The sequence below is a fragment of the Pseudomonas sp. 05N36 genome (assembly GCF_056397385.1).
In genome coordinates this window covers 56006-111056 of sequence record NZ_JBFTNH010000020.1, presented here as the reverse complement: position 1 = coordinate 111056, position 55051 = coordinate 56006, and the positions used below count along the sequence as shown (strand labels likewise).

Genomic DNA, 55051 nt, shown 5'->3' with positions numbered 1-55051 from the left:
ACGCTGACGGCGCTGTTCCTGTTCGTGGTCTTCAGCATCCTGTTCTATGCGATCAAGGTCGGTATCTCCGCCTGGGGCAGCAAAGAACGCACGGATAAAGAATCGCCATTCCAGGCTGTTCCGCAAGCGTAATCGAGGGTTGCAAGCATGTTCAATGACCTGAGTCGCCTCGGTAAATACCTCGGTCAGGCCGCGCGCCTGATGGTCGGCATGCCTGACTACGACACCTACGTCGAGCATATGCACACCAAACACCCGGACAAACCGGTGATGAGCTACGAGGCGTTCTTCCGGGAACGCCAGGAGGCTCGTTACGGTGGCAAGGGTGGGCCGAAGTGCTGTTGACCCGCTGACGGCGGGTGATCAGATGTGATGTGGGAGCGGGCTTTTTGTGGGAGCGAGCCTGCTCGCGATAGCGGTCTGACAGTCAGCTGCAATGTTGGATGTCAAGCCGTCATCGCGAGCAGGCTCGCTCCCACACCGACCTGCTCCCCTTTTTATTTGTGTAGTTGAAGGAGATCGAGTTTGTCCTCTCCCATCCCGGTAACAGTCCTCAGCGGCTTTCTCGGCGCCGGCAAAACCACGCTGCTGCGTCACCTGCTCAAAGCCGAGCACGGCCTGAAAATCGCCGTGATCGAAAACGAATTCAGCGACGCCGGCATCGACACCCAACTACTGGGCGATGAGCCGGTGCAGGTCATGACACTGTCCAACGGCTGTGTCTGCTGCACCATTCACACCGACCTGACCAAGGCCCTGTACCTGTTGCTGGAACGCCTGGACAGCGGCGAAATCGCCTTCGACCGCCTGGTGATCGAATGCACCGGCCTGGCCGATCCGGCACCGGTGGCGCAGACCTTCTTCATCGATGAAGAGCTGCGCGAGCGCTACATTCTCGACGGCATCATCACTCTGGTCGATGCGGCTCACGCCGAGCAGCACTTGACCCAGACCATCGCCCAGGCGCAGATCGGTTTTGCTGACCGCTTGCTGGTGAGCAAACGCGATTTGGTCGACGAGGCGACGTTCAGCGCATTGAGCGAGCGTCTGACCCGGATCAATCGTCGTGCGCCGATCCGCGTGGTTGAGCACGGCAAGATCGATCTGGCCGAGTTGCTCGACGTGCGTGGTTTCAACCTCAATGCCGACCTCGGCGGTGGCGTAAGCCTGCGCCCGGTGAGCAAAGCACCGTCTATCGACCGCATCTCGAGCCTGGTGCTGCGTACCGAAAAAGCGCTGGATATCGACAAGCTCAGCGAGTTCATGAACGAACTGCTGGAAGACCACGGCAAGCAACTGCTGCGCTACAAAGGGGTGCTGAACATCGTCGGCGAACCTCGGCGCATGGTATTTCAGGGCGTGCTGAAGTTGTACGGTTTTGACTGGGATACTGAGTGGGCCGAGGATGACGCGCGGGAAAGTGTGATCGTGTTTATTGCCGATGATCTGCCGGAGGAGAAGATTCGCGAGGGGTTTGCGCGGGTGGCTGCGGAGTAGGGGCGAGCATTTTCAGTGTGTTTGAGGTCGCTATCGCGAGCAGGCGAACGTCGCCCGGCTCTTCCCACATTGGATTTGCGTCAGGCCACATTAGGTGGGCGACACAGGTCAAGTGTGGGAGCGAGCCTGCTCGCGATGGCAATCTAACCGGCGACGCGATCACGGGCCGGTACCGGGCTCAGCAATTTCCTCTCAAGATGATCCAGGTGCTCAGTCATCAACCCCTCGGCAGCCCTGGCGTCCCCGCGCTCCACCGCCTCGACAATCGCCGCATGCTCCTGCCACGCACAATGACTGGGCGACTGTTCTTCGTAGCAGGCGATAGCCAGCGATGTCAGCGGCACCAGGCTGCCAAGAAATTGTGCCAGCGGCGCGTTACCGGCGACGTGCGCCAGTTGCAGGTGGAACTCACCCGACAGGCGAATCGCCGGCCCGCGCTGGTTTTGCTCGATGCAGCGGCGTTCGCGGTCGATCAATTCGCGTAACTGCGGCAGGTGCCGGGACGTCGGTTGCTGGCAGGCCAGTCGCACCAGGGTGGTTTCGGTCAGCCTGCGGGCGTGGAGTATCTGGCGGGTTTGCTCGGCATCGGGCGCCGCGACTTGCGGGCGATGATTGGGCCGCAGGATGACCACCTGCTGATGGGACAAGCGCGCCAGTACCTGGCGGATGATGCTGCGGCTGACACCGAATGCCTGGCCAAGGCTTTCTTCGGTGAAACGGCTGGCCGGGGCGATGCGTTGTTCGAGAATGGCGTCGAAAATCTGCGGATAGATGTCATCGACGCAACGCTTCTTTTCGCTCTGGCGGCGCAAGGGCAGGGCGGCGGAAATCGAGAAAACGGGATTCTTCAAGGCGTAGGAACTCATGGCCAGTCTCCAGTCCGGTTGCCGATAGGGGATTCTACAAACAGTTATTGGCCCAGATTGTCGTCCGGGATGTTCAGCTCAATGCCCATGCGTTGCCCTTCCTGAAGGATGTGCCGGCGCATTTCGGCGCTGGCCAGGGCGCTGTTTTTACTGCGGATCGCGCGGACCACGGCTTCGTTTTCTTCCAGCCGCCCGGCCAAGTGTTCTGGCGAATTGCGCAGCATCTCGGCGCTCTGTTTGAGTGCGTTGCTGGTTTGCTGCACGACGTTCTGGAAAATCGGGTTCGAGGTCAGGGTGAACAACTCTTCGTGGAACGCGATGTAGGCGTTCATTCCGGCTTCGCTGTCACTTGCTTCGAGGGCTTCGCGCATGTCCATCAGCGTCAGGCGCAGTTGACCGATTTCCTTGCTGCTGATGGACTGGGCAACCAACCCGACAATGAACGGTTCGAGGGTGTAACGCAGTTGCAGCACATCCTCGAGACTGGCGCCGGCTACGCCACTGTCGTTGGCTGGCGTGTCGTTCAGGTTGGCCTCCAGCACCACCACGCCTTTGCCGGGCATGGAACGCACCAGGCCAAGGGTTTCGAGCACGATCACCGCCTCACGCAGGCTCGGCCGGCTGATGCCCAGTTGTTCAGCCAGTTCGCGTTGCCCCGGCAACATGTCGCCCGAGCGCCACTGGCCGCGCGCCAATGCGGCACGAAGCTTTTCAACCACTGAATTTACAACTGTCGACGAGGTGATCACTGTTTGCTCCATGAGAGACGGTAAAACGCTGATTGTTGTGCCTGCCAGTGACAGGCACAGGTTCGGTCAAAATTCTTGCTGATGCGCCGGCGGCGCTGATTTACGCGACTGGAAGGTGTAGCCCTGCTCGCCGGACAGTACCTTGTTGGCACGCGGGATATCGATGTCTTTTTCCCAGCGGGCGATGGCCACGGTAGCGACGCAGTTACCGATCAGGTTGGTCAGTGCCCGGCCGATGCCCATGAACCAGTCCACCGCCAATACCAGCACCAGGCCCACCACCGGAATCGCCGGGATCGCGGTCAGGGTCGCCGCCAGAATCACCAGGGCCGAGCCGGGAATACCGTGGGCACCTTTGGAGGTGATCAGCGAAACCAGCAGGATCGTCAGCAAATCGCTCATGGCCAGCGGCGTGCCGGTGGCGTTGGCGATAAACACGATGGCCAGGGTCAGGTAGATCGAAAAACCATCGAGGTTGAACGAGTAACCGGTGGGAATCACCAGGCCAACCGTCGAGCTGCCGATGCCCAGATGTTCCAGTTTGCGCATGATTTGCGGAAGCACGGCGTCGGAGGAGGCGGTGCCCAGGACGATCAGCAACTCTTCGCGCAAGTACTTGAGAAAGGGCAGCAACCGCAGGCCGGAAAGGCGCATCACCAGACCCAGGATCAACGACACGAACACTGCGCATGTCAGGTAGAACAGGCCGATCAGGCTGCCCAGGTGTTGCAGGGAGTCCAGGCCATATTTGCTGGTGGTGAACGCAATCGCACCAAACACACCAATCGGTGCCAGACGCACGATCATGCCCATGATGCGGAAGATCACATGGCTGAGCTCGTTGATCAGTCGCGAGATTCCCGAGGCCGCTTCACCCACCAGGTTCAGCGCGCTGCCGAACAAGACCGAGAACAGCAGCACTTGCAGGATGTTGTTGTCGGCAAAGGCGCCAATCACCGAGGTCGGGATCAGGTCCATCAGGAACTGCGTGGTGGTGTGCATGTGCTGGCCGCGCTGGGCGATATCGCCCATGTCGGCGGTGGAAAGCTGATCCAGATGAATGTTTGCACCGCTGCCGATACCGGTGCTGAACGCGAACACCAGGCCGATCACCAGGGCGATGGTGGTCAGCACTTCGAAGTAGATCACTGACTTGAGGCCGATGCGTCCGACCTTTTTCAGGTCGCCTGCGCCGGAAATACCGCTGACCACCACGCAGAACACGATCAGGCCAATGAGCATTTTGATCAGTTTGATGAAGCCGTCGCCGAGGGGTTTTAACTGGGCGGAGTATTCGGGAAGGGCCAGTCCGCAGATGATGCCGAGCACCAGTCCAAGGACAACTTGAAGGAAGATTGAGCGCGAGCACCATCTGAGCATGGGAGGAATCCTGGTGAGTGTCCTGGGTGTCGTGCGTTGTGCGCATCAGATTCAGGACTTAATTATTGTGGTCTTACCGGTATGTCCAGTGCAGGCGCAGTGTAGGCGCTGTTTTCAGAGGGCCGCAAGCGGAAAATGACGAATTGGCTTTACCGGTCTTACCAGTTGTGCGGCAAGGGCCGAGCTTGAGCGGTTTTGCAGGCGAAAAAAAACCGGCCATCACTGGCCGGTTTCTTTTTGCTGCGGTTAAGCGGGCTGATTAAGCGCCGTATACCGGCAGCTTCTTGCAGATGGCCTTGACCTTCTCGCGAACGGCGTCGATCACCGCTTCGTTGGAAAGGTCAGCCAGGATGTCGCAGATCCAGCCGGCCAGCTCTTTGCACTCAGCCTCTTTGAAGCCGCGAGTGGTCACAGCCGGAGTACCGAAGCGCAGGCCGGAGGTGACGAACGGGGAGCGTGGATCGTTCGGTACCGAGTTCTTGTTCACGGTGATGAATGCTTTGCCCAGAGCGGCGTCGGCGTCTTTACCGGAGATTTCCTGCTTGATCAGCGACAGCAGGAACAGGTGGTTTTCAGTACCGCCGGAGACCACGTCAAAACCGCGCTCGATGAACACGCTGGCCATGGCCTGGGCGTTCTTGACCACTTGTTGCTGGTAGGCCTTGAACTCAGGCTGCAATGCTTCCTTGAAGCAGATCGCTTTAGCCGCGATCACGTGCTCCAGCGGGCCGCCCTGGGCGCCCGGGAATACCGCGGAGTTCAGTTTCTTCTCGATGTCGGCGTTGGCGCGAGCCAGGATCAGGCCGCCACGTGGACCGCGCAGGGTCTTGTGAGTGGTGGTGGTGACCACGTCAGCGAATGGCACCGGGTTCGGGTAGACGCCAGCAGCGACCAGACCGGCTACGTGAGCCATGTCGACGAACAGGTAGGCGCCGACCTTGTCAGCGATAGCACGGAAGCGCGGGAAGTCCAGGATCTGCGAGTAGGCAGAGAAACCGGCCACGATCATTTTTGGCTTGTGCTCTACCGCCAGGCGCTCGACTTCGTCGTAGTCGATCAGGCCGTTGCTGTCGATACCGTACTGCACGGCGTTGTACAGCTTGCCAGAGGACGAAACGCTGGCGCCGTGGGTCAGGTGACCGCCGTGGGCCAGGCTCATGCCCAGGATGGTGTCGCCTGCTTGCAGCAGGGCCAGGTAAACGGCGCTGTTGGCTTGCGAACCGGCGTGTGGCTGAACGTTGGCGTAATCGGCGCCGAACAGTTGCTTCGCACGGTCGATGGCCAGTTGCTCAACTACGTCGACGTACTCGCAACCACCGTAGTAGCGCTTGCCTGGGTAGCCTTCGGCGTACTTGTTGGTCAGAACCGAGCCTTGAGCTTCCATCACCGCTGGGCTGGTGTAGTTTTCCGAAGCGATCAGCTCGATGTGTTCTTCCTGGCGCTGAGCTTCTTGCTCCATGGCGGCAAAAAGGTCGGCGTCGTACTTGGCAATAGTCAAATCACGGCTGAACATGGCGGTCCTCAAGGATCGGGGGGGCAGAAAAGGAAGGCATTCTAACCCAATGGGTTTTGTCTGGCATATGAAAGGACATCATGTCGCAGACAAGTGGTGTTCATGACGGGATATGCGGCGATTGTGCAGGCCTCATCGCGAGCAGGCTCGCTCCCACATTTGAAATGCGTTCCCTGTGGGAGCGAGCCTGCTCGCGATAGCGTCGTCTGCCGCGCCACAAAGTCTCAGTCGAACATGAACAGCGCATCATTGCTGAATTGCGCTTCGAAACGCGCCGCTGGCATCGGGCGGCCGAACAGATAGCCCTGCACCTCGTCGCAGTCGTGTTCACGCAGGAAGTCGAGCTGTTCTTGGGTTTCGACGCCCTCGGCGATCACCGCCAGGTTCAGGCTGTGGGCCATGGCGATGATCGCTCGGGCAATCTGCGCGTCCTGTTCGCCGGACGGCAGGCCGTCGACGAAGGTCCGGTCGATTTTCAGCACGTCGATCGGGAACTGCTTCAAGTAGTTCAGTGATGAATAGCCGGTGCCGAAATCGTCGACGGCGATGCTCAGGCCCAGGTTTTTCAGCCCGGCGAGAATCTGCATGGCTTCGCTGACTTCACGCATCAGGATACTTTCGGTCAGTTCCAGCTCCAGGCAGGCCGGTGGCAGGCCCGTGTCCTTGAGGATGGTGGCGATGCGCGTCCCGAGCTGGCCGTCGGAGAACTGCCGTGCAGAGATGTTCACCGAGACTTTCGGGACGCGGACCTTGCTCTGGTGCCAGCTCTTGAGCTGACGGCAGGCCTCGCTGATCACCCAGTCACCGACATCCACCACCAGCCCGAGCTCTTCGAGCACTGGAATGAAGTCGCCCGGCGGTACCAGTCCACGACGTGGATGCCGCCAGCGCAGCAGGGCTTCGGCGCCGGTCAGGCGTTTACCGTCGCCGCTGAATTGTGGCTGGTAGTAGAGGACGAATTCGTTTTGCTCAAGGGCGTGGCGCAGGTCGCTTTCCAGTTCCAGGCGCTCCAGGGCGCTGGCGTTCATGTCCGCCTGATAGAACTGGAAGTTGTTCTTGCCGCGCTCCTTGGCGTGGTACATCGCCGTGTCGGCGTTCTTCATCAGTTGGCTCAGTTCGTTGCCGTCCTGCGGACTCAAGGCAATGCCGATACTGGCGGTGACAAAGAACTCGCGGCCTTCGAGGACAAACGGCTTCACCAGGCTGGCAAGGATCTGCTCGGCCACATGAATCGCCCGGTTCAGCGCGATCTCTCGGTTGGCACGCGGTTGCAGGAGCAAGGTGAACTCGTCGCCGCCCATGCGCGCCACTGTGTCGTCATCGTCGACGCAACCGAGCAGGCGGGTCGCCATTTCCTTGAGCATGCGATCGCCGGCGGCGTGGCCAAGGGAGTCGTTGATCGGTTTGAAACGGTCGAGGTCGAGGAACATCAGCACGACCCACGACTTCTGCCGCTCCGCCGATTGCAGCGCAGTGTGCAACCGGTCCTGGAACAAGGTGCGGTTGGGCAGGTGGGTCAGGGCGTCGTAGTAGGCGAGGCGGTGAATCCGCTGTTCGCTGGCCTTGCGCTCGCTGATGTCACTGAAGAAGCACACGTAGCTGGCGAGGTCACCTTCGTCATCGAGCACCGCCGTAATGCCGACCCACGCCGGGTAGTGTTCACCGTTGCGGCGCTTGAGCCAGACTTCGCCTTCCCAGGTGCTGTGCTGATGCAGTTGCTTGAGCACATAGCGCAGGTGGGCTTCCTGCTGGTCATCGACGGTCAGCATGTTCGGCAACTGGTCGAGGACCTGCGCCACTTCGTAACCGCTGACGCGGCTGAAGGCTTCGTTGGCCTGCACGATGTAGCCGGCCGGGTCGGTAATCAGAATCGCGGACGTCGAGTGYTCGAAAACCGTGGCCGCCATGCGCAGGTCTTTCTCGGCGCGGCGCTGCTGGCTGATATCGCGACCGACCCCGAGCACACCTTCGAACGCGCCATGTTCATCCCAGACCAGTACCAGGCGCAGTTCGATCGGGATTTTGCGTCCGTCGGCGCGCAAGCAGTCGAACAGGAACAGCTGGGTTTGCACCTGAGTGCGCAATTGCGCCAGTTGCTCGGGTTTATCCAGGGCCTTGCTGACCCGGTCCATCAAGCTGTAGATGCCAGTCAATTGTTGCGGATTGGCGATGGTTGATTGCCAGCCGTTCTGGAAGATCCAGTCAACGTCATAGCCGAGCACGGCGTTCACCGACGGGCTGACGTAATTGAGCGAGAGTTTGCTGTCGGTGGAGAAAATCACATCGCTGATGCTTTCAGCGAGCATCCGGTAACGTTGCTCGCTGTCGCGCAAGGATTCGCTGGCTTCGATCTGATCGGTAATGTCTTTGGCCACGCCAATGATGCGGGTGACCTGGTCGTGTTGGTCCCGCGCCAGCGCCTGTTCGCGGATTTCGAAACGCCGCCATGTGCCGTCGCGGTGGCGAAAGCGCAACTGGCACTGCATCAGTTGGGTGTAACCGGCCTGGCGCTGTTCCTGACGCAAGCGGTGGTAGTGATCGGCATCTTCGGGGTGCAGCAGGATCTCCCAGAAGTACTCGCCCATCTGGTGCAGTTCGGTTTTGTTGTAACCCAGTGTCTGGCCCAGGTGATGGTTACTGAAAATCATCCGCTGGCTGATCACGTCCTGCACGTAGAGGTGATCCGGGACCGTGCGCACGACATCCGACCAGAAACCTTCACGCTCCAGCAGCGACAACTCGACAATTTTACGGCTGGTGATATCGCTGATGCTGAGGATCACCGCTTTGGCGTCGTGCTGAGCTTGTGGCAAATGCAACACCAGCCACAGATGCTGGTCACGACCCTGGCTGTCCTTGAGCTTGATCTCCAGTTCCAGCTGTTTCTGCTGGTTGAGCACGGCGTCGAGCAACTGGTTGCCGATGGCATTGCCATCCAGTGGCCCGCCTTCGATCAGCAGCTTCCAGGCTTGCTCGCCGGACTGGACGTTGAGCAGGTGCAAGGCGACCTGGTTGACCTCGGTGATGCGCAACTCTTGCAGCAACTGCCGGCGTTGTTCGGCGTTTTCCAGCCACCGCTGCAGTTGCTCGCTGGTGTGCAGTTGCGCCTTGTCGAGGCAGGCCTTGAGCCCGGAGAGATCCAGTACGCAGAGCGCAACACCGGTACCGTCGAAAATGTCCCGATAGCGCCGACGCCCGTCGTGTACCTGACGCTGGCGTCGGCGCATATTCAACAATGCGATGAGCGGTAGCAGCGAAAAGGCCAAACCCAGCAGGCATTTGCCGATAAGCGCCGGCAGCAATTGTTCGATCACGCGTTGCCGGTCAAACAGCCCGCGTAATTGCCAGTCGCTGTCACTGAGTGGGACGACCAGTACGCTGTTCGCCAGGTCATTGGCGTTTACCGTGTCCGGCTTGTTCGGGGGCAACCCGTCGTCGCGGCTGACGACCTGTTGGTTGATGCGGTTTTCCACCACCCACAGCGGACGGATTCCTGTGTCGCTCTGTTTGCTCAGCGAGGAGAAAAACGTCGGCCGCAGGCGCAAGACCCAGTAGCCACGGGTGTTGCCGCTGGCCTGGTGCAGTAACAGGTTCACCTTCGAGCTGTCGTTGGCGTTGCTGAAGTAATGCGCCTGCGCGTGACTGCGTCGGACCAGATCTTTCAGATAGTCGGCATCCTGGCTGTCGCTGGCGCTGTCAGTGAGGATTTTCCCCGAGGGGGTGAGCAACGCCAGGCTGAGTACGTCAGGCAAGGACTGCTGCAGTTTGCGCAGCAACGCCTGTTGCTGATCAACGGTCTGCGGTTGTTCGACGATCGGTAGCAGATTCAGTGCGATCTGGGCGTTGAGCGCCATGTTCAGACTGACTTGCGCGGCCAGATCGGCGGTGTATTCGATGGTGTACTGGCGCTGGTTATTCTGGGTTTCGTTCAGTTGGTCGAACAACTGCCAGAGCAGCAATCCGATCAACAGCAGGACAAGCGTCGCCAATGCACCTTTCAAGGTGCCGCGCAGGGGCGATCCGGTCGCAGGACTCAGTGCGCGCACGGACGAGGGCGGAGTGACATTGGACAAACTATGATCCTGCGGTTTGGCTGGATTGGCGCGACGTGCACTATAAGCCGGACGCCCGGAGGGCGGCTAGCATGCCTTGAGTTGTGGCAAAGTGCCAGCCCCTCTCGGCTGGACTGCCTTCCGTCATTAAGGTAGCTTTGCCGGTTACGCGGGAGCGTTCCAGCTCTTAGACTCAGGCTTTTTTTCGCGCGCACGTATTGATAGCGATCAATCGCTGGCGGCGCGTATGGCCTGGCCCGGGCTTCGCCCGTGCTTATATTCATCAGTCACTGACCCTAGGTTCTCCATGGCTCAATACGTCTTCACCATGCATCGGCTGGGCAAAGTTGTTCCGCCGAAGCGGGAAATCCTGAAAAACATTTCGCTGTCGTTCTTCCCGGGCGCCAAGATCGGCGTGCTCGGCCTCAACGGCTCGGGTAAATCCACACTGTTGAAAATCATGGCTGGCGTCGACACCGAGTTCGACGGCGAAGCCCGTCCGATGCCGGAACTGAACATCGGCTACCTGCCGCAAGAGCCGCTGCTGGATCCGACCAAGACCGTGCGTGACGTGGTCGAGGAAGCCGTCAGCGTGATCAAGGATGCGCAGGCGCGTCTGGATCAGGTCTACGCCGAATACGCCGACCCGGATGCCGACTTCGACAAACTGGCCGCCGAACAGGCCAAGCTCGAAGCCATCCTGCAGGCGGGCGACGGTCACAACCTGGATCGCCAACTGGAAGTCGCCGCCGATGCGCTGCGTCTGCCGGCCTGGGATGCCAAAATCGAACACCTGTCCGGTGGTGAAAAGCGTCGTGTGGCCCTGTGCCGCCTGCTGCTGTCCGCCCCGGACATGCTGCTGCTCGACGAGCCAACCAACCACCTGGACGCCGACTCCGTGGCCTGGCTGGAGCATTTCCTCCACGACTTCCCGGGTACCGTGGTTGCGATCACGCACGATCGTTACTTCCTGGACAACGTCGCCGGCTGGATTCTGGAACTCGACCGCGGCGCCGGTATTCCTTACGAGGGCAACTATTCGGGCTGGCTTGAAGCCAAGTCCGACCGTCTGGCCGCCGAATCCAAGCAGCAGTCGGCCCATGAAAAGGCCATGAAGGAAGAGCTGGAGTGGGTGCGCAAAGGCGCCAAGGCCCGTCAGTCGAAATCCAAGGCGCGTCTGCAACGCTTCGAAGAAATGCAATCGCAGGAATTCCAGAAGCGCAGCGAAACCAACGAGATCTACATCCCGGCCGGTCCTCGCCTGGGCGACAAGGTCATCGAATTCAAGAACGTTACCAAGGGCTATGGCGATCGCGTGTTGATCGACAACCTGTCGTTCTCCATGCCTAAAGGCGCCATCGTTGGCGTGATCGGTGGTAACGGTGCGGGTAAATCCACGCTGTTCCGCATGCTGATGGGCAAGGAACAACCGGATTCGGGCAGCATCGAAGTCGGTGAAACCGTGCAGCTGGCCTGCGTCGACCAGAGCCGTGAAGACCTGGACGGCAGCAAGACTGTGTTCCAGCAGATCTCCGACGGTTCCGACCAGATCCGCATCGGCAACTACGAGATCCCGTCGCGCACCTACGTGGGTCGCTTCAACTTCAAGGGCGGCGATCAGCAGAAGTTCGTCAAGGACCTGTCCGGTGGTGAGCGTGGTCGCTTGCACCTGGCCCTGACCCTGAAAGAGGGCGGCAACGTCCTGCTGCTCGACGAACCTTCCAACGACCTCGACGTTGAAACCCTGCGTTCCCTGGAAGAAGCCCTGCTGGACTTCCCGGGCGCCGCCATTGTGATCTCTCACGATCGGTGGTTCCTTGACCGCGTCGCGACTCACATCCTGGCGTACGAAGACGACTCGCAAGCGGTGTTCTTCGAAGGCAACTACACCGAGTACGAAGCCGACCGCAAAAAGCGTCTTGGCGATGCCGCTTCCCAGCCTCACCGGGTGCGTCACAAGAAACTGGCCTGATCGGCTGGTTGCATGAAAAACGGAGCCTTTGGGCTCCGTTTTTTTTTGCGTGAGCTTTCTCTGGCTCAGGGCGCGGTTCAGTTCGGTTCGATGCGGATGATTTCGATCAGTTGATCACCGGCAGGCCGTTGCCAGAGCACTTCGTCGTTCAGCTGTGCACCGAGCAGCGCCCGTCCCAGCGGCGAGCTCCAGTTGATCAGGCCTTTGGCGGCATTGGCCTGATCTTCGCCAACCAGTTGCACGCGTCGTTCGGTGCCCCGTTCATCGGCGTAGGTCACCCAGCTGCCAATCTGAACCTTCTTGGTGGAAGTGGCCGGTGTCACCACTTGAGCGCTTTGCAGGCGTTGCTTGAAGTAACGCAGATCACGCTCGAGATCGGCCAGCCACTGTGGGTCAGCCTCCTCGCGGGCCGACTGTTCGCCGTGCAGGGTTTGCAATTCGGCGACTTTGGCCTGCAGCAGGGCGAGGCCTTCGGGCGTGACGTAGTTGGGCTGCGTGCTGACCTGGCGTTCTACCGGCTGGTCGGCTTGTGGGGTGGCGTTATCTTCATTGACGAAAGCGCGGCTCATGGCGGTTCTCCCTGAATGGGGTTTTGGCCATCGTCGCAGGCTTCTGGTTTCGAAGGTTGTCCGAAAACGACCTGCTGCGAGCGATAGGCCCGTGCTGCACCCGTGGAAGGGTGGTGATCAATCCATCGTCGTGGTGGCAAGGTGGGCATGTTCAGCCAGTTCTTGCTCGATGAACGCGGCGATCATGGCTCGATACATTTGCTCGATGACCTGCGGGTTGGCACCGACCTCTTCAGACAGCGCCCGGACTTTGGCGATGACCTGTTCAACACGCTGGGGTGCTTTCACCGCGTCGCTGTCTTTCTTGAAGCGAGCGGCCTGCGACACATAAGCGCCGCGCTCGGCCAGCAGGCTGACGATTAGCCGATCCAGCCGGTCAATGTTGTCGCGTACTTCTTCGAGGGAACAGCATTTGGCATCCATGTAGTTCGAGCTCCTTGTATAAACATAGCTTTCAATGCGGGGAATTCACACTCCTGCAGGGGAGCGGGATTCAATAGTGATACCACTTCAGTTCCAGCATGACTTCGTTTTCAGGCGAGGCAATGTGGCTGAACTCACGTTGGGCGCTCAGGCGCAGGCCCAGGTTACGCGACAGCTCCCACTGCTGGTTCAGACTCAGGCTGCGGCGCACTTCACCGTTGGTGAAGTAATCACCTTTGGTTTCCAGGCTCAGATTGCCCAGCGGGTTCTTCCACAGTACACCGCTGTTGAAACCGGCGGCGGGCGCGATGAAACCGGCAAAGTCGCTGTTGTGCTCGATGCGCACGGTGCCAAGGGCGAAGCCCAGCACGTCATCGCCCAGTTGCCAGGTGCCGCCGGCGCCGCCATTGACATGGCTGACCAGGGTTTCATCGTCATGCTTTCCCGGGACCCGTTCCAGGCCGCCGGTGACTTGCCAGGACCAGGGTTGCAGCAGCTCATTACGCGGGGTCAGTGAGCGGATGGTCGCCAGGTCCAGTTGCTGCAATTGCCAGTGATTGCCTTCGTACTGGCGCAGTTTCATCTGGAGAATTTCAATCTGCGCACCGAGGGGAAAGCTTTCGGCGTTGTCGTTGAGGTCGTGATAGGCCATCCGCAGGCCATATTCACCAAAGGCTTTGTCGCCACGGGTGCCAATGCCGGCCTGCCAGGTGCGCGATTGGTGGCCGTTTTCCGGCAAGCCCGGGCGTTCGATGGACAGCTCCGGCGCCGGGTTCCGATTGATCGCCCGCAGCAGCTCGAAGCTGCGTTGCGCGCGCTGTGGATCGCGTTCCTGGCCGTTGGCGCGGTAGCGCTCGAGACGGTAGGCCGCGTCGATGATCAATGCCTGGCGATCACGTGGCAGCGCCTTGAAGGTCGGCTCCTGCAAGCGTTTCTGGTCGGCGCTGACCTTCAGCACCCATTGCTGCTCATCGTCGGTGAGCGGTTTGGCACGGTTCAACAGTTCACGTTCGCGGGACGGACGGTAATCGATTTTCTCCACCAGGCCTGCGTCTTTCACGGCTTTGACGGTGTCGGTGGGAATCGCGGTCAGCGGGAATTGTTCGGTGAGCCTGAGGCCCGGTCTTGCGACTTGCAGCAACTCCAGCAAGCGGTAGGAGCAGTTTTCATCGAAGAAGAAATAATCGAACTGAATCTGCTTGAGCTCCCAGACATGCTCGACCATGCGCTCGGTTTCTGCCTGTGTCAGGTTCAACCGGTATTCCCACAGATCGCGGTTTTCCAGGCTGCGGTATTCCGAGAGTTTTTCCTGGTAGGGCACCAGCGCGAACAACCCCGGATAGCCTCCCATCAGGCCTTTCCAGGCATACAGAATGCTGTTGTCCGACCCTTCGATATAGGCGCCGAAATTGATCGCGTAACTGAGCAGGGCGGTGTGGTCGGTTTGTACGTCAGCCTGATCGATGCGCAACAGGGTATGGCCGAACATCGATGACGGACTGTTCAGATAGGCTGCCGGAAAGATCATCACCGCGCTGTGGGGCGATACGTCCTTGAACCATTGTTTGAACTCGCTGCAATCCACCGTCGGCAAATCGTTCAGGTTCAGTTGGGCTTTCAACCAGCGGGTACGCGCCGGGTAAACGCATTGCGCGTGCTGCTGGCCTTTGCTGGCCGGGGCATAGAGCGCTTGTACGGTGGCCGCCAGCTCTGCGTCGGGATGTTCGGCACCATTGGCTGCCAGGAAGAATTTCTTGTCGCTGACATAGCTGCGCCAGCCGCCGAGTTTTGCGCTTTCGTAGTGGCCCAGGGAAATCCAGAACGGGTCGTTGGCCAGTTGCTGCAAACGTTGGTTGTCGATTCGGGGCGCGGCGGACAGCGGGGCGCAGACAAACAGCGCCAGACAGGCAAGGCGTTTGAGCATGGCGAGCTACTTAATTAAAAAAACCCCAAAGCAGGTCGGGTCCAAAAAACAAAACCCGCCCTGGTAAAGGGGCGGGTGAGGTCGAGCTTAAGCCGGGGTGGCATATTTGGCCAGACGAGCATCGCCTTTGAGTACGGCCAGGGTATTGGTGTGCACGTCTTCAGCGGTCACGTCAGCCTTGTTGAAAATCTGCTGGAAGTGCTCGTGGGTGACGGTGGCGAAATACGCACGGTCTTGCGGTGCGACGCCCAGTACCACGGCATAGGTGGTCAGCGCTTCGCCTTGACCCTTGGCCATGTCTTCGGACAGTTCGTTCATCATGCCGTTCATGGCAATCCAGGACTTGCCGCCATAGGTCAGCGCGGCGTTGGTTGCGCAACCGTTGGTGCCGGATGTCATGCCGAAAGTGGCGTTGCCAGAAGTGCCGTTGGTGGTGGATGCCAGGAAGTGTGCCGGGGTGCCACGCTGACCTTCGAACAGCATGTTGCCCCAACCGCAATCCGGACCGCCTGGCGCCTGGGCCATGGCGTTGAGGGATGCAACGGTGAAGAGAGTACCAAGAAGAATCCGTTTCATAGCTGTGTTCTCTTTTGTTTGCGTACCAATGGACAGGGGATCTGGCGCCGCTCCGACGCCACTGGGCTGGTGATTGGTCCAGCCGCGCAGTTTGGAGTCTAGGCACGATCCGGGGGTTCCGTGATTTTTTGCCAAACATTCCCAGTAACCATTGATTTAGCCCTGGCCCGTCCAGGGTTTGGCGCTTGACTATGCTTTTACCCAAGGCGCGCCTTGCCAGTCGGGCACGGGCAGCGCCAGAATGCCTTCAATTGCCCCGCCTGATGTAAGGAAGCCCGATGCCTGATCCTGTTGCTGCCAGCTTGCGTCTAGCGCCTGAAGCGCTGACCCGTCCGTTTTCCGCTGAACAGTTCAGCTTCTCTACCACCAATGAGCTGGAGCCTTTTCGCGGCGTGCTCGGCCAGGAACGTGCGGTTGAAGCCTTGCAGTTTGGTGTGGCCATGCCACGCCCCGGTTACAACGTGTTTGTCATGGGTGAGCCCGGTACCGGCCGGTTCTCTTTCGTCAAACGCTACCTGAAAGCCGAAGGCAAACGCCTGCAGACCCCGGCAGACTGGGTCTACGTCAACAATTTCGATGAGCCGCGCGAACCTCGCGCACTGGAGTTGCCATCGGGGACGGCCGGTGCGTTCATCACCGACATCAACGGCCTGATCGACAACCTGCTGGCGACGTTTCCAGCAGTCTTCGAGCACCCGTCCTACCAGCAAAAGAAGAGTGCCATCGACCGCGCCTTCAATCAGCGCTACGACCGTGCACTGGACGTGATCGAGCGCCTGGCGCTGGAGAAAGAAGTCGCGCTGTACCGTGACAGCACCAACATTGCCTTCACCCCGATGAGCGAAGGCAAGGCGCTGGACGAAGCGGAATTCGCCCAGTTGCCGGAAGCCGTTCGCGAGCGCTTCCACGACGATATTTCCGGACTGGAAGAGCGGCTGAACGAAGAGTTGGCCAGCTTGCCGCAGTGGAAGCGCGAGTCGAGCAATCAACTGCGCCAGCTTAACGAAGAAACTATCACCCTGGCCTTGCAGCCATTGCTTTCGCCGTTGTCGGAAAAGTACGCAGAAAACGCTGCGGTGTGCGGTTACCTGCAAGCGATGCAGGTGTACCTGCTCAAGACGGTGGTCGAGCAACTGGTCGATGACAGCAAGACCGACGCGGTCGCCCGTAAGTTGCTCGAAGAGCAATATGGCCCGAGCCTGGTGGTCGGTCATCCGCACAGTGGCGGTGCCCCGGTGGTGTTCGAACCGCACCCGACTTACGACAACCTGTTCGGCCGTATCGAGTACAGCACCGATCAGGGGGCGCTCTACACCACTTATCGGCAGTTGCGTCCGGGCGCGCTGCACCGGGCCAACGGCGGCTTCCTGATTCTGGAAGCCGAAAAAATGCTCAGCGAACCCTTTGTCTGGGATGCGCTGAAGCGGGCCTTGCAGTCACGCAAACTGAAAATGGAATCGCCGCTGGGCGAGCTGGGCCGACTGGCCACGGTGACCCTGACACCGCAACATATTCCGTTGCAGGTCAAAGTCGTCATCATCGGCGCACGCCAGCTGTATTACACGCTGCAAGACCTCGATCCGGATTTCCAGGAGATGTTCCGGGTACTGGTGGACTTCGATGAAGACATCCCGATGGTCGATGAGAGCCTCGAGCAGTTCGCCCAGTTGCTCAAGACCCGCACCTCGGAAGAAGGCATGGCCCCGCTGACCGCCGATGCGGTAGCACGTCTGGCAACCTACAGTGCGCGGCTGGCTGAGCATCAGGGCCGTTTGTCGGCGCGCATTGGCGATCTGTTCCAGTTGGTCAGCGAGGCGGACTTCATTCGCGATCTGGCCGGTGACGAGATGACCGACGCCGGGCACATCGAGCGTGCGCTGAAGGCCAAGGCCACCCGCACCGGGCGTGTGTCGGCGCGGATTCTCGACGACATGCTGGCAGGGATCATCCTGATCGACACTGCGGGTGCGGCCGTCGGCAAGTGCAACGGGCTGACGGTGCTGGAGGTTGGCGACTCGGCGTTCGGTATACCGGCACGAATCTCTGCCACGGTTTACCCCGGTGGCAGCGGCATCGTCGACATCGAGCGTGAGGTCAACCTCGGGCAGCCGATCCACTCCAAGGGCGTGATGATCCTTACCGGGTATCTGGGCAGCCGTTACGCCCAGGAATTCCCGTTGGCAATCTCGGCCAGTATCGCGCTGGAGCAATCCTACGGTTACGTCGATGGCGACAGTGCCTCGCTGGGCGAGGCCTGCACGTTGATTTCGGCATTGTCGAAAACCCCGCTCAAGCAGTGCTTCGCGATTACCGGTTCGATCAACCAGTTCGGTGAAGTGCAGGCGGTGGGCGGGGTCAACGAGAAGATCGAAGGCTTCTTCCGTCTTTGCGAGGCGCGTGGCTTGACCGGCGAGCAGGGCGCGATCATTCCTCAGGCCAACGTTGCCACGTTGATGCTCGATGAGCGGGTACTGGCGGCCGTGCGTGCCGGGCAGTTCCATGTCTACGCGGTGCGCCAGGCCGATGAGGCACTGAGCCTGCTGGTGGGCGAGCCTGCCGGCGAGCCGGACGAAGAGGGTCAGTTCCCTGAGGGTAGCGTCAACGCGCGCGTGGTGGAGCGTTTGCGGGTGATCGCGGAATTGATCAGCGAAGATGATTTGAAAGAGGCCGAGAAGGAGCATGCGCAGGCTCAGGAAGCATTGGCTGCGGCCAAGCCTGCCTGACCCCCGAAGCTGTACACAGCCATTGTGGCGAGGGAGCTTGCTCCCGCTGGGCTGCGAAGCGGCCCTGAAATCGGTAACGCGGCTCTTCAGTCAGAGCGCGTGCACCGGTTTACGACTGCTTCGCCGTCGAGCGGGAGCAAGCTCCCTCGCCACGGGGTTTGTGCATGGCACTGGGTCGTCATCGTGGTAACGCTTTTTACCGCCCGGGTGGCGTCAAAAAAACAACAACGACCATTCGGCGCCTTCTTGGCTCCGTCAACTTGCTGACTCGACTTTTCTTCTATGCTCAGGACAAGGACATCGACAGTCATCACTGGATCGAGACAGCCTTCCCGTGGAGGCTGAATACCCGATTTACCGAGGGTCGCCGCCATGCCGCGCAACCTCTGCCTCACCCGCCAATGCCTGGGCCTGGTTACCCGTATCGAATGCAGTATTCGCCCGCTTGCGGGAGACACCGGTATGTGGACCTTGTTGTTTGCCGCCGGAATGGCCGGTGAACAACCTTCCGCTATCAAGGCCCAGGGCCCGTTTCATGGTCCTTTCGTGGCCGAATCGATACTCGATACCATCGTTGAAAGCCTGACTCTGCACGGCTATCAGCTGGCTGATGACCCGCAAATCTGGTGTTTGCACCTGCAAGCCCAGCTGCGGGAAATCAATGGTGGACGGTGCCGAAATTCGGGTGGTTTTCAGTTCACCCCCGAGCATTAGTGACTATTCGACAGGGTTGGGGTTTTCGGCCTTGTCGAGTTTGACCTCGAAGCCATATTCGACGGTATTGAGGTTGGTGCGCTGGTAGGTTTCCAGGCTGGTCGGCTGGCCGTAGAAATAGTGCACCTCAATCAGCGCCGGGCCTTCTGCGCTGGCGTCGTGGCTGACCGCAAGAATCTCCTTCAGGTAATTCCCGCTCGCGTCCTTGGCGAAGAAGCGCCAGTCCTGGGCGGGGAATACTTTCTGGTCAACCACCAAGGCGTTGCCCTTGAGCTCCAGGCCTTTGGGCAGCTTCTGGGTATCGAGGCTGCTTTTTTCAATATTGGCCAGAAACAACGGCATCGAGCCGACGGCATACGCCGGCGTCTCGGGGAACAAGGTCAGGTCGTAGGTGATGGTGGCGCGCAGCGGGTCGATTTCGAAGGCCTCGGCTGGCAATTCGATGGGCTCGCCACGTTTGCCCTTATCGTCCTGGGCGAAGAAAGTCACTGGGGTGTCGCCAGGACTGAATGAGGAGCCGAGCAGTTCGTCGTTGAAGGTTTTCGGGTGATCGAATTCGATGCGTGCCGCACTGGCGTCCTCGACGGACTGGTTGACGTGGATGTTCTTTTTCAGCTGTTCCTCATTCAGTGTGGCGCCTTTGAGCCAGGTCGCGGCCTGATCGTCGTACACGACCACAGGCAGGCTCAGGCTCTGGATGGTTTTATCCGTGGTATTGCGGTCGAAGCGGCGTACCGGCAGTTCCAGGTCCTTGCGGGTCACGGTGACGGCCGAGAAGTCGAGGACATTGACTTCGAGGTTTTCAATCGGGCCGTTGAAGTAGACCTTGGTGTAATGATGAGTCTGCTGGTGCTCGAACGCCTGTTGTTCGTCTTCGAGCTGTTTTTCGAACGCATCGCTCCAGGCGGTCTGCTTCTGCATCTCGGCCAGTTGTTTTTGATAGAACCCGATTTGTGCGGCGTCTTCGTTGATCGAGCCCGAGCGTGAGAGCAGCTGCCCGGTCGTGTCCCTGGCCTGGACAATCAGCGGATTGAGCGAGGTATCGCTGACGTCTGGCGCCAGTGCTGCGCTGTTGTTGACTTCGACCTCGGCGTAGTTCTTTTCGAGGGCCTTCAGGGTGACGCTGATATTGTCGTCAGTGCGGGTCTGGCCCACGTCCTTTTTCGTCAGGTCGAAGGTGAATACCTTGCGCGGTGCAATGACTTCGGCTTTACCTTTCAGCGTCGTCGGTTGCGGTTGGTTTTTGTTGTCGAACTCCGTGCCTTCGACAAAAGGGTAGGCCACGGTCAGGTCATCCGGATTGGTCAGGCTGGCGCTTGAAGGGCTCAACTGAATACCGGGATCGGTTTCCGACCATTCAGGCTGGAAAGGGATGACCTTCTTGTTGCTCAGCGTGACCGACTGCCATTCCAGCCCATGCGGGAAGGGGAACTCGGAAGGCATGTTGAAGCTGAAAGGGAACACCGGCTGCAAGTCGGTCAGGTAGTCGGAGCTGGAGTCCTTGCGCAACACGAACAGGCCGTTGATGTAAGTGTCGACCAGCGCCTGCGGGGTGGGATAGTGCTTGAGCAGGGCCATGGCGTCTTCGCCGTATTCGGTGGCGATCGGCTTGATGGCAAGCTTTTGCTGTGCGCGCTCGAGCAGCAGCAACGAGCCGCCGAGGTTGGCCACGGCATCCTTGAGCTGGGGATCCTGAATCGCGTCCAGCGACTTCTCGAACTGTGCGGTCTTCTCCTCGAGGCTTTGCGGGCGCTTCTCATCGCTGGGTGAGCAGCCGCCGATCAGTACCGCAAGGCAAAGGCCGACAGTCGTTAAAGGCAATCGCAAATCCATTTTCCGGTTTTCCTCTACAACGCAAATAAACGATGCGAATGCTTTGGACACTAGCAGAAAAACGCTTTGGCAGACTCGCAGGTTGTGGATTTGTCTGCGGTTTATGGGGTTTTGAGCGGCTGATATACTCGCCGCCGTTTAAAACCCTTGTGTGAGATTCAATGGAACGTTTTGTCGAAAATGCAATGTACGCCTCGCGCTGGCTGCTGGCGCCGATCTACTTCGGTCTGTCCCTGGGCCTGCTGGCCCTGGCGCTGAAATTCTTTCAGGAAGTCTTCCACGTTATCCCCAACGTGTTCTCGATGGCCGAGTCCGATCTGATTCTGGTGCTGTTGTCGCTGATCGACATGGCGCTGGTGGGTGGCCTTCTGGTGATGGTGATGATTTCCGGCTACGAAAACTTCGTGTCCGAACTCGACATCGATGACGGCAAGGAGAAGCTCAACTGGTTGGGCACGATGGACTCTTCTTCCCTGAAGATGAAAGTCGCGGCCTCGATCGTGGCGATTTCTTCGATCCACCTGTTGCGCATCTTCATGGACGCCAGGAACGTCGATCCCGAGCACCTGAAGTGGTACGTGATCATTCACATGACCTTCGTGATCTCGGCGTTTGCCATGGGCTACCTGGACAAACTGACCAAGCACTGATCCGCCGCAGCCCTTGTGGGAGCGTGGCTTGCCCGCGATGGGCGCGACTCGGTCCTTGCGTCGTTCTCGATATGGCTATCGCAAGCAGGCTTTGCTCCAAGTAGCAGATGAGTGTGAAACGGACGGGCGGCGGGGTTTCTGGCTTGTGCTTTTGTGCGCCGAGGCATATCCCTGTAGGTGTCTTGGTTCGCCATTGCGCGGGGTGTGCCCATGAACCTGGAAGAGCTGAACGCCTATGCCCTCGCCGGGAAGGTCGATGAGCTGAATCTGATTTCGATGGAAGGCGGGATCTATCTGTTGGAAGCACGGATACATGGCGCCGCTCGTCCAATCGACGACACCCATGGGCAAACACTGCATCTGCGTTCGGTGGAACATGCTCGTGAAGTCCTTCATGCCTTTCCCAAGCTGACATTCAACCTGATTCACACCTCGGTGCACGACGAAATGTGCGGTCTGGGCACCAGCGGGGAAGAGAGCCTGAAGGTGCCCATATCCCAATAGCGCCGACAGCCCTGATCACCGCAATGGCATCTGTGCTAGTCTGCTCGCCCTTTTGGTTCCGGGCGCTCCGGGATGCGCTGTGCACGCACGGCAATGTCCCGAGCCGTCCGCACAGCGGAGCAGTGTCATGTCCGAAGTAAATCTGTCCACCGACGAAACCCGCGTCAGCTACGGCATCGGCCGTCAGCTGGGCGACCAACTGCGCGACAACCCGCCACCGGGCGTTAGCCTGGACGCGATCCTGGCCGGTCTGACCGACGCATTCGCCGGTAAGGAAAGCCGTGTTGGCCAGGAAGCAATGTCTGCCAGCTTCAAGGTCATCCGCGAAATCATGCAAGCCGAAGCAGCTGCCAAGGCTGAAGCGGCCGCTGGCGAAGGCCTGGCATTCCTGGCTGAAAACGCCAAGCGTGACGGCATCACCACTCTGGCTTCCGGCCTGCAGTTCGAAGTACTGACTCAAGGTGAAGGCGCCAAGCCAACCCGTGAAGATCAAGTGCGCACTCACTACCACGGCACGCTGATCGACGGCACTGTGTTCGACAGCTCCTACGATCGTGGTCAGCCTGCAGAATTCCCGGTTGGCGGCGTGATCGCCGGCTGGACCGAAGCGCTGCAACTGATGAACGCCGGTAGCAAATGGCGCCTGTACGTGCCGAGCGAACTGGCTTACGGCGCACAAGGCGTTGGCAGCATTCCGCCGCACAGCGTTCTGGTGTTCGACGTCGAGCTGCTCGACGTTCTGTAAGCCCTGGCCCGATATTGGGTCGAACTAATGTGGGAGCGAGCCGGCTCCGGGCGGCGTTCCGACGATGCGGTCAACTCGGTTTTCCTGTGAAGCCGAGGTGATGCCATCGCGAGCAGGCTCGCTCCCACAGTCTTTCGCGGTGTCTCATAGTTCGATCTTGTGGTGCAGATCATTCATCGGGCGCAATGCCCGGGCGTAGCAGAACAGAAACAGGTTGCGCACCAGTTCCTTGAGCACCACCGGCTCGCTGGAACTCAGGCCATTGAGGTCGAGGTCGCCCTGGTCTTGCAGCTCATTCAAGGCTTCTTCTTCCAGCACCGCACACACTTCCCCGGTTTCCCGATGCAGGATCCTGAGGTACGGGTGTGGGCGATCCAGCCATGCATCGATCAAGTAAGTCATGATGCTCATCTCCTTTTTAATGGTTTGATGAGAATAATTCCTATTTAATTAATAGCAAGTGCCTATTGGCGGTTTCTGCTGTTTTCTGTGGGGGAATTGCTGAGGATCAAAACGGCTGGCGTTTTGCTATTGGGCGGGATTGTTGGGGGATCAGGCGAGGGTGAGGCTCCATCCCACGCAGGGCGCAGGATGGAATACAGCAGGTTCAGACTTTTCTGACGAACTCGGATTTGAGCTTCATCGGGCCGATACCGTCGATCTTGCAGTCGATGTCGTGGTCGCCATCGCACAGGCGGATGTTCTTGACCTTGGTGCCCACCTTGACCACCAGCGATGTGCCCTTGACCTTGAGGTCCTTGATCACGGTGATGGTGTCGCCATCTTGCAGGACATTGCCGACCGAATCCTTTTTCACGGTGTCATCGGACGCCGCTTCGGCTTCACCATTGGCAGACCATTCGTGGGCGCACTCCGGGCAGATCAGCTGGGCGCCGTCTTCATAGGTGTATTCGGAATTGCATTTCGGGCAGGGTGGCAACGTGCTCACTAAAGCTCCTTGGATTCAGGATGGCTAAAAAGCGCACATTATATAGGGTTTTGCCCGGAAGGTGGCTGTCCCTGTGGGAGCGAGCCTGCTCGCGATAGCGGTGTGCCGGTCAACATTGATGTTGAGTTCGACTCCGTCATCGCGAGCAGGCTCGCTCCCACAGGGGAAATTACCAAGCGATCAGTGCGTGCGGGCTACCGCAAATTCGCTCAGTTCGACTAATGCATCCCGGTATTCACTGGCAGGCAGCATTTCGAGGCATTTGATCGCGCGGGCCACGTAATCGCGGGCCAGCTGTGCGGTGTACTCCAGAGAGCCCGAAGCTTCCACGGCAGCGCGGATGCTTTCCAGGTCTTCGATGCCACCTTTCTGAATCGCCTGGCGCACCAGTGCCGCTTGCTCCGGCGTGCCTTCGCGCATGGTGTAGATCAGCGGCAGGGTCGGCTTGCCTTCGGCCAGATCGTCACCGACGTTCTTGCCCAGGGTTTGCGCGTCGCCTTTGTAATCCAGCAGGTCGTCGACCAGCTGGAAGGCCACACCGAGGTGATCGCCAAAGGTGCGCAAGGCTTCGCTCTGTTCTGGCGTCGCGCCAGCCAGGGCCGCGGCACTGTGGGTCGAAGCCTCGAAAAGCATCGCGGTTTTGCCGCGGATGACTTCCATGTAGGTTTCTTCGGTGGTGCTGGCGTCGCGCACCTTGGACAGCTGCAGGACTTCGCCTTCGGCGATGATCCGCGTGGCTTGGGAGAGAATCTTCATCACTGGCATCGAGCCCAGTTCGACCATCATCTCGAACGAGCGCGAGTACAGGAAATCACCCACCAGCACGCTCGGGGCGTTGCCCCACATGGCGTTGGCGGTCGAGCGGCCACGGCGCATGCCGGACATGTCGACCACGTCGTCGTGCAGCAGGGTGGCGGTGTGCAGGAATTCGATGGTGGCAGCCAGCAGGCGCATGTCGTCGCCTTCGCGCCCCAGGGCCTTGCCACACAGCAACACTAATAAAGGGCGCAGGCGTTTACCGCCAGCCGAGGTAATGTAATCGCCGATTTTCGATACCAACGGCACTCGGGAAGTCAGCTGCTTCTTGATGATGCCGTCGACGGCGTTAAAATCGTCCGCCACCGTGCGGTAGAAAGCTTGGGGTTGCATCAGCGACAGTCGCTCCAGAAGGGTTGCGCGGCATGCTAGGACCCACGCCAGCGGGTGTCAAGGCGCGATGGACGGCCACTTGCAACGCGCTCGTGCCTTGCGTACAATCGCGCACCCTGAACTTCCTGGGCAGCACCTGCCTTACGCAATTGCATTTGGGTCGTTCCATCCCATGCAGCCATGCCAGCCAATACCTCTTCTTATAAAGAGCTGGGTGAGCAGGATTATCGGAGAAATACCATGTCGTACGCAGTAATCGTTACTGGTGGCAAGCAATACAAGGTCGCCCCAGGTGAATACCTGAAGATCGAGAAACTGGAAATCGCTACCGGCGAATCCGTAACTTTTGATCGCGTTCTGTTGGTCGCCAATGGCGATGACGTGAATATCGGCGCTCCAGTTGTTGCTGGCGCTACCGTTGTGGCTGAAGTGATCTCCCAAGGTCGTCACGATAAAGTCCGCATCATCAAGTTCCGTCGTCGTAAGCACCACATGAAGCGTATGGGCCACCGCCAGTGGTACACCGAGATCAAAATCACCGGTATTCAGGCTTAATTTCAGCCTAATTCCTCACTAGGAGAATTGAACTCATGGCACACAAAAAAGCTGGTGGTAGTACCCGTAACGGTCGCGACTCAGAAGCCAAACGCCTTGGCGTGAAGATGTATGGCGGCCAGAAAATCATTCCGGGCAACATCATCGTGCGTCAGCGCGGCACCCAATTCCACGCCGGTTACGGTGTTGGCATGGGTAAAGATCACACCCTCTTCGCGAAAATCGAAGGCGTGATCAAGTTTGAAGTAAAAGGCGCGTTCAACCGCCGTTACGTGAGCGTTGTCGCGGCTTAATTGCGCGATCGCTGGAAAAGCCCTGTCTTGCGACGGGGCTTTTTCGTTTGTGGGGTGAGTCTCTTGCAAAACTGTTTGTATGGGCTGCCGGCGCTGGATTATGCGGTCGTTGATTGAGGTCGCTGCGCTCATTTTTGCAAGAGTCTTATGTCTTAGTGTTTTTCGGCTCGTCCGTATGGCGAGAGGCGTTTTGTTATGAAGTTTGTTGATGAAGTATCGATTCGAGTAAAGGCTGGCGACGGCGGCAATGGCTGCATGAGTTTCCGTCGGGAAAAATTCATTGAAAACGGCGGTCCTAACGGTGGTGACGGTGGTGACGGCGGCTCGGTCTACATGATCGCCGACGAAAACCTCAACACCCTGGTCGACTACCGTTACACCCGGCACTTCGATGCCGAGCGTGGCGCCAACGGCGGCAGCACTGACTGCACCGGTAAAAAAGGTGAAGAGCTGGTCCTGCGGGTTCCGGTCGGCACCACGGTCATTGACTCTGCTACGCAAGAAGTCATTGGGGACCTGACCAAGGCGGGTCAGCGTCTGCTGGTGGCTCATGGCGGCTGGCACGGTCTGGGTAACACCCGTTTCAAATCCAGTACCAACCGCGCACCGCGCCAGACTACGCCAGGCAAGCCGGGCGAGCAGCGTGACCTCAAGCTGGAAATGAAGGTGTTGGCCGATGTGGGCCTGCTGGGCTTGCCGAACGCTGGCAAAAGTACCTTTATCCGTTCGGTCTCGGCGGCCAAGCCGAAAGTTGCCGATTATCCGTTCACCACGCTGGTGCCAAACCTCGGTGTGGTCAGCGTCGATCGCTGGAAAAGCTTCGTCATTGCCGATATTCCGGGGCTGATCGAAGGTGCTTCCGACGGCGCGGGCCTGGGGATTCGCTTCCTCAAGCACTTGTCGCGTACCCGTCTGTTGCTGCACCTCGTCGACATGGCGCCACTGGATGACACCAGTGCTCCAGACGCAGCTGAAGTGATTGTCAGCGAGCTGACCAAGTTCAGCCCTTCGCTGGCTGAGCGTGATCGCTGGTTGGTGCTGAACAAGTGCGACCAGATCCTTGAAGAAGAGCACGAAGAGCGGGTCAAGGAGATCGTTGATCGTCTGGAGTGGACCGGTCCGGTCTACGTGATCTCGGCCATTGCCAAAGAAGGCACCGAGCGCCTGACGCGCGACATCATGCGTTATCTGGAGGATCGTGCCGATCGTCTGGCTAACGACCCGGCTTACAAGGAAGAGTTGGCCGATCTCGATCAGCGCATCGAAGACGAAGCCCGTGCCCAGTTGCAGGCGCTGGATGACCAGCGTGCACTGCGCCGCAGCGGCGTGAAGTCGGTCCATGACATCGGCGACGATGACTGGGACGAAGAAGATGTGGATGATGAGGATGGTCCGGAAATCATTTACGTGCGCGACTGATTCGTTGCAGTAAACTTAAGCGCCGCTCTATCGAGCGGCGTTTTGGTATCTGGAAATCGGTAGTCACGAATAACGTTACGGGCAGCGCTGGGTCGCGCTGTCCTCAAGCTAAGGTTGAAGATGATGCGGAGCAAGGTGACAGGTGCGCAGCGTTGGGTCGTGAAGATCGGCAGCGCTTTGCTGACGGCTGACGGCAAGGGTCTGGATCGCGCAGCAATGAGCGTCTGGGTTGAGCAGATGGTCGCGCTGCATGAGGCGGGTGTCGAGCTGGTGCTGGTGTCCTCGGGGGCGGTGGCGGCAGGCATGAGTCGTCTTGGCTGGACCGCACGACCCAGTGCGATGCATGAGTTGCAGGCGGCTGCCGCCATCGGTCAGATGGGGCTGGTGCAGGCCTGGGAGTCGAGCTTTGCCGAGTATGGCCGGCACACGGCGCAGATTCTCCTGACTCACGATGACCTGTCTGACCGCAAGCGTTACCTCAACGCCCGCAGCACCTTGCGTGCGCTGGTCGATCTCAAGGTCATTCCGGTGATCAACGAGAACGATACGGTGGTCACTGACGAAATCCGTTTCGGCGACAACGACACGCTGGCGGCGCTGGTGGCCAACCTGGTCGAGGCTGACCTGTTGGTGATCCTCACTGATCGTGACGGCATGTTCGACGCCGATCCGCGCAACAACCCTGACGCCAAGCTGATTTACGAAGCGCGCGCCGATGATCCGGCGCTGGACGCGGTGGCGGGTGGCACTGGTGGTGCGCTGGGTCGTGGCGGCATGCAGACCAAATTGCGTGCGGCGCGTCTGGCGGCGCGTTCGGGGGCTCACACGATCATCGTGGGTGGGCGTCTTGAGCGTGTGCTGGATCGTCTGAAGGCGGGCGAGCGCATCGGCACCTTGCTGTCGCCTGAGCGCGGCCTGTTGGCGGCGCGCAAGCAGTGGCTGGCGGGGCACTTGCAGACTCGCGGCACGCTGGTGCTGGATGAGGGTGCGGTCACGGCGTTGTCCCGGGGCAATAAAAGTCTGCTGCCGGTTGGTGTCAAGCTGGTTCAGGGCAGCTTCCGTCGCGGTGAAATGGTGGTGTGCGTGGCGCCGGACGGTCGTGAGATTGCCCGTGGCTTGGCCAACTACAGTGCGCTTGAGGCGCAAAAAATCATCGGTCAATCGTCTGAGGCGATTATCGGTTTGCTGGGTTATATGGCGGAGCCGGAGCTGGTTCACCGCGATAACCTGATTCTGGTTTAAGGAAAACGCGAATGCGCATGGCAAAAGGATTGTTGGGATTGCTGCTGGCGATGCCGCTGCTGGCTTCGGCTGAAGAAATCGGTCAGGTATCGACTGTGTTCAAGTTCGTCGGGCCGAATGATCGTATTGTCGTCGAGGCGTTCGATGATCCAAAGGTCGATGGCGTGACCTGCTACCTGTCGCGAGCCAAGACGGGCGGTGTGAAGGGTGGTCTGGGGCTGGCCGAGGATCGGGCGGAAGCGTCCATCGCTTGTCGTCAGGTCGGGCCGATCAGCTTCAAGGGTGAGCTCAAGGATGGCGAAGAGGTGTTCAAGGAGCGCACATCGCTGGTGTTCAAGACCATGCAGGTGGTGCGTTTCCTCGACAAGAAGCGCAACACCCTGGTGTACCTGGTCTATAGCGACCGCCTGATCGAAGGCAGTCCGCAGAATGCCGTGACCGCGATTCCGATCTTGCCGTGGGCGCACGCCCAGTAATCTAACGCAGTACCCTGTGGGAGCGAGCCTGCTCGCGATGAGGCTGTAACATTCAACATCATTGTTGACTGCTGTGCCGCCATCGCGAGCAGGCTCGCTCCCACATTTTTTTGCGTTGCATTCACCAAATCGCAGGCAATAAAAAACCGACCCTGAGGTCGGTTTTTTAATGAGCGTGTCGCTTAGGCAGCAGCGGCAACGTTCAGAGCCTTGACGTGGCCATTCAGGCGGCTCTTATGACGAGCAGCTTTGTTCTTGTGGATGATGCCTTTATCGGCCATACGGTCGATAACTGGCACGGCCAGAACGTAAGCGGCTTGCGCTTTTTCAGCGTCTTTTGCGTCGATGGCTTTAACTACATTCTTGATGTAGGTACGAACCATGGAACGCAGGCTGGCGTTGTGGCTGCGACGCTTCTCAGCCTGTTTTGCACGTTTTTTGGCGGAAGGTGTGTTGGCCACCGTCGAGCTCCTCGAAAGACTTTTTAGGAAATAGCAAACAAAATAGGCCGCGAATCATGCCGATGAGTTGAAGTCTTGTCAAGGGCGGGTGATGCGTTCCGCTGAGTGGTCGATCTAAAGAGGCGGGATATTTATTTCCGGCGCTTGACCTGTAAACTCGCGAGCTTTGGCTCTGTGCTGTTGCGGCGCGGAGTATCGCATAAGTGGGCGGTTTGTTCGCCTGCTGTTTATCGACAGGCAAAAACTCTTCAATGAACCTGCTTAAATCGTTGGCCGCCGTCAGCTCTATCACGATGCTTTCCCGGGTTCTGGGGTTCGTCCGTGACACGCTCGTCGCACGCATATTTGGCGCCGGGATGGCCACAGACGCCTTCTTTATCGCCTTCAAACTGCCCAACCTGCTGCGGCGAATCTTCGCCGAGGGGGCGTTTTCCCAGGCTTTCGTGCCGATTCTGGCGGAATACAAAAGTCAGCAGGGCGAGGAGGCGACACGCACCTTTATCGCTTACGTGTCGGGCTTGCTCACGCTGGTGCTGGCGCTGGTCACGATTCTGGGGATGGTCGCGGCGCCCTGGGTCATCTGGGCAACGGCCCCGGGGTTTACCAATACGCCGGAAAAATTCCAGCTGACCTCCAGCCTGTTACGAGTGACCTTTCCTTATATATTGCTGATCTCGCTGTCCTCGCTGGCCGGGGCGATCCTCAATACCTGGAACCGTTTTTCGGTGCCGGCCTTTGTGCCGACCCTGCTCAACGTCAGCATGATCGTCTTCGCGCTGTTCCTGACACCGTATTTCGATCCGCCGGTAATGGCTCTGGGCTGGGCAGTGCTGGTCGGTGGCCTGGCGCAATTGCTCTATCAGCTGCCACACCTGAAGAAAATCGGCATGCTGGTGTTGCCGCGCCTGAACCTGCGCGACACCGGTGTCTGGCGGGTGATGAAACAGATGCTGCCAGCGATTCTCGGGGTCTCGGTCAGCCAGATTTCGCTGATCATCAATACCATTTTTGCCTCGTTTCTGGTGGCGGGCTCGGTGTCCTGGATGTATTACGCCGACCGCCTGATGGAATTGCCATCCGGTGTTCTCGGTGTGGCGTTGGGCACGATTTTGCTGCCGACACTGGCGAAAACCTACGCCAGCAAGGATCGCCACGAATACTCGCGCATTCTCGATTGGGGCCTGCGCCTGTGCTTCGTGCTGGTGCTGCCGTGCTCGCTGGCGCTGGGGATTCTGGCGGAGCCGCTGACCGTTTCGCTGTTCCAGTATGGTCAATTCAGTGCATTTGATGCCTCGATGACCCAGCGTGCTCTGATTGCCTACTCGGTCGGTTTGCTCGGGATTATCGTGATTAAAGTGCTGGCGCCGGGGTTCTATGCGCAACAAAACATTCGCACACCGGTGAAAATCGCGATTTTCACGCTGGTCGTCACTCAGCTGTTCAACCTGGCCTTGATCGGTCCGTTGAAGCACGCAGGGCTGGCCCTGGCGATTAGCGCGGGTGCGTGTCTCAACGCCGGTCTGTTGTTCTATCAATTGCGCAAACAGAAGATGTATCAGCCACAGCCAGGCTGGGGTCTGTTCGGGCTCAAGCTGGTGGTCGCTGTGACGGTGATGTCCGCGGTTTTGCTGGGGGCGATGCATTTCATGCCTGCCTGGGGCGAAGGGCACATGCTGTCGCGCTTCCTGCGTCTGGGGGCTTTGGTGGGGGCAGGTGTGGTGACCTATTTCGGTATGTTGGCGTTGATGGGCTTCCGTCTGCGGGACTTCAATCGCAAGGCGTTGAACTGAAGACGCGGCATCAATAATCACGGGTCGGGCGCCAGTTTTGTCGGTTCGATCACTTTGGGTTACGGTGTTGCCTGTTGTCGGCCGCCGGGTGTGGTTATAATCGACCACTTTATGAGCAAGAAGCGCGTTATGCAGCTGGTTCGAGGCCTCCACAATTTGCGCCCCCAGCATCGGGGCTGTGTCGCCACTATTGGCAACTTTGACGGTGTTCACCGTGGCCACCAGGCTATCCTGGCCCGGCTGCGTGAGCGTGCGCTCGAGTTGGGTGTACCCAGCTGCGTGGTGATTTTCGAGCCGCAGCCGCGTGAGTTTTTCGCCCCGGACACGGCTCCGGCCCGTCTGGCGCGCTTGCGCGACAAGCTGCAACTGCTGGCCGCCGAAGGGGTCGACCGGGTCCTGTGCCTGGCCTTCAATCATCGTTTGAGCAAGCTCAGCGCCGCCGAGTTCGTCGACACCATTCTGGTCGATGGCCTGGGCGTGCAGCATCTGGAGGTCGGTGACGACTTCCGTTTCGGCTGTGATCGGGTGGGGGATTTCGATTTCCTGCTACAGGCCGGGGCCGTTCAGGGGTTCACCGTCGAAGCGGCGCAGACCGTTGAGCTGGACGGGTTGCGCGTCAGCAGCACCCAGGTGCGTAATGCCTTGGCCGCCGCTGATTTTACCTTGGCCGAGCGCTTGCTCGGTCATCCGTACGGGATTGCCGGGCGGGTCCTGCACGGGCAGAAGCTGGCGCGCCAACTGGGCACGCCAACAGCCAACGTGCAACTCAAGCGTCGTCGTGTACCGTTGACCGGGGTTTACCTGGTGAGCGTCGAAGTCGACGGCAAGACCTGGCCAGGCGTCGCCAATATTGGCGTTCGGCCAACGGTTGAAGGTGATGGCAAAGCCCACCTTGAAGTCCATATTCTAGATTTTGCCGGCGATCTGTATGACCGGCGTTTGACGGTGGTTTTCCACCACAAGCTGCGCGAAGAGCAGCGTTTCGCCTCTCTGGAGGCGCTTAAGACGGCGATCAATGCGGATGTCGCCGCCGCCCGTGCCCTAGCCGCACCTAGCGCCAATCGCTAATGAAGAGCCTTAAATGACCGACTATAAAGCCACGCTAAACCTTCCGGACACCGCCTTCCCAATGAAGGCCGGCCTGCCTCAGCGCGAACCGCAGATTCTGCAGCGCTGGGACAGCATTGGCCTGTACCAGAAGTTGCGTGAGATTGGTAAGGATCGTCCGAAGTTCGTTCTGCACGACGGTCCTCCGTATGCCAACGGCACCATTCATATCGGTCATGCGCTCAACAAGATTCTCAAGGACATGATCATCCGCTCGAAGACCCTTTCGGGTTTCGATGCGCCTTATGTTCCGGGCTGGGACTGCCATGGCCTGCCGATTGAGCACAAAGTCGAAGTGACCCACGGCAAGAACCTCACCGCGGATAAAACCCGTGAGCTGTGCCGTGCCTACGCCACCGAGCAGATCGAAGGCCAGAAGTCCGAGTTCATCCGCCTGGGTGTGCTGGGTGACTTCGCCAACCCGTACAAGACCATGGATTTCAAGAACGAGGCCGGCGAAATCCGCGCCTTGGCGGAAATCGTCAAGGGTGGTTTCGTGTTCAAGGGCCTCAAGCCTGTGAACTGGTGCTTCGACTGCGGTTCGGCCCTGGCTGAAGCCGAAGTTGAATACGAGAACAAAAAGTCCTCGACCATCGACGTCGCCTTCCCGATTGCCGACGAATCCAAACTGGCTGCCGCGTTCGGCCTGCCATCGCTGGGCAAACCGGCTTCGATCGTGATCTGGACCACCACCCCGTGGACCATCCCGGCCAACCAGGCGCTGAACGTTCACCCCGAGTTCAACTACGCCCTGGTCGACGTCGGCGACAAACTGCTGGTATTGGCTGAAGAGCTGGTCGAGTCGTGCCTGGCTCGCTACAACCTCGAAGGCTCGGTCATCGCCACCGCCACTGGTGCGGCGCTGGAACTGATCAACTTCCGTCACCCGTTCTACGATCGCCTGTCGCCGGTTTACCTGGCCGAGTACGTTGAGCTGGGCGCCGGCACTGGCGTGGTTCACTCCTCGCCAGCCTACGGCGTAGACGACTTCGTGACCTGCAAAGCTTACGGCATGGTCAACGACGACATTCTCAATCCGGTGCAAAGCAACGGCGTCTACGTGCCGTCGCTGGAGTTCTTCGGCGGCCAGTTCATCTGGAAGGCCAACCCGGCCATCGTCGACAAGCTGACCGAAGTCGGTGCGCTGTTGCACACCTCCGTCATCGAACACAGCTACATGCACTGCTGGCGTCACAAGACCCCGCTGATCTACCGCGCTACGGCGCAGTGGTTCATCGGCATGGACAAACAGCCGGCAACTGGCGACACCTTGCGCAAACGCGCAATCAAAGCCATCGAAGACACCACGTTCGTACCGGCCTGGGGCCAGGCGCGCCTGCATTCGATGATCGCCAACCGTCCGGACTGGTGCATCTCCCGTCAGCGCAACTGGGGCGTGCCGATCCCGTTCTTCCTGCACAAGGAAAGCGGCGAACTGCACCCACGCACCGTCGAGCTGATGGAGGAGGTCGCCCAGCGCGTCGAAGTCGAAGGTATCGAAGCCTGGTTCAAGATGGACGCGGCCGAGCTGCTCGGTGACGAAGCGCCGCAGTACGACAAGATCAGCGATACCCTCGACGTCTGGTTCGATTCGGGCACCACGCACTGGCACGTCCTGCGCGGTTCGCACCCGGTGGGCCACGAGAGCGGTCCGCGCGCCGACCTGTACCTGGAAGGTTCCGACCAACACCGCGGCTGGTTCCACTCGTCGCTGTTGACCGGTTGCGCCATCGACAACCATGCGCCGTACCGCGAGCTGCTGACCCACGGTTTCACCGTCGACGAAGCCGGTCGCAAGATGTCCAAGTCCCTGGGCAACGTGATCGCGCCGCAGAAAGTCAACGACACCCTGGGCGCCGATATCATGCGCCTGTGGGTCGCTTCGACCGATTATTCGGGTGAAATGGCGGTTTCCGACCAGATCCTGCAACGCAGTGCGGACGCCTACCGGCGGATCCGTAACACCGCGCGCTTCCTGCTTTCCAACCTGACCGGTTTCAATCCGGCCACCGACATCCTGCCGGCAGAAGAAATGCTCGCGCTGGACCGTTGGGCCGTGGACCGTACCTTGCTGCTGCAACGCGAGCTGCAAGAGCACTACGGTGAATACCGTTTCTGGAACGTCTATTCCAAGGTGCACAACTTCTGCGTGCAGGAGCTGGGCGGTTTCTACCTCGACATCATCAAGGACCGTCAGTACACCACTGGCGCCAACAGCAAGGCCCGCCGTTCGGCGCAAACCGCGCTGTTCCACATCTCCGAAGCGCTGGTGCGCTGGATCGCGCCGATCCTTGCGTTCACCGCTGATGAGCTGTGGCAATACCTGCCGGGCGAGCGCAATGAATCGGTCATGCTCAACACCTGGTACGAAGGCCTCAGCGAGTTGCCGGAAGGCTTCGAACTGGACCGCGCCTACTGGGAGCGGATCATGGCGGTCAAGGTCGCGGTCAACAAGGAAATGGAAATCCAGCGCGCGGCCAAGGCCGTGGGCGGTAACCTGCAAGCCGAAGTGACGCTGTTCGCTGAAGAGGCGCTGAGCGCCGACCTGGCCAAGCTGAGCAACGAACTGCGCTTCGTGCTGATCACCTCGACCGCGAGCATTGCACCGTTCGTGCAAGCGCCGGCCGACGCGGTTGAAACCGAAGTCAGCGGTCTGAAACTCAAAGTGGTCAAGTCGAGCTTCGCCAAGTGCGCCCGTTGCTGGCACTGCCGTGAAGACGTTGGCGTGAACCCGGAGCATCCGGAAATCTGCGGTCGTTGCGTCGACAACATCAGCGGCGCTGGCGAGGTTCGTCACTATGCCTAATGCTGCTAGCCGTTTCGGACGGCTGAGCTGGCTCTGGTTGAGCGTGCTGGTTCTGGTCATTGACCAGGCCAGCAAGCTCCACTTCGAAAGCTCGCTGACCATGTACCAGCAAATCGTGGTGATCCCTGATTACTTCAGCTGGACCCTGGCCTACAACACGGGCGCGGCCTTCAGTTTCCTGGCTGACAGCTCCGGCTGGCAGCGCTGGTTGTTTGCCCTGATCGCGGTCGTGGTCAGTGCGGTGCTGGTGGTCTGGCTCAAGCGTCTGGGGCGCAACGACACCTGGCTGGCGATTGCGCTGGCACTGGTGCTCGGCGGCGCGCTGGGCAACTTGTACGACCGCATTGCCCTGGGCCATGTGATCGATTTCATTCTGGTGCATTGGCAGAACCGCTGGTATTTCCCGGCGTTCAACTTTGCCGACAGCGCCATCAGCGTCGGGGCCGTGATGCTCGCGCTGGATATGTTCAAAAGCAAGAAGACCGGAGAAGCCGTTCATGACTGAACAGGTATTGGCTGAGCAACGCATCGGCCAGAACACGGAAGTCACTTTGCACTTTGCATTGCGCCTGGAGAACGGCGACACCGTCGACAGCACCTTCGACAAAGCCCCGGCGACCTTCAAGGTCGGCGACGGTAACCTGCTGCCAGGTTTCGAAGCTGCACTGTTTGGCTTCAAGGCGGGTGACAAGCGTAATCTGACGATTCAACCAGAAAACGCTTTTGGCCAGCCCAACCCGCAAAACGTGCAGATCATCCCGCGTTCGCAGTTCCAGGATATGGAGCTGTCCGAAGGCCTGCTGGTGATCTTCAACGATGCGGCGATTACCGAGCTGCCCGGTGTGGTCAAGGCGTTCGATGACGCTCAGGTGACCATCGACTTCAACCACCCGCTGGCTGGCAAGACATTGACCTTTGACGTGGAAATCATCAACGTCAAAGCGCTGTAACTGATCCAATGAGATCGACTGTGGGAGCGAGCCTGCTCGCGATGGCGGAGTGTCAGTCACCATCATCGTTGAATGTCAGGTACTCATCGCGAGCAGGCTCGCTCCCACAATAGTTTTTCACTGTTTTCGCTATTTCTTGCGCGCAAGACACGAGGCACAGCATGCAAATCAAACTCGCCAACCCCCGTGGCTTCTGCGCCGGCGTGGACCGGGCGATCGAAATCGTCAACCGCGCCCTGGAAGTCTTCGGGCCGCCGATCTATGTGCGCCACGAAGTGGTCCACAACAAATTCGTCGTTGAGGACCTGCGCGCACGCGGAGCGATCTTCGTCGAAGAACTGGACCAGGTGCCGGACGACGTCATCGTGATTTTCAGCGCCCATGGGGTTTCCCAGGCCGTTCGTGCAGAAGCCGCAGGCCGTGGCCTGAAGGTCTTCGATGCGACCTGCCCATTGGTGACCAAAGTGCACATCGAAGTGGCGCGCTACAGCCGCGACGGTCGTGAGTGCATCCTGATCGGCCATGCCGGCCATCCGGAAGTCGAAGGCACCATGGGCCAGTACGACGCCAGCAACGGTGGTGCGATCTACCTCGTCGAAGACGAAAAGGACGTTGCCGCGCTGAACGTGCGCAACCCTGAAACACTCGCCTTCGTCACTCAGACCACCTTGTCGATGGACGACACCAGCCGCGTGATCGATGCCTTGCGCACTCGTTTCCCGGCCATTGGCGGCCCGCGCAAGGACGACATCTGCTACGCCACGCAAAACCGTCAGGACGCCGTCAAGCAACTGGCTGACGAATGCGACGTGGTGCTGGTGGTCGGCAGCCCGAACAGCTCCAACTCCAACCGCTTGCGCGAGCTGGCCGAGCGCATGTCCACCCCGGCGTACCTGATCGACGGTGCTGAAGATATGCAGCGCAGCTGGTTCGATGGCGTCGAGCGTATCGGCATCACCGCCGGGGCCTCGGCGCCGGAAGTACTGGTTCGTGGTGTTATCGAGCAACTGCAGGCCTGGGGCGCTACCGGCGCCGATGAACTGGCCGGTCGCGAGGAGAACATCACCTTCTCCATGCCCAAAGAGCTACGCGTTCGCTCCCTGCTCTGATTCCTCTCCTCCCGCACACAAGGCCTGCTCGGCCTTGTCGCTGCGCAGGCTGACGCGGCCGCTTCTGGACAGCACCACCTGGTGATGACTGACCGGCTCGCGGCCCGCGCAGATGTGCAACGTCCCGGCCTGAAACGCACCGCCGGGCATCAGCGGCTCGCCCAGGCTGCTGAACCGTACAAAACTCCTCACCGGCCGATTACCCACAATCGGCACCCCGACGCTTGTCTGGCGCTCGAGCAACAGCGGGTTGCTGCTGTCCTGATGACCCTCGCCACTAATGTCCAGAATGATTCGCCAGCCTTGACCCCAATCGTCGTTCAACGCGTGGATGACAAGGGTCTGATTGCGCAGGATGGCCTCGGTGCGGGCGTTGCGCATGCCGCTGGCGAGTGTTTGCGCCGCGCTCTCACGACGCACGGATTGCGTGTACTTGCTGAGCACCGGGCTGACCTGGTGCAGAACGATCGCTGCGATTGCCAGTCCGATAAGCAGTTCGATCAGACCGAAACCCTTCTGGTGCATGGCATCTCCTTCCCTGGAGAGGGCGTTGGTTTGTGCAACGAATGTCAAAACAACCCTGCGGCTAGCGGTTGAATGTTCTAGCTTGATACAGCTAGGTGTAGTCGTTGGCAGCGGAGGGCAGCGATGAATCATCGTACAAAAGGTTTCACGCTGGTCGAATTGCTGGTGATCCTTGCGGTCATGGCGATTCTGCTCACCCTGGCGGTACCGGCGTTCAACAGTTCTATACAGAACGCCAGGGCCGATACCGAAATCAGTGATCTGCAGCGAGGGCTCAATTACGCCAGGCTGGAGGCGATCGACCGGGGCATCACTACCCGGGTTCGGCCAACTGCCGGCGGCAGCGTCTGGACCGGGGAGTTGACGGTGTATGACAGCACCGGCTCACCGGCGAATGTATTGCGGGTTATTCCGGCAATGAGCAGCGGCGCCACTCTGACGCTAACCTCTGGAGTGACCAGCATCGATTTCAACAACTTGGGTGGGTTGTCGGCGCCGGCCACGGCAGTGCTGTTCAATTACGTATCAGGGGCGCAGAGCCGGACGCTCAGCGTGTGTTTAAACGGACGGATTGTCTTGGGTGGAAGCTGCGGATGACAGGAGCGGGATCGCGTGCACAGGACGGCATGACGCTGATCGAAGTGTTGGTTGCGCTGTTGATTCTGAGCGTAGGACTACTGGGCGCGGCGGCGACTCAGCTGAATGCGTTGAAGTACACCGACAGCTCGCTGATGAGCAGCCAGGCGAGCTTTATCGCCTACGACATGATGGACCGGATTCGCGCCAATTCCGCGGCCGACTACACCATCACGCCGCCGACCTCGGGCAATTTGAATGTCACCCGGGATCAGGACCTGTATGACTTCACCACCAATATCACAAGCTTCGGCGGCCCGACCGCTACGGGCAGCATTACCCTGAACCAGCGGGTGTATACCATCACCATCACCTGGGATGATTCGCGGGCAGCAGCCGCCAGTTCGACCCGCAGCTTTGTCCTGAGCARCCGCGCCACCGTCGATCCGCTGGTGACGCCATGAGTCGATCGTCGCGAGGGTTTGGTCTGATCGAGCTGATGATCGCCATGGCGATCAGCCTGATCGTGGTGCTCGGCGTGGCGCAGATTTTTATATCGGCGAAAAGCACCTACATCAGCCAGAACACCTCTGCCGGGATGCAGGAGGATGCGCGGTTTGTCCTGAGCAAGATGATTCAGGAAATCCGTATGGTCGGCATGTTCGGTTGCCTGGGGACGATTACCGATGCGAGCTCGGCCGGCGACTTCAATGCCAGCCAGATCACCCCGATCAGTTGGGATAACGTGGCACTCAAACTGACCCTGGTAACGTCGGATGTCGGCGGCAACGGCGGGGATCCGACCTGGACCGTGGTGTCTGACTGCCGAACCAGCGCAACGGCCTATACCAAGGTGCACACCCCGGCAGCCGGGCAACTGGCGTTTCCGATCCGGCGGTTGTCCTATCGCCTGAGCAATGGCCAGATCCTGATGACCACGGACACTATGTCGGCGGCGCTGGTGAGCAACGTCAGTGCTTTCAACGTGACCTTCGGCATGGCCACCAGCGCCACCGATGTTGCCGCGTCGAGTTACAGCAGCAATCCGGCCGACCCGGCGCGAATCCGCAGTGTGCGCTTGAGTCTGACCCTGGCGGACCCCAACAACCGCGTGCGCAATCAGACCTTCAACGTGGTTGCCGCTTTGCGCAACCGGTTGATGTAGGGGCGATGCCAATGATTCTTTCGCCCCTCAAGGCACACGCCCAGCGCGGCATGGCACTGCTGATGAGCCTGGTGTTTCTGCTGTTGTTGACGCTGATCGGTATCTCGTCGATGCAGAACGCCACGCTCCAGGAAAAAATGGCCGGCAGCGTGACGCTGCGCAATCAATCCTTCCAGGGCGCAGAGGCGGCGTTACGGATCGGTGAAAGCGCCGTGCAACTGAGTGCATACACCCTGGCGGCATGCGCCACGACCACTCAATGTGCTCCGCCGGCGGAATCTTCAGTGATCACCGCCGCAGGCTTCAACGCCACCTCCGGGGTGACCTGGATCGCTGCCGGCAGCGGCTTTTACGGTGTGCAGAACCTGGGCACCACGTTGAGCGCCGTGAATGTCCCGAGCAATACCTCGGCGACGCTCTATCGGGTCACCGCTGTCGGGTTGGCGGGTACTTCGCGCAGTGTGGTGGAGAGCATCTATGCGAAATACTGAGGCTCATCGTCGGGAGCGGCGCCATTGGTTGATGCGGTTAGCCTGCGGCTGGCTGCTGGGGCTTTATCTGGCCGCTCCGGCGTATGCTTTCACGCCATCGGACTCACCACTGCTCGGCGCGTCGGCAGTCGCGCCAAACGTGCTGCTGTTGCTCGATGATTCGGGGAGCATGAACAGCATCATCTATGCCTCGGGGTTTGACCCGACCGTTTCACGAACGCCGGCCCAGCAATGCAACGCGCTCTTGGGCTTGTGTCTTAGTGGCTCCGCTATCGTCGGCGATCCGATCCTGCTGTCCAGTTTGCCCCAGTCGGGGTGTTCCAGCGGTTACTACGCGTTCTACAAAAACAGCCTGACGCCGCTGTGCCTGAAGCTCCCGGACCCGGTGGGAGGTGGCAACACCCGTTATTCCGACAACTACATTTCCTACCTGGTGAGCCTGGCCAACGGCAGCAATCGCGACTTCACCGACGGCTCGATACCCAATGACTACCGAATCAACGTGGCACGCAACGTAGCCACGGCGCTGATCACCAGTAATCGCGGGCTGCGTTTCGGTCTGGCAACCTTTAATTCGCCGAATACCCACGGCAACAGCGATGGTAATCATGGCAACGGCCATGGCAGTGGTATTGGCAACAATAATGCCGGTAATGGCGGTTACATCGTCAACGACATCAGTGATCTGACGGTGGTCAGCGGCAGCGTGACCCAGGCCCAGGCGGACGCCAACTACAACGCGCTGATCTCTGCTATCGGCGGTTTGAGCGCAATATCCAATACACCACTGGCAGAAACCTACTACGAAATCACCCGTTATTTTCGCGGCATGACGCCGTACTACAACTCAGGGCCAGCCACCTACACCAGTCCGATCCAGTACCGCTGCCAGAAGAGCTACGGGGTGGTCATCACCGATGGCCTGCCGACCTACGACCGAACTTTCCCTAGCGACGATCCACTCGGCGGTACCCGGCTGCCCAACTGGGACGGGATCAACAATGACGGTAACGACCTTAACGGCGATGACGAGGGTGACACCCTGTACCTGGACGACATCGCCAAATTCGCCTTTGACATCGACATGCGCTCCACCGGCACGGACCTGGCGGGTAAAAGCTGGAGTTCCCCGGACTTCCCCAAGCAAAACCTGAACACCTACACGGTGGGGTTCGCGACCGCCAATCAGATGTTGGCGGATGCCGCCCGTTACGGGCAGGGCAAGTACTATCAGGCAACCGACAGCGCCAGCCTCAACACCGCGTTATCGGCAGCCTTGAGCAACATTTCCACCAAGGCTGGCTCGGGTGGCAGCGGTGTCGCCAGCAGCAACACAGTGACCAGTGGCTCCAGTTATTTTCAGACCGGCTACGACCCCAAGGACTGGCGCGGCACGATCAAGGCCTTTGGCTTCACCTCTAGCGGAGCCGTGGACACCACTTCTGTGCTGTGGACCACCGACACGGCCATCGTCCCCGGTGCGACGGCGCCGACTTATCAGTCCTGGAACACCACAACCAACGCCGCGGTTACCCTGGCCTACGGCAACTTCTCCAGCACCCAGCAAACCAGCCTCAGCCAGAACCTGCCGACCGGTATCAGCGGTAGCGATCTGGTGGAGTGGAGCAAGGGCACCAACAAAGCCGGCTTGAAGACCCGTACCGTGCTGCTGGGGGACATCATCAACTCGCCATTGGCGCTGGCATCGCCCACCGACAAAACCGCTTCGGACCTGGCCGGCAGTACCAGTTACAGCACGTTCCTGACCAGCAAAGCCGCGAACATGAACACCAGCCTGGTGGTGAATGCCAACGATGGCTTCGTGAATGTCATCAACGCCGGCAACGGTGCGCGGCGCTACGGCTACATGCCTTCCAGCGTGCTGTCGTCGCTGCATTTCATCGCCGATACCGCCTACATCAATGGCACCAGCCACAAGTTCCTCAACGATGGTCAGGTCGGTGTATTCGATGCCCAACTCAACAACGCTTGGAAAACCCTGGCCCTGGGTGGCGTGGGGGCGGGCGGCAAGACCTTTTACGCCGTGCAGCTGTTTGATGGGGCGGCGGGGAACGTGACCAACGCCTTGTGGGAAATCAGCGCGCCGACCACCGCCAACACCGCGAACGCTTTCAATGATCTGGGTTATGCCTACGCACGGCCGGAAGTGGCACGCTTGGCCGATGGTCGCTGGGCGGCCTTCATCTCGAATGGCTACGGCAGCAACTCGGGTGTTGCCGCGCTGTACGTGGTGGATATTCGCGACGGTTCGCTAATCAGGAAAATCGTTATCGACAGCACTGAAACCACCAATGGCCTGTCATCGGTCAAGCTCAAGGTCGATTCGCAAAGCATTGTGCAGGCGGCCTATGGTGGCGACTTGAAAGGCCGGTTGTGGAAGTTCGACTTGAGCAGCTCGAACCCCGCCAGTTGGGGCGTGGCCTTTTCCGGTAAACCGCTATTCACTGCGCCCGGCGGCGCGACGCAGCCGATCACCGCGCAACCGTTGCTGGCGGACCACCCGATCAACGGCAAAGAGGTGTTTTTCGGTACCGGGAAATTCAACGAGACCGCCGACAAGCTCAGCAAGGACCTGCAAGCGTTCTATGGGGTGTGGGATGCCGATGGAGGCTCGGGGCAGATCACCGTGTCGAGCTTGCAGGCGCAGGCTGTGACCGGGGTCTTCACGGGGACCGCCGGGGGCCAGTTCATCACTACCTCGCAGAACCCCGTGACCTATCCGGCGCAGAACGGCTGGTACTTGCCGCTGGTGTACAACAATGCCCTGACCGGTGAACGGGTGATCAACCAGGCTGCCCTGGTGCTCGGGCGGATTGTGTTTGCCACGGCCAGCATCGATACCACGGACCCCTGTTCAAGCTTTGGCAACGGCAAACTGGTCGAACTCGATGCGTTCAGCGGTAAGATGCTCAACTATGCGGTGCTCGACACCAATGGCGATGGCCTGGTCGACACGAACGACACGATCTCCAGCGGGGTGATTTTTACCGGTGGCATTCCGACGCTGAATGCGATCGTCAACAGTGCAGCCCGTAAAATCGTGAACGACTCCAGTGGCGGCATCACCACTCTGGTTGAAAAATCCGGCGGCGGCAGCCGTCGAATCATGTGGCGACAAATACAGTAAGTGAGAGTTGAGGCAATGCGCAGATCCAACCAAGGTTTTACCCTGATCGAAATCATGATCGTGATCGCGATCATCGGGATTGTGGTGACCATTTCCGCTCCACTCCTTTCCGAGTACGTGAAGCGAAGCCATCGCACCGAAATTGCCGGGTTGCTGTCCGAGCAGGCACAAAACCTTGAACGGTTCTATTCGAAAAACAATGTGTACAGCAACGCTACCGGGCTGAGTGCCGGCAATGACTACTACACCATTACCCCGACATTGACCGATCAGACCTTCCTGCTCACCGCCGTGCGCAAGGCCGGGTCAACGATGGCCAGTGACAAGTGTGGGGATTTCACCCTCAGCAACACCGGCGTCAGAGGCATGAACAATGCGACGACCGGGCTGACCACCAAGGATTGCTGGGGTCGCTGAGTACCTTTTCTCGGGCGCGTTTGGCGCCTCCTGTCTTTTTTATCGTTGGATCAGATGATGGCCAAGCAACAGCAAGTGGTGATTGTCGGCGGTGGGGTGATCGGCCTGCTGACCGCGTTTAATCTGGCGTCGCACGTGCAGAGCGTGGTCCTGCTGGATCGCTCGAACGTGGGGCAGGAGTCTTCCTGGGCCGGTGGCGGCATCGTTTCGCCGCTGTACCCGTGGCGCTACAGCCCGGCGGTCACTGCATTGGCCCACTGGTCCCAGGATTTTTATCCACAACTGGCTGAACGTCTGTTTGCGAGCACCGGAGTCGATCCCGAGGTGCACACCACGGGCCTGTACTGGCTGGATCTGGATGACGAGGCGGAGGCGCTGGCCTGGGCAAAACGCGAACATCGTCCGCTGAGCCCTGTGGATATCTCGGCTGCTCACGATGCCGTGCCGGTATTGGGGCAGGGGTTCTCGCGGGCAATCTACATGGCCGATGTCGCTAACGTGCGTAACCCGCGACTGGTCAAGTCCCTCAAGGCGGCCTTGCTGGCGCTGCCCAACGTGACCATTCATGAACAGTGCGAAGTCAGCGCGTTCATTCGTGAAGGCGATGCGGTGGTGGGCGTCGAGAGCTCAAAAGGCCCGATCCATGGCGATCAGGTAGTACTGACCGCTGGCGCCTGGAGCGGTGATTTACTGAAAACCCTGGGCCTGGATCTACCGGTCGAGCCGGTCAAGGGGCAGATGATTCTCTACAAGTGCGCGTCGGACTTCCTGTCGAGCATGGTTCTGGCCAAGGGCCGTTACGCCATTCCGCGCCGGGACGGACACATCCTGATCGGCAGCACGCTGGAGCACGAAGGGTTCGACAAGACGCCGACCGAGTCCGCGCTGGAAAGCCTCAAGGCCTCGGCGGTCGAGCTGATTCCGGCGCTGGCCGAGGCCGAGGTGGTCGGGCATTGGGCAGGGCTGCGGCCGGGTTCGCCGGAAGGGATTCCGTATATTGGCGCCGTGCCCGGATTTGCCGGGTTATGGCTCAATTGCGGGCATTACCGCAACGGCTTGGTGCTGGCGCCGGCGTCGTGTCAGTTGTTTGCGGATGTAATGCTGGGGCGAGAACCGGTTATTGATCCGGCGCCTTATGCACCCGTGGGCCGGATTTAGGCTGCGATCTTTTAGGGTCTTATTCCAGCCCCAGCTTTTTCAGCCTGTAACGCATCGACCGAAACGACAGGTTCAACCGTTGGGCCGCCGCTGTGCGGTTCCAGCGGGTTTCTTCGAGCGCCTGGAGAATCAGTTTGCGTTCGACGTTCTCCAGGTACTGCTCAAGATTGTCGATTTTCGTCAGGTCCGGCAATCCGGTTTCGGCGCTGCAATTACCGTCAGTCAGGCGCAGGTCGCTGGCTTCGATCTGCTTGTTTTCACACAGGGTGTACGCGCGTTCGAGCATGTTCTCCAGCTCGCGGACATTGCCCGGAAAACGGTAATGCTTGAGCGCTTCGAGGGCTTGCGGCTGGAGATGGGCGGCCGGCAAGCCGCTGACCGCCGCGAGACGCTTGAGCACATGACTGGCCAGTAGCTCGATGTCGTCACGGCGTTCGCGTAGCGGCGGGACGCGCAACTCGATGACATTCAGCCGATAGTACAAATCCTGCCGAAAGCGCCCGGCGGCCACTTCAGCATCCAGATCCCTATGGGTGGCGCAGAGTATTCGCACATCGATGATGGCTTCCTGTTGTCCACCAATGCTGCGTACCGCCTTCTCCTGAATCGCGCGCAGCAATTTGACCTGCATCGCCAGCGGCAAGTCAGCCACTTCATCGAGAAACAGTGTCCCGCCATTGGCCGCCTGGAACAGCCCGGGGTTATCTTCGATGGCGCCGCTGAAACTGCCTTTGCGATGACCGAAAAACTCGCTTTCCATCAATTCGGACGGAATCGCCCCGCAGTTGACCGGCACAAACGGCTGGCTGCTGCGTGGACCTTGTTCATGAATCAGCCGGGCGACCAGTTCCTTGCCGCTGCCGGATTCGCCGCTGATGTACACCGGTGCCTGGCTGCGCGCCAGTTTGTCGATTTGCTTGCGCAGGCTGCGCATGGGCACTGAGTCGCCGAGCAACCGGCGATCGATGGCACTTGCCGCGTCGCCCGCGACCGGCAAGCGCAGGGCGCTGACCACCAGCTCGCGCAGCCGGGTGAGGTTCACCGGTTTGGTCAGGAAGTCGAAGGCCCCGGCTTTCAGCGCGTTGATGGCGGTATCGAGGCTGCCATAAGCGGTGATCATCGCCACGGGCACGTATGGATGAGTCAGCTGAATGTGCTGCACCAGCTCCAGGCCGGTACCGTCGGGCAACCGCATGTCGGTCAGGCACAGGTCGAACCGCTCCTGGGTCAGCAACGACCGCGCTTCGCTGACATTACGCGCGCTCAGCGTGTCGAGTTTCATTCGGCCGAGGGTGATTTCCAGAAGTTCGCGTATATCCGGTTCGTCATCGACGATCAGGACTTTTTGCCGTGAGCTTGTCTTCAACTTTGTTTCCGTCCGTGAGCAAAGGTGATACGAAAGCAGCCGCCGCCTTGGCGTGGTTTGAAGTCTAGGCGGGCCTGGTTGCTTTCGCACAGCTCACGGGACAGATAGAGACCCAGGCCAGTGCCCTGGCTACTGGTGGTGTAGAAAGGCTCGAATAGATGCGCTTGCTGCTCCGCTGGGACGCCGGGGCCGTTGTCCTGCACCTCAAGGGTGGGAAGCTGGCTGTCGGGATCGACAAACAGCGTGAGCCGGACCTCGGCCTCCTCGTGTGCAAGGGCGCTGTGGCGCCAGGCATTGCGCAGCAGGTTATCGAGCACCTGAGTCAGTTGATCGGGGTCCATCAAGGTGGTGAAAGGCCCTGCGCCCATGCTCAGATGAATCTGCTGACGATCTGTCGCATGTTCCCGGACCGTTCGCACGAACTGCTCCAGCCACTGTTTCAAGTCGAGCCGTTGCGGCGCGGATTGCTGGCGCCGTGAAAGCTGCAGGACGTTTTCTATCACTCGGTTCATGCGTTGAGAGTGGTCTTGAATAATCTGCGTCAGACGCCGGTCGGCGCCCATCAGTTCCTCAGACTCGTTCAGCAACTGCGCCGCGTGGCTGATGGCACCTAACGGATTGCGGATTTCATGGGCAATGCCTGCGGTCAGCCGGCCCAGTGCTGCAAGCTTGAGTTGCTGGGCCTGTTGCGCGACCTGGGCGAGGTCTTCGAGAAATACCAGGGTCTGGCGTTGTTCGTTCAGGCCCAGCGCGATGAAGCTCGGTTGCAGTTCCAGGCCGGTACGGGCGACTTTCAGGCTTTGTGGGCGCAAGGTCGGGTTGTTGAACCAGAGTTGCAGGCGCTCGACCAGGGCTGTCGAATAATCGTCGATGAGCTGGCCGTCGAGGTGTGTCTGGCCAAACAGACTCAAGGCGCTGTGATTGGCCAACTGAACCCTACGCTCACTGTCGAGCACCAGGATGCCGGTGCGCATGCGTTGCAGGATCAGCGCATTGAGCGCTTCCAGGCTGACCACTTCGCTGGCGCGCTGCTGGGCCAGACTCTCGCTGACCTCCAGTTGTCGGGTCAGGCCTTGCACCAGCAACGCTGCAGCAAAGCACAGGGCGCCCAGGGTGCCGGCTTGCAAGTAGTGATTGGCGCCAGTCGGGTGGCTGCCGCTCAGGGCGAAAGTCAGGGAAACGATACCGATGGCGGCGACCGCCGCGAGCAGCAGGCCGATGCGCCGGCGCAGCAGTGTATTGCCGATCGCCACGGACACGATCAGCAGATTGCCGATGGCGCTGGGGACGCCACCTGCGGCATAGAACAGCACTGACAACAGCAGGATATCAACCAGCGTGAGGCCGAAGATCTGTGCGGGTTGCCTGGGGTTTCCCGCAAACACCACCAGCAGGATATTCAGAATCAGGTACAACCAACTGCCGGTGCGCAGCAGGTCGTCATTGGTGAATTCCAGCAACTGGTTGTCCATGTTGCTGGAGATCAACAGCACCAGAAGGAGGCCGATGCTTAAACGGTAGAAATGATAGAGGCGCAGCAGTCGCTGGGCCTGTTTGTCGCCGAGACTGGAGATCTCAGCGATCACGTGAACTCGGGCCTTGCTCGAGGTGAGCCTGGCTGCAATACCACTGCTGTTGAAGGCTCAGCGCGCGGTCGCGTGGCAGGTGTACACCGCAATGGGCGCAACGAACCATGGGCGGTGCATCGAGTTCGCTGGACGCATGGGAGGTTTCGTCTGGGCGCTTGAACTTGCGCCAGAACCATACTGCTGCAGCAATCAGGGCAATCCAGAACAGTAAACGAAGCATGATGAACCGCTTTGCAATGAATAATCCGGCAGTTTAGCCAAGGACTGGAGAAGCGCACAGCGCAATAAAACGCGGCCATAAAAAAGGGAGACTCGAAAGTCTCCCTTTTTGGTGCCCCAAGGTGTCAGTCGAACACACCGAAGGTCAGGCGGCTGAACCACGAGCGGTCGCTGCTTTTGCCTTCGGCCTCGTGCGGCTGTTCTTCAACCGCATCGCCTTCTTTAGGCTTGAGTTCGGCAGGGATCGCGTCCTTGGCGTCCTGGAACTGCTTCATCACGTCCTGGTTGGCGCGGGTTTCGCCCGGCGGCAGCGGTGGACGGGATTCGATCAGGCCCAGAGTAGCCTTGCTCAGCCACGAACGGTTGTCGGCTTCGGCTACCCGTGGCACGAACTGGCCGTCGACCAGGGTTGGGTGGTTCGGGTAGTTGAGCTTCAGCGTTTCGAGGCTGGTATTGGCCAGTTCGTCCAGGTGCAGGCGCTGGTAGGACTCGACCATCACCGCCAGGCCGTCACCGACCGAAGGGGTTTCCTGGAAGTTTTCCACGACATAACGACCACGGTTGGCTGCTGCAACGTACGCCTGACGGGTCAGGTAGTAGTCGGCTACGTGAATTTCGTAGGACGCCAGCAGGTTGCGCAGATAAATCATGCGTTGCTTGGCGTCTGGCGCGTAGCGGCTGTTCGGGTAACGGCTGGTGAGCTGGGCGAACTCGTTGTAGGAGTCACGTGCGGCGCCCGGGTCACGCTTGGTCATGTCCAGCGGCAGGAAGCGCGCCAGCAGGCCGACGTCCTGGTCAAAGGAGGTCAGGCCCTTGAGGTAGTACGCGTAGTCTACGTTCGGGTGCTGCGGGTGCAGGCGGATAAAACGCTCGGCGGCGGACTTGGCAGCCTCCGGCTCGGCGTTCTTGTAGTTCGCATAAATCAGTTCGAGTTGAGCCTGATCAGCATAGCGGCCGAACGGATAACGCGATTCCAGAGCCTTCAGCTTGGCGGTAGCGCTGGTATAGCTATTGTTATCCAGATCGTGCTGGGCCTGCTGGTACAGCTCGACCTCGCTCAGGTTTTCGTCGACGACTTCCTTCGATGAGCAAGCAGCGGTCAATGCGAGGATGGCGATCAGCAGCAGGTGTTTCACTTGCATGGCGGCTTGCGTCCCTATGACGGCCGCTGTCTTGGGCGGGGCCGTCCTGTTATGATGAGTGCCCCGTTGAAAAGCCTCGGGGCAAAAGACGCCGTATTTAACCACAAGCGCGCAGCCGAAACCAAAGGCTGTAGCCGACGCCTAGTCTGAGCATGTCCGATAAAATTGAACTTCGCGCAGAGGTGCCGTCCGAACTGGGCGGCCAACGCCTCGATCAAGTCGCCGCACAATTATTCGCTGAGCACTCGCGCTCGCGCCTTTCCGCCTGGATCAAAGACGGCCGCCTGACTGTGGATGGAGCGGTTATCCGCCCGCGAGACATCGTCCACGGCGGCGCCATCCTTGAACTCACTGCCGAGCAGGAAGCTCAGGGCGAATGGATCGCTCAAGACATCGAGCTGGACATCGTCTATGAAGATGACGACATCCTGGTGATCAACAAGCCTGCGGGCCTGGTGGTGCATCCTGCCGCCGGTCACGCCGACGGCACCTTGCTCAACGCCTTGCTGCACCACGTGCCGGACATCATCAATGTGCCGCGCGCCGGTATCGTGCACCGTCTGGACAAGGACACCACCGGTCTGATGGTGGTGGCCAAGACCATTCAGGCGCAGACGCAGCTGGTCACTCAGTTGCAGAGCCGCAGCGTCAGCCGGATCTACGAATGCATCGTGATCGGCGTGGTCACTGCCGGCGGCAAGATCAACGCGCCGATCGGTCGTCACGGCCAGCAACGCCAGCGCATGGCGGTGATGGAAGGTGGCAAGCAGGCGGTCAGTCATTACCGCGTGCTCGAGCGTTTCCGCTCCCACACTCACGTGCGGGTCAAGCTGGAAACCGGTCGTACGCACCAGATTCGCGTGCACATGGCCCACATCAACTTCCCGTTGGTCGGAGATCCCGCCTACGGCGGTCGCTTCCGTATTCCGCCGGCAGCCAGTGTGACCATGGTTGAATCGCTGAAACATTTCCCGCGTCAGGCGCTGCATGCGCGTTTCCTGGAACTGGATCATCCGACCACCGGTAAACGCATGAGCTGGGAGTCGCCACTGCCGGACGATTTCGTCTGGTTGCTGTCGCTGCTCAAGCAAGACCGTGAGGCGTTCATCGGATGATTGACTGGCTGATTCCTGACTGGCCCGCGCCGGCCCGGGTAAAAGCCTGCGTCTCCACCCGGGCGGGCGGCGTCAGTCTGGCGCCGTTCGACAGCCTCAATCTGGGCGATCACGTCGACGACAACCCTGAAGCGGTTGCCGAGAACCGCCGTCGCCTCACCGATCATTTCTCTATTCAACCGGCCTGGTTGCAACAGATTCACGGGGTTACCGTGGCCTATGCCGACCCGACTGCAGTGGCGACAGCTGATGCCAGCTGGACGGCCACGCCGGGCATCGCCTGTACGGCAATGACGGCGGACTGCCTGCCAGCGTTGTTCTGTGACCGTGCCGGCACCCGTGTCGCTGCCGCTCACGCCGGTTGGCGCGGTCTGGCGGCGGGTGTGCTGGAGGCCACCGTCGAAAGCCTGGCCGTAGACCCTGCCGAGGTGCTGGTCTGGCTCGGCCCGGCCATTGGTCCAAAAGCCTTTGAAGTTGGCCCGGAAGTTCGCGAAACCTTTGTCCGGCAACTCGCGGAAACCGATCAGGCCTTCGTCCCGAGCCAAAACGCCGGCAAGTTCATGGCCGACATCTATACGCTGGCGCGCCTGCGCCTGGCAGCCTGCGGTGTTACTGCTGTTTACGGTGGCGGCTTCTGCACCGTGACCGATCCACGCTTCTTCTCTTACCGCCGCAGTCCGCGCACCGGTCGGTTTGCTTCCCTGGTCTGGCTCGAACGCTAGACTTATCTGATCTGCGTCAATCAAACGCTGCTTGAATCTTCCAGAATTGACCGCATCTAGTGGGGTATCTGGCAGGTTTCTCTATTTAGGTGTGTCCATCGCTCCGGCCTGCTCAAAGGAAGGTGACCAATGCGTATAGACCGTTTAACCAGTAAATTGCAGTTAGCCTTGTCCGATGCCCAATCCCTGGCTGTCGGCCTCGATCATCCGGGTATTGAACCTGCGCACCTGATGCAAGCGCTGCTGGAGCAGCAGGGCGGCTCGATCAAGCCGTTGCTGATGCAAGTCGGTTTTGACATCAACAGCCTGCGCAAAGAGTTGAGCAAAGAGCTCGACCGTCTGCCGAAAATCCAGAATCCCACCGGCGACGTGAACATGTCGCAGGACTTGGCGCGTCTGCTCAACCAGGCCGATCGCCTGGCCCAGCAGAAGGGTGACCAGTTCATCTCCAGCGAGCTGGTACTGCTCGCCGCCATGGACGAGAACAGCAAGCTCGGCAAGTTGCTGCTCGGTCAGGGCGTGAGCAAGAAAGCCCTGGAAAACGCGATCAACAACCTGCGTGGCGGCGAAGCAGTGAATGACGCCAATGTCGAGGAATCGCGTCAGGCGCTGGACAAATACACCATTGACCTGACCAAGCGCGCCGAAGAAGGCAAGCTCGACCCGGTGATCGGCCGTGACGACGAGATTCGCCGGACCATCCAGGTCCTGCAACGCCGCACCAAGAACAACCCGGTGCTGATCGGTGAGCCTGGCGTGGGTAAAACCGCCATCGCCGAAGGCCTGGCCCAGCGCATCATCAACGGCGAAGTGCCGGATGGCCTGAAAGGCAAACGCCTGCTGTCGCTGGACATGGGCGCGCTGATTGCCGGTGCCAAGTACCGCGGCGAGTTCGAAGAACGCCTGAAATCCCTGCTCAACGAACTGTCGAAGCAGGAAGGCCAGATCATCCTGTTCATCGACGAACTGCACACTATGGTCGGCGCCGGTAAGGCCGAAGGCTCGATGGACGCCGGTAACATGCTCAAACCGGCCCTGGCCCGTGGCGAGCTGCATTGCGTCGGTGCGACCACGCTCAACGAGTATCGCCAATATATCGAGAAGGACGCGGCCCTTGAGCGGCGCTTCCAGAAGGTCCTGGTGGACGAGCCGAGCGAAGAAGACACCATCGCGATCCTGCGTGGCCTGAAAGAGCGCTACGAGGTTCACCACAAGGTGGCGATCACCGATGGCGCGATCATTGCGGCGGCCAAGTTGAGCCATCGCTACATTACCGACCGTCAGTTGCCGGACAAGGCCATCGACCTGATCGACGAAGCGGCCAGCCGCATTCGCATGGAGATCGACTCCAAGCCGGAAGTGCTGGATCGTCTGGAGCGGCGCTTGATTCAACTGAAGGTTGAATCCCAGGCGCTGAAGAAAGAAAGCGACGAAGCGGCGAAGAAGCGCCTTGAAAAGCTTCAGGAAGAAATCGTCCGTCACGAGCGCGAGTACTCGGACCTCGAAGAAATCTGGAATTCGGAAAAAGCCGAAGTGCAGGGTTCTGCGCAGATCCAGCAGAAAATCGAACAGTCCCGCCAGGAACTGGAAGCTGCCCGCCGCAAAGGTGACCTCAACCGCATGGCCGAATTGCAGTACGGGGTGATCCCGGACCTGGAACGCAGCCTGCAAATGGTCGACCAGCACGGCAAGAGTGAAAACCAGTTGCTGCGCAGCAAGGTGACTGAAGAAGAGATCGCCGAAGTCGTGTCGAAATGGACCGGTATTCCCGTGTCGAAAATGCTCGAAGGCGAGCGCGACAAACTGCTGAAGATGGAAAGCCTGTTGCACCAACGCGTGATCGGCCAGAACGAAGCCGTGGTGGCGGTGGCCAACGCCGTGCGCCGTTCGCGTGCCGGGTTGTCCGACCCGAATCGCCCAAGCGGTTCGTTCATGTTCCTCGGCCCGACCGGTGTCGGTAAAACCGAGTTGTGCAAAGCCTTGGCCGAATTCCTCTTTGATACCGAAGAGGCGATGGTGCGGATCGATATGTCCGAGTTCATGGAGAAACATTCCGTGGCGCGGCTGATCGGCGCACCACCGGGCTACGTGGGCTACGAGGAGGGCGGTTACCTGACCGAGGCGGTGCGTCGCAAGCCGTATTCGGTGATCCTCCTGGACGAGGTCGAGAAGGCCCACCCGGACGTGTTCAACGTGCTGCTGCAAGTGTTGGAAGATGGCCGTCTGACCGACAGCCACGGGCGTACCGTGGATTTCCGTAATACGGTGATCGTCATGACCTCCAACCTGGGTTCGGTGCAGATCCAGGAACTGGTCGGTGATCGTGAGGCGCAGCGTGCTGCGGTGATGGATGCGGTGTCGACGCACTTCCGTCCGGAGTTCATCAACCGGATCGACGAAGTGGTGATCTTCGAGCCATTGGCACGGGATCAGATTGCCGGCATTACCGAGATCCAGTTGGGTCGCCTGCGCGGCCGTCTGGCTGAGCGCGAGCTGAAACTGACGCTGAGCAGCGAGGCGCTGGATAAGTTGATTGCAGTGGGTTACGACCCGGTCTATGGCGCACGGCCGCTCAAACGAGCGATCCAGCGCTGGATCGAGAACCCGTTGGCACAGCTGATTCTGGCCGGCACTTTCCTGCCAGGCACCACCGTGACGGCCACTGTGGCGAACGACGAAATCGTTTTCAACTGACCGTTCGCAGCGCGGTAATGAAGGAGGCCCCGCATCGCGGGGCCTTTTTTTTCTTAGGGTGTTGAACTGTAAGGAAAAGGCTTGTAAAGTGCGCCCCGCAGTAAGTCGCCCCAGCGGTTTCTTCTCCCCAAGGAGAAATCTGAAATAAGTTGCAAATCATTGTCTTGAAAGCAATTTAGGGGGTTGACAGAGGTGCTTAAGATTGTAGAATAGCGCGCCTCAGACACACGAACGCAGCGATGCGAACGGGTCGAAGAGGTGAAGCAAGCTTCACAGTTGTAATTGAAATATGTAGTTCCGTGATAGCTCAGTCGGTAGAGCAAATGACTGTTAATCATTGGGTCCCAGGTTCGAGTCCTGGTCACGGAGCCAATTTCAAACCGGGGTATAGCGCAGTCCGGTAGCGCGCCTGCTTTGGGAGCAGGATGTCAGGAGTTCGAATCCCCTTACCCCGACCATTTTTGGGTCGTTAGCTCAGTTGGTAGAGCAGTTGGCTTTTAACCAATTGGTCGTAGGTTCGAATCCCACACGACCCACCATTTTTGAAACCAGTTAGCGCTGGAATCGAATCTTAAGATCAGAGGCCAAAAGCGCTGATCGAAGAAGGCGCCTTGTAAAGGGTGCCTTTTTTTTACCGGGGTATAGCGCAGTCCGGTAGCGCGCCTGCTTTGGGAGCAGGATGTCAGGAGTTCGAATCCCCTTACCCCGACCATATTAAAAATCCTCGTATCGAAAGATACGGGGATTTTTTTTTGCCTGTTGAAAAAGCCCCATTGCCTTCAAGTCATCGTACAACCTGCCGATAACGAGCTGACGGGGGACTGCGGCAGTCACGCCCCTTTACTCAAGCCACAACAAGAAAAAGGGCGCTCGTTATGTTACTTCGTCAGTTGAATATCGCTCCTCGCGCAGCATTGGGATTTGCCCTTATTGCAGTGCTGGTCGCCTTGCTTGGCGTGTTCGCGCTGGGACAGATGTCGAGCATTCGCGACAGCGAAGTCGCGGTCGAGAACCAATGGTTGCCGAGCATTCGTGGTGGTGACGAGATCCGCGAGATCATGTTGCGCATCCGTACCATTTCCTTGCGCATGGCCCTGGACCCGGATCTGAAGAACATTGCGCAGTACCGCAGCCAGATGGACACCCGCGACAAGGAACTGAGCGACAAGATTGCCGCCTACGACAAGCTGGTCACCACTGCCGAAGGCAAAGGGTTGTATGACCAGTTCAAAAAAACCTTCGCGGCCTATCGTTCTGGCATCGCCCAGTCTTTCGTCCTGGCCGAACAGGGTCGGCGTGACGAATTGACCAAGCTGCTGCTGGTCGACATGAAAACCGTAGTCGACGGATCCGGCAAACAGCTCAATGACCTGGCAGAACTGTTCGCCAAACAGGTGGCCACTGAAAGCCAGAACTCGGCAGCGCATTACCAATCCTCGCGCCTGATTGTCAGCCTGTTCATCGGTCTGGCCGCTCTGGCGACCGTCGGACTCGCCATGTTGCTGACCCGCAGCATTGTGCGCCCTCTGAGCGAAGCCCTGAATGCAGCCGAAAACGTGGCGCGGGGCGACCTGACCCAACCCATCGAAACCCATGGCAACGACGAAGTCAGTCGTTTGCTCAAGGCGCTGGCGACCATGCAGCGCAACCTTCGGGAAACCCTGCAAGGCATAAGCGGTTCGGCCACGCAATTGGCCACAGCCGCGGATGAGTTGAACGCGGTGACCT

50 protein-coding genes and 4 tRNA genes (1 of these 54 only partly in view) are annotated in these 55051 nt (G+C 59.5%); 35 read left to right on the top strand and 19 right to left on the bottom strand.

The window, feature by feature from the left end:
- From AC1DIH_RS22595 to yjiA, 3 genes are all read left to right on the top strand, one after another.
- Nucleotides 1-132: hypothetical protein (locus AC1DIH_RS22595; protein WP_477773358.1), on the top strand; the 132-nt coding region annotated here is incomplete at its 5' end.
- A 15-nt stretch (nt 133-147) separates the two neighbouring features.
- A complete protein-coding gene (locus AC1DIH_RS22590; protein ID WP_071553229.1) occupies nt 148-345 on the top strand; it encodes a YbdD/YjiX family protein in 198 nt (65 codons plus the stop codon).
- A 180-nt stretch (nt 346-525) separates the two neighbouring features.
- On the top strand, nt 526-1497 hold the full coding sequence (yjiA, locus tag AC1DIH_RS22585; RefSeq protein ID WP_477773355.1) for a GTPase: 972 nt from the start codon (nt 526-528) through the stop codon (nt 1495-1497).
- A 143-nt stretch (nt 1498-1640) separates the two neighbouring features.
- Here the strand turns inward: yjiA and AC1DIH_RS22580 are convergent, their stop codons facing one another.
- The 5 genes from AC1DIH_RS22580 to AC1DIH_RS22560 form a co-directional block, all read right to left on the bottom strand.
- Nucleotides 1641-2363, bottom strand: coding sequence for a GntR family transcriptional regulator (locus AC1DIH_RS22580; RefSeq protein WP_477773354.1), 723 nt, complete (start codon nt 2361-2363; stop codon nt 1641-1643).
- A 44-nt stretch (nt 2364-2407) separates the two neighbouring features.
- Entirely contained in the window at nt 2408-3112 is a 705-nt protein-coding gene (locus AC1DIH_RS22575) for a FadR/GntR family transcriptional regulator (RefSeq protein ID WP_477773353.1), read from the bottom strand.
- A gap of 66 nt (nt 3113-3178) precedes the next feature.
- Entirely contained in the window at nt 3179-4492 is a 1314-nt protein-coding gene (locus AC1DIH_RS22570) for a C4-dicarboxylate transporter DctA (RefSeq protein ID WP_477773352.1), read from the bottom strand.
- Between the two features lie 259 nt (nt 4493-4751).
- Nucleotides 4752-6005, bottom strand: coding sequence for a serine hydroxymethyltransferase (glyA, locus tag AC1DIH_RS22565; protein WP_477773351.1), 1254 nt, complete (start codon nt 6003-6005; stop codon nt 4752-4754).
- 224 nt (nt 6006-6229) lie between these two features.
- Nucleotides 6230-10078, bottom strand: a complete 3849-nt coding sequence (locus tag AC1DIH_RS22560) for a sensor domain-containing protein (protein ID WP_477773350.1) — start codon at nt 10076-10078, stop codon at nt 6230-6232.
- A gap of 286 nt (nt 10079-10364) precedes the next feature.
- Here AC1DIH_RS22560 and ettA point away from each other — a divergent pair, with 286 nt between their 5' ends.
- Nucleotides 10365-12029 carry an energy-dependent translational throttle protein EttA gene (gene ettA / locus AC1DIH_RS22555; protein ID WP_054595502.1) on the top strand — a complete coding sequence of 555 codons (1665 nt, stop codon included), beginning with the start codon at nt 10365-10367 and terminating at the stop codon, nt 12027-12029.
- A 77-nt stretch (nt 12030-12106) separates the two neighbouring features.
- Here the strand turns inward: ettA and AC1DIH_RS22550 are convergent, their stop codons facing one another.
- The 4 genes from AC1DIH_RS22550 to AC1DIH_RS22535 all read right to left on the bottom strand — a co-directional run bounded on the left by AC1DIH_RS22550 (nt 12107) and on the right by AC1DIH_RS22535 (nt 15521).
- Nucleotides 12107-12598 (bottom strand): GreA/GreB family elongation factor, encoded by a 492-nt coding sequence (locus AC1DIH_RS22550; RefSeq protein ID WP_427534039.1) that lies wholly within the window; start codon nt 12596-12598, stop codon nt 12107-12109.
- Between the two features lie 117 nt (nt 12599-12715).
- A complete protein-coding gene (locus AC1DIH_RS22545) occupies nt 12716-13021 on the bottom strand; it encodes a chorismate mutase (RefSeq protein ID WP_477773349.1) in 306 nt (101 codons plus the stop codon).
- A gap of 70 nt (nt 13022-13091) precedes the next feature.
- Nucleotides 13092-14945 (bottom strand): Lnb N-terminal periplasmic domain-containing protein, encoded by a 1854-nt coding sequence (locus AC1DIH_RS22540; RefSeq protein ID WP_477773348.1) that lies wholly within the window; start codon nt 14943-14945, stop codon nt 13092-13094.
- Nucleotides 14946-15032: 87 nt separating this feature from the next.
- On the bottom strand, nt 15033-15521 hold the full coding sequence (locus tag AC1DIH_RS22535; protein WP_427534035.1) for a DUF3015 domain-containing protein: 489 nt from the start codon (nt 15519-15521) through the stop codon (nt 15033-15035).
- A 278-nt stretch (nt 15522-15799) separates the two neighbouring features.
- Here AC1DIH_RS22535 and AC1DIH_RS22530 point away from each other — a divergent pair, with 278 nt between their 5' ends.
- Together AC1DIH_RS22530 and AC1DIH_RS22525 are read left to right on the top strand one after the other, a co-directional pair.
- Nucleotides 15800-18244, top strand: coding sequence for a Lon protease family protein (locus AC1DIH_RS22530; protein ID WP_145016306.1), 2445 nt, complete (start codon nt 15800-15802; stop codon nt 18242-18244).
- Between the two features lie 372 nt (nt 18245-18616).
- Complete coding sequence (locus tag AC1DIH_RS22525) at nt 18617-18958, top strand: PA4575 family protein (RefSeq protein WP_427547030.1); 342 nt, start codon at nt 18617-18619, stop codon at nt 18956-18958.
- A 3-nt stretch (nt 18959-18961) separates the two neighbouring features.
- On the opposite strand, the gene AC1DIH_RS22520 is transcribed toward AC1DIH_RS22525, so the two are convergent.
- Nucleotides 18962-20791: a hypothetical protein gene (locus tag AC1DIH_RS22520; protein ID WP_477773347.1), complete on the bottom strand. Its 1830-nt coding sequence runs from the start codon at nt 20789-20791 to the stop codon at nt 18962-18964.
- 161 nt (nt 20792-20952) lie between these two features.
- On the opposite strand from AC1DIH_RS22520, the gene AC1DIH_RS22515 reads away from it, so the two are divergent.
- The 3 genes from AC1DIH_RS22515 to AC1DIH_RS22505 all read left to right on the top strand — a co-directional run bounded on the left by AC1DIH_RS22515 (nt 20953) and on the right by AC1DIH_RS22505 (nt 22690).
- On the top strand, nt 20953-21441 hold the full coding sequence (locus AC1DIH_RS22515) for a TIGR00645 family protein (protein ID WP_123423585.1): 489 nt from the start codon (nt 20953-20955) through the stop codon (nt 21439-21441).
- Between the two features lie 210 nt (nt 21442-21651).
- A complete protein-coding gene (locus AC1DIH_RS22510; RefSeq protein ID WP_477773346.1) occupies nt 21652-21945 on the top strand; it encodes a DUF6482 family protein in 294 nt (97 codons plus the stop codon).
- A gap of 127 nt (nt 21946-22072) precedes the next feature.
- On the top strand, nt 22073-22690 hold the full coding sequence (locus AC1DIH_RS22505; protein ID WP_054595509.1) for an FKBP-type peptidyl-prolyl cis-trans isomerase: 618 nt from the start codon (nt 22073-22075) through the stop codon (nt 22688-22690).
- A gap of 144 nt (nt 22691-22834) precedes the next feature.
- On the opposite strand, the gene AC1DIH_RS22500 is transcribed toward AC1DIH_RS22505, so the two are convergent.
- The 3 genes from AC1DIH_RS22500 to AC1DIH_RS22490 all read right to left on the bottom strand — a co-directional run bounded on the left by AC1DIH_RS22500 (nt 22835) and on the right by AC1DIH_RS22490 (nt 24788).
- The gene (locus AC1DIH_RS22500; protein WP_477773345.1) at nt 22835-23092 is read right to left on the bottom strand and encodes a PA4570 family protein; all 258 of its coding nucleotides are present in this window, start codon (nt 23090-23092) and stop codon (nt 22835-22837) included.
- Between the two features lie 205 nt (nt 23093-23297).
- Nucleotides 23298-23639, bottom strand: coding sequence for a zinc ribbon domain-containing protein YjdM (locus AC1DIH_RS22495; protein ID WP_078050159.1), 342 nt, complete (start codon nt 23637-23639; stop codon nt 23298-23300).
- Nucleotides 23640-23819: 180 nt separating this feature from the next.
- Complete coding sequence (locus AC1DIH_RS22490) at nt 23820-24788, bottom strand: polyprenyl synthetase family protein (protein WP_477773344.1); 969 nt, start codon at nt 24786-24788, stop codon at nt 23820-23822.
- 240 nt (nt 24789-25028) lie between these two features.
- Here AC1DIH_RS22490 and rplU point away from each other — a divergent pair, with 240 nt between their 5' ends.
- From rplU to AC1DIH_RS22465, 5 genes are all read left to right on the top strand, one after another.
- Nucleotides 25029-25343: a 50S ribosomal protein L21 gene (gene rplU, locus AC1DIH_RS22485; protein ID WP_003176051.1), complete on the top strand. Its 315-nt coding sequence runs from the start codon at nt 25029-25031 to the stop codon at nt 25341-25343.
- 35 nt (nt 25344-25378) lie between these two features.
- Nucleotides 25379-25636 (top strand): 50S ribosomal protein L27, encoded by a 258-nt coding sequence (rpmA, locus tag AC1DIH_RS22480; RefSeq protein ID WP_003176049.1) that lies wholly within the window; start codon nt 25379-25381, stop codon nt 25634-25636.
- 195 nt (nt 25637-25831) lie between these two features.
- Nucleotides 25832-27055, top strand: coding sequence for an Obg family GTPase CgtA (cgtA, locus tag AC1DIH_RS22475; RefSeq protein ID WP_477773343.1), 1224 nt, complete (start codon nt 25832-25834; stop codon nt 27053-27055).
- Nucleotides 27056-27178: 123 nt separating this feature from the next.
- Nucleotides 27179-28297 (top strand): glutamate 5-kinase, encoded by a 1119-nt coding sequence (gene proB / locus AC1DIH_RS22470; RefSeq protein ID WP_477773357.1) that lies wholly within the window; start codon nt 27179-27181, stop codon nt 28295-28297.
- An 11-nt stretch (nt 28298-28308) separates the two neighbouring features.
- Nucleotides 28309-28773, top strand: coding sequence for a CreA family protein (locus AC1DIH_RS22465; RefSeq protein ID WP_477773342.1), 465 nt, complete (start codon nt 28309-28311; stop codon nt 28771-28773).
- A gap of 182 nt (nt 28774-28955) precedes the next feature.
- Here AC1DIH_RS22465 and rpsT read toward each other — a convergent pair whose 3' ends face one another.
- Nucleotides 28956-29234: a 30S ribosomal protein S20 gene (gene rpsT / locus AC1DIH_RS22460; protein WP_003185593.1), complete on the bottom strand. Its 279-nt coding sequence runs from the start codon at nt 29232-29234 to the stop codon at nt 28956-28958.
- 251 nt (nt 29235-29485) lie between these two features.
- On the opposite strand from rpsT, the gene murJ reads away from it, so the two are divergent.
- The 6 genes from murJ to ispH all read left to right on the top strand — a co-directional run bounded on the left by murJ (nt 29486) and on the right by ispH (nt 36996).
- Nucleotides 29486-31024: a murein biosynthesis integral membrane protein MurJ gene (gene murJ, locus AC1DIH_RS22455; RefSeq protein ID WP_477773341.1), complete on the top strand. Its 1539-nt coding sequence runs from the start codon at nt 29486-29488 to the stop codon at nt 31022-31024.
- Between the two features lie 129 nt (nt 31025-31153).
- A complete protein-coding gene (ribF, locus tag AC1DIH_RS22450; protein ID WP_347928845.1) occupies nt 31154-32092 on the top strand; it encodes a bifunctional riboflavin kinase/FAD synthetase in 939 nt (312 codons plus the stop codon).
- Nucleotides 32093-32105: 13 nt separating this feature from the next.
- Nucleotides 32106-34937, top strand: a complete 2832-nt coding sequence (ileS, locus tag AC1DIH_RS22445; RefSeq protein WP_477773340.1) for an isoleucine--tRNA ligase — start codon at nt 32106-32108, stop codon at nt 34935-34937.
- A complete protein-coding gene (gene lspA / locus AC1DIH_RS22440) occupies nt 34930-35442 on the top strand; it encodes a signal peptidase II (protein WP_477773339.1) in 513 nt (170 codons plus the stop codon). Before ileS ends, lspA begins: the two co-directional genes overlap by 8 nt.
- Before the next feature lie 7 nt (nt 35443-35449).
- The gene (fkpB, locus tag AC1DIH_RS22435; RefSeq protein ID WP_477773356.1) at nt 35450-35887 is read left to right on the top strand and encodes an FKBP-type peptidyl-prolyl cis-trans isomerase; all 438 of its coding nucleotides are present in this window, start codon (nt 35450-35452) and stop codon (nt 35885-35887) included.
- A 161-nt stretch (nt 35888-36048) separates the two neighbouring features.
- The gene (gene ispH / locus AC1DIH_RS22430; protein ID WP_427532331.1) at nt 36049-36996 is read left to right on the top strand and encodes a 4-hydroxy-3-methylbut-2-enyl diphosphate reductase; all 948 of its coding nucleotides are present in this window, start codon (nt 36049-36051) and stop codon (nt 36994-36996) included.
- On the opposite strand, the gene AC1DIH_RS22425 is transcribed toward ispH, so the two are convergent.
- Nucleotides 36973-37521: a GspH/FimT family pseudopilin gene (locus tag AC1DIH_RS22425; protein ID WP_477773338.1), complete on the bottom strand. Its 549-nt coding sequence runs from the start codon at nt 37519-37521 to the stop codon at nt 36973-36975. The two genes, ispH and AC1DIH_RS22425, sit on opposite strands and share 24 nt — an antisense overlap.
- A 123-nt stretch (nt 37522-37644) precedes the next feature.
- Here AC1DIH_RS22425 and AC1DIH_RS22420 point away from each other — a divergent pair, with 123 nt between their 5' ends.
- Genes AC1DIH_RS22420 through thiO form a run of 7 tightly spaced genes read left to right on the top strand, consistent with a single transcriptional unit; the run spans nt 37645 to nt 44476 of the window.
- On the top strand, nt 37645-38118 hold the full coding sequence (locus AC1DIH_RS22420; RefSeq protein WP_477773337.1) for a GspH/FimT family pseudopilin: 474 nt from the start codon (nt 37645-37647) through the stop codon (nt 38116-38118).
- The gene (gene pilV / locus AC1DIH_RS22415; protein ID WP_477773336.1) at nt 38115-38561 is read left to right on the top strand and encodes a type IV pilus modification protein PilV; all 447 of its coding nucleotides are present in this window, start codon (nt 38115-38117) and stop codon (nt 38559-38561) included. The genes AC1DIH_RS22420 and pilV overlap by 4 nt, the downstream gene beginning before the upstream one ends.
- Entirely contained in the window at nt 38558-39262 is a 705-nt protein-coding gene (locus AC1DIH_RS22410; RefSeq protein WP_477773335.1) for a PilW family protein, read from the top strand. The genes pilV and AC1DIH_RS22410 overlap by 4 nt, the downstream gene beginning before the upstream one ends.
- Nucleotides 39263-39267: 5 nt before the next feature.
- Complete coding sequence (locus AC1DIH_RS22405; protein WP_477773334.1) at nt 39268-39753, top strand: pilus assembly PilX family protein; 486 nt, start codon at nt 39268-39270, stop codon at nt 39751-39753.
- On the top strand, nt 39740-42901 hold the full coding sequence (locus tag AC1DIH_RS22400; protein WP_477773333.1) for a pilus assembly protein: 3162 nt from the start codon (nt 39740-39742) through the stop codon (nt 42899-42901). Before AC1DIH_RS22405 ends, AC1DIH_RS22400 begins: the two co-directional genes overlap by 14 nt.
- Before the next feature lie 15 nt (nt 42902-42916).
- Nucleotides 42917-43318 carry a type IV pilin protein gene (locus AC1DIH_RS22395; RefSeq protein WP_477773332.1) on the top strand — a complete coding sequence of 134 codons (402 nt, stop codon included), beginning with the start codon at nt 42917-42919 and terminating at the stop codon, nt 43316-43318.
- Nucleotides 43319-43375: 57 nt separating this feature from the next.
- A complete protein-coding gene (gene thiO, locus AC1DIH_RS22390) occupies nt 43376-44476 on the top strand; it encodes a glycine oxidase ThiO (protein WP_477773331.1) in 1101 nt (366 codons plus the stop codon).
- A gap of 19 nt (nt 44477-44495) precedes the next feature.
- Here the strand turns inward: thiO and AC1DIH_RS22385 are convergent, their stop codons facing one another.
- The 4 genes from AC1DIH_RS22385 to AC1DIH_RS22370 all read right to left on the bottom strand — a co-directional run bounded on the left by AC1DIH_RS22385 (nt 44496) and on the right by AC1DIH_RS22370 (nt 48792).
- Nucleotides 44496-45842, bottom strand: a complete 1347-nt coding sequence (locus AC1DIH_RS22385) for a sigma-54-dependent transcriptional regulator (RefSeq protein ID WP_477773330.1) — start codon at nt 45840-45842, stop codon at nt 44496-44498.
- A complete protein-coding gene (locus tag AC1DIH_RS22380; RefSeq protein WP_477773329.1) occupies nt 45839-47428 on the bottom strand; it encodes a sensor histidine kinase in 1590 nt (529 codons plus the stop codon). Before AC1DIH_RS22380 ends, AC1DIH_RS22385 begins: the two co-directional genes overlap by 4 nt.
- A complete protein-coding gene (locus AC1DIH_RS22375) occupies nt 47418-47651 on the bottom strand; it encodes a PP0621 family protein (RefSeq protein WP_427532309.1) in 234 nt (77 codons plus the stop codon). The genes AC1DIH_RS22380 and AC1DIH_RS22375 overlap by 11 nt, the downstream gene beginning before the upstream one ends.
- Nucleotides 47652-47775: 124 nt before the next feature.
- A complete protein-coding gene (locus AC1DIH_RS22370) occupies nt 47776-48792 on the bottom strand; it encodes an outer membrane protein assembly factor BamD (protein WP_054595529.1) in 1017 nt (338 codons plus the stop codon).
- A gap of 152 nt (nt 48793-48944) precedes the next feature.
- Between AC1DIH_RS22370 and rluD the strand changes: the two genes are divergently transcribed.
- The 8 genes from rluD to AC1DIH_RS22330 form a co-directional block, all read left to right on the top strand.
- Complete coding sequence (rluD, locus tag AC1DIH_RS22365; protein WP_054595530.1) at nt 48945-49907, top strand: 23S rRNA pseudouridine(1911/1915/1917) synthase RluD; 963 nt, start codon at nt 48945-48947, stop codon at nt 49905-49907.
- On the top strand, nt 49904-50629 hold the full coding sequence (pgeF, locus tag AC1DIH_RS22360; protein WP_477773328.1) for a peptidoglycan editing factor PgeF: 726 nt from the start codon (nt 49904-49906) through the stop codon (nt 50627-50629). Before rluD ends, pgeF begins: the two co-directional genes overlap by 4 nt.
- A gap of 129 nt (nt 50630-50758) precedes the next feature.
- Nucleotides 50759-53323: an ATP-dependent chaperone ClpB gene (clpB, locus tag AC1DIH_RS22355; RefSeq protein ID WP_477773327.1), complete on the top strand. Its 2565-nt coding sequence runs from the start codon at nt 50759-50761 to the stop codon at nt 53321-53323.
- 296 nt (nt 53324-53619) lie between these two features.
- Nucleotides 53620-53695: transfer RNA gene (locus AC1DIH_RS22350), tRNA-Asn, on the top strand.
- Between the two features lie 9 nt (nt 53696-53704).
- A tRNA-Pro gene (locus tag AC1DIH_RS22345) sits at nt 53705-53781 on the top strand.
- Between the two features lie 5 nt (nt 53782-53786).
- Nucleotides 53787-53862, top strand: a tRNA-Lys gene (locus AC1DIH_RS22340).
- A 96-nt stretch (nt 53863-53958) separates the two neighbouring features.
- A tRNA-Pro gene (locus AC1DIH_RS22335) sits at nt 53959-54035 on the top strand.
- Nucleotides 54036-54198: 163 nt separating this feature from the next.
- On the top strand, nt 54199-55051 hold the 5' portion of the coding sequence (locus tag AC1DIH_RS22330; protein WP_477773326.1) for a methyl-accepting chemotaxis protein. It continues 773 nt past the right edge of the window; 853 of the gene's 1626 nt are visible here — the first part of the coding sequence; the start codon lies at nt 54199-54201; its stop codon lies beyond the right edge, outside the window.

Coding starts and splice junctions, on each gene's coding strand:
- AC1DIH_RS22590 (WP_071553229.1), top strand. CDS start 148: ATGTTCAATGACCTGAGTCGCCTCGGTAAATACCTCGGTCAGGCCGCG.
- AC1DIH_RS22580 (WP_477773354.1), bottom strand. CDS start 2,363: ATGAGTTCCTACGCCTTGAAGAATCCCGTTTTCTCGATTTCCGCCGCC.
- AC1DIH_RS22570 (WP_477773352.1), bottom strand. CDS start 4,492: ATGCTCAGATGGTGCTCGCGCTCAATCTTCCTTCAAGTTGTCCTTGGA.
- glyA (WP_477773351.1), bottom strand. CDS start 6,005: ATGTTCAGCCGTGATTTGACTATTGCCAAGTACGACGCCGACCTTTTT.
- ettA (WP_054595502.1), top strand. CDS start 10,365: ATGGCTCAATACGTCTTCACCATGCATCGGCTGGGCAAAGTTGTTCCG.
- AC1DIH_RS22550 (WP_427534039.1), bottom strand. CDS start 12,598: ATGAGCCGCGCTTTCGTCAATGAAGATAACGCCACCCCACAAGCCGAC.
- AC1DIH_RS22545 (WP_477773349.1), bottom strand. CDS start 13,021: ATGGATGCCAAATGCTGTTCCCTCGAAGAAGTACGCGACAACATTGAC.
- AC1DIH_RS22540 (WP_477773348.1), bottom strand. CDS start 14,945: ATGCTCAAACGCCTTGCCTGTCTGGCGCTGTTTGTCTGCGCCCCGCTG.
- AC1DIH_RS22535 (WP_427534035.1), bottom strand. CDS start 15,521: ATGAAACGGATTCTTCTTGGTACTCTCTTCACCGTTGCATCCCTCAAC.
- AC1DIH_RS22530 (WP_145016306.1), top strand. CDS start 15,800: ATGCCTGATCCTGTTGCTGCCAGCTTGCGTCTAGCGCCTGAAGCGCTG.
- AC1DIH_RS22525 (WP_427547030.1), top strand. CDS start 18,617: ATGCCGCGCAACCTCTGCCTCACCCGCCAATGCCTGGGCCTGGTTACC.
- AC1DIH_RS22520 (WP_477773347.1), bottom strand. CDS start 20,791: ATGGATTTGCGATTGCCTTTAACGACTGTCGGCCTTTGCCTTGCGGTA.
- AC1DIH_RS22515 (WP_123423585.1), top strand. CDS start 20,953: ATGGAACGTTTTGTCGAAAATGCAATGTACGCCTCGCGCTGGCTGCTG.
- AC1DIH_RS22510 (WP_477773346.1), top strand. CDS start 21,652: ATGAACCTGGAAGAGCTGAACGCCTATGCCCTCGCCGGGAAGGTCGAT.
- AC1DIH_RS22505 (WP_054595509.1), top strand. CDS start 22,073: ATGTCCGAAGTAAATCTGTCCACCGACGAAACCCGCGTCAGCTACGGC.
- AC1DIH_RS22500 (WP_477773345.1), bottom strand. CDS start 23,092: ATGACTTACTTGATCGATGCATGGCTGGATCGCCCACACCCGTACCTC.
- AC1DIH_RS22490 (WP_477773344.1), bottom strand. CDS start 24,788: ATGCAACCCCAAGCTTTCTACCGCACGGTGGCGGACGATTTTAACGCC.
- rplU (WP_003176051.1), top strand. CDS start 25,029: ATGTCGTACGCAGTAATCGTTACTGGTGGCAAGCAATACAAGGTCGCC.
- rpmA (WP_003176049.1), top strand. CDS start 25,379: ATGGCACACAAAAAAGCTGGTGGTAGTACCCGTAACGGTCGCGACTCA.
- cgtA (WP_477773343.1), top strand. CDS start 25,832: ATGAAGTTTGTTGATGAAGTATCGATTCGAGTAAAGGCTGGCGACGGC.
- proB (WP_477773357.1), top strand. CDS start 27,179: ATGCGGAGCAAGGTGACAGGTGCGCAGCGTTGGGTCGTGAAGATCGGC.
- AC1DIH_RS22465 (WP_477773342.1), top strand. CDS start 28,309: ATGCGCATGGCAAAAGGATTGTTGGGATTGCTGCTGGCGATGCCGCTG.
- murJ (WP_477773341.1), top strand. CDS start 29,486: ATGAACCTGCTTAAATCGTTGGCCGCCGTCAGCTCTATCACGATGCTT.
- ribF (WP_347928845.1), top strand. CDS start 31,154: ATGCAGCTGGTTCGAGGCCTCCACAATTTGCGCCCCCAGCATCGGGGC.
- ileS (WP_477773340.1), top strand. CDS start 32,106: ATGACCGACTATAAAGCCACGCTAAACCTTCCGGACACCGCCTTCCCA.
- lspA (WP_477773339.1), top strand. CDS start 34,930: ATGCCTAATGCTGCTAGCCGTTTCGGACGGCTGAGCTGGCTCTGGTTG.
- ispH (WP_427532331.1), top strand. CDS start 36,049: ATGCAAATCAAACTCGCCAACCCCCGTGGCTTCTGCGCCGGCGTGGAC.
- AC1DIH_RS22425 (WP_477773338.1), bottom strand. CDS start 37,521: ATGCACCAGAAGGGTTTCGGTCTGATCGAACTGCTTATCGGACTGGCA.
- AC1DIH_RS22420 (WP_477773337.1), top strand. CDS start 37,645: ATGAATCATCGTACAAAAGGTTTCACGCTGGTCGAATTGCTGGTGATC.
- AC1DIH_RS22410 (WP_477773335.1), top strand. CDS start 38,558: ATGAGTCGATCGTCGCGAGGGTTTGGTCTGATCGAGCTGATGATCGCC.
- AC1DIH_RS22405 (WP_477773334.1), top strand. CDS start 39,268: ATGCCAATGATTCTTTCGCCCCTCAAGGCACACGCCCAGCGCGGCATG.
- AC1DIH_RS22400 (WP_477773333.1), top strand. CDS start 39,740: ATGCGAAATACTGAGGCTCATCGTCGGGAGCGGCGCCATTGGTTGATG.
- AC1DIH_RS22395 (WP_477773332.1), top strand. CDS start 42,917: ATGCGCAGATCCAACCAAGGTTTTACCCTGATCGAAATCATGATCGTG.
- thiO (WP_477773331.1), top strand. CDS start 43,376: ATGGCCAAGCAACAGCAAGTGGTGATTGTCGGCGGTGGGGTGATCGGC.
- AC1DIH_RS22375 (WP_427532309.1), bottom strand. CDS start 47,651: ATGCTTCGTTTACTGTTCTGGATTGCCCTGATTGCTGCAGCAGTATGG.
- AC1DIH_RS22370 (WP_054595529.1), bottom strand. CDS start 48,792: ATGCAAGTGAAACACCTGCTGCTGATCGCCATCCTCGCATTGACCGCT.
- rluD (WP_054595530.1), top strand. CDS start 48,945: ATGTCCGATAAAATTGAACTTCGCGCAGAGGTGCCGTCCGAACTGGGC.
- pgeF (WP_477773328.1), top strand. CDS start 49,904: ATGATTGACTGGCTGATTCCTGACTGGCCCGCGCCGGCCCGGGTAAAA.
- clpB (WP_477773327.1), top strand. CDS start 50,759: ATGCGTATAGACCGTTTAACCAGTAAATTGCAGTTAGCCTTGTCCGAT.